Genomic DNA, 41624 nt, shown 5'->3' with positions numbered 1-41624 from the left:
AGCGCTGAACTCGGAGCAGGAATTGAACGAGCTCAGGACAGCCTTGAAGCAAGCCGAGACCTCCTTGATGAGCTTGGAACAATCCTGGGCAACCTACAGGACCGGAGTGGAACTGCGGATAGCCAGCCTTGAACGCCAAACCCGCATCTACAAATACGGCTTTATCGCCGGCCTCATCCTGGCCCTTGGGGGATGGACTACCTTTGCGGTGACCCGGTAGGACACATAATTAAGAATTAAGAGGGGTAACCACGAACCACACGAACCACACGAACGAAGAGGGGAGAAAGGAATTAAGAGGGGTAACCACGAACCAACACGAACGAAGAGAGGAGAAGAGTTAGGAATGAGGAGTTAGGAGAGAAAGAGACAGCCATATTTTTTGTATAAATGGCCTCTTCTGAAATTTAACCTCAAAGGCACATAAGGCCTCTTACCCCCCATGCCGGCGAAGCCCGGCGGGAATTACAAAATAGTCGTAAAGCCCCCCCACATTCAGTCGGAAACCCCGCTTACCCCCCCGCCAGTTTAGGTCTGTGCCGGCGAAGCCCGGCGGGGAATTACGCCCCGCCCGCGTCTCTGGAATTCCCCGCGGTAACAGACCGTTTACGGGCTGTGGACGCGGACTCTACAGGTCAGCGGGCGGGGCGTAATTCCCCGCCGGGCTTGCCGAGCCCAGCCCTAAACTCCCGGCCAGGGAAATAAAAAGCGGCACAGCCTGAGCCGCGCCGCTTAATTTTTACCTGGTATTTTTACCTTGTGTTTTTATCTGTCCCCGCTGGTCTTAGCCAATCGCCACTGACCCGGTTTCGCCGGTTCTGATCCTGATACATTCCTCAATGGGAAGCACGAAGATCTTGCCGTCCCCAATTTCGCCGCTCCGGGCGCCCCGGATAATAGCGTCGATGGTGGGTTTCACAAAGTTATCGTTTACCGCAATTTCCACCCGGACTTTTTTCAACAGGTTCACTTCAATCTCAACGCCCCGGTATTGTTCGGTATAACCCTTTTGCTGACCGCACCCCATGGCGTTGGTTACCGAAATCTTGTAAACTTCGGCCTTATAAAGTTCCTGTTTAACCTCATTCAACACATGAGGCTGGATATACGCAATAATCAGTTTCATGTTCTGCCTCCTTACATGTTGCTAAATATCTGGAAACCTGTATAGGCTTCGGCCTTGTGCTCGCTTATATCGAGACCCACCAGCTCTTCCTTGGGACTGACCCGCAGACCCGTAATAGCCTTGATCACTAAAAAGAGGATAAGGCTCGTAAGGGCCGCCCAGGCGCCAACCGAGATAATTCCCAGGGCCTGAACCCCAAGCTGACCGAATCCGCCGCCGTGGAGCAGCCCCACCGCGGTACCTTCCACATTACCCCAGATACCGACCGCCAGGGTCCCCCAGATACCGCAGGTAAGGTGTACCGAGGAAGCGCCCACGGGATCGTCGATTTTGAGGACCTTGTCGATAAATTCCACCGAAAGGACCACCAGCACCCCGCCGATAAGGCCGATGACAATAGAAGCGCCGGGAGAAACCACTCCGCAGGGGGCGGTAATGGCCACCAGACCCGCCAGGGCGCCGTTCATGGTCATGGAGGCGTCGGGCTTTTTGAACCAGAGCCAGGAGAAGATCAGGGCGCCGATAGCTCCGGCGGATGCCGCCAGGGTGGTGGTAACGCAGACCCGGGCAATATCAGGACTGGTTCCCGAAAGGGTGGAAGCCCCGTTAAACCCGTACCAGCCGAACCAGAGGAGGAATACCCCCAGCATGGCCAGGGGGATATTGTGTCCCGGGAAGGCTCTGATCGCTATGACCCCGTCCGGTCCCTTGACGTATTTCCCCTGCCGGGGACCGAGGACCAAGGCGCCCATCAGCGCCGCCCAGCCGCCTACGGAGTGGACCACCGTGGAACCGGCAAAATCGTGGAACCCAAGATTCGCCAGCCAGCCGCCGCCCCAGATCCAGTGCCCGGAGATGGGATAGATTATCGCCGAGATGAAACAGGTGTAGATCAAATAGGATTTAAACTGGGTCCGTTCCGCCATGGCCCCGGACACAATGGTTGCCGCCGTAGCCGCGAAAACCACCTGGAAAAACCAGTCCCGGTAAAAAGAGGGATCCCCCATGGGGCCCTTGAAGAAATCGGAAGTACCGATAAGGCCTCCCAGGGCGTCGGTCCCGTACATGAACCCCCAGCCGATTGCCCAGTACACAATGGCGCCGAAGCAGAAGTCCATCAGGTTCTTCATGACGATATTGGTAGCGTTTTTTGCCCGGGTCAGGCCGGTTTCTACCATAGCAAAACCCGCCTGCATGATAAATACCAGGGATGCCCCCAGGAATAACCAGACCATATCCATGGCGTCATTTAGAGAAAACTCTTCCTGAGCAAAAAGGGTCCCCCCCACACACAGAAGAATGATCGCCAAAACAACAATTTTCTTTCGCACTTTTCTGTCCTCCTCAATAAGTTGTTTCAATGTATCTAGCAGAAACCGTGCCAAGTATGCTGATAAAACAGCGTTTTTTTTTCAGGAGGGAAAAAAACAGCGGTTTTTTATTGATTTTGGCGGAAAAAAGGAACCGGAAGGGGAAACAGCCGGATTTTGAGTAGGGAATTCACGTTTTGGTTTCCCCCAAGCGGTTGCAACGGGCCTGATTTTGAAGCCGGATCCCCCGGCTTTTCATTTTTCAGCAAAAATGGGCGAAAATTTCCTACAGAAATGTAGGCCGAAAATGGCATTCCTACATTTTTGTATTTCTATAGAGGTGCCAGTTTATCCCATAGTGGTGAACCCGCAGTCCCATCTGCCGGTCGGTGATGCCCAACTGACGGGCCGCGGCAGCCATAGTGCCCCCGTTGATCTTCAATGCCTCCACGATAAGCTCCTTTTCAAGCCGGGAGAGGGCCGCCTCCAGGGTGGTGGTCGGCTCCGTATGGGTCGAAACCGCGGATTGCAGGCTGGGGGGAAGGTTATAGGAGTGGATCACCATGTCCGTGGAGAGGATCACCGCCCGCTCAATGCAGTTCTCCAGTTCCCGGACATTTCCGGGCCAGGAATAACTGGTTAAAAGGTCGATGGCGGGGGTCGAGATCCGTTTGATGAGTTTACCGTTTTTCTCGGCGTATTTTTCCGCGAAGTGATCCGCCAGCAGGACAATGTCGCTTTTCCGCTCCCGCAACGGGGGTATATGCAGGGGAAAAACATTGAGCCGGTAATAGAGGTCTTCCCGGAACTGGCCCGCGGCCACCGCCCCCTCCAAATTCCGGTTGGTCGCGGCGATAAGCCGGACATCCACCTTGATGGTGGATACCCCCCCCACCCGTTCCAGCTCCCGCTCCTGCAGCACCCTGAGGAGTTTTACCTGTATCCGGGGGGAGAGTTCCCCGATTTCGTCCAGAAAAATGGTCCCCCGGTGGGCAAGCTCGAACCGGCCCTTGCGCTGGCTCACCGCCCCGGTAAAGGCCCCTTTTTCGTGGCCAAAAAGCTCGCTTTCGATGATCGATTCGGGAAGGGCCGCGCAGTTGATCTTGATCAGGACCTCCCCGGCCCGCTTGGAAAGCCGGTGCAGCTCCGCGGCCACCAGTTCCTTGCCGGTACCGCTTTCCCCGGTGATAAGCACCGTGGCGTCGCTGGGCGCCACCTGGGTAAGCATCTCGTGGAGGCTCCGCATCTTTTTGCTGGTACCGATGATGGCGCTCCCCGGCGCGATCCGCCCCCCGGAGATCTTCGCCCCCCGTTCCTCGCCGGGAACGTCAAAGGATTCCTTCACCCGGATCCGGAACTGTTCTTCCAGGATCCGTTCCCGGAGTTTGGCGCTGTCCGCTATGATGGCGGAAACCTGCTCCAAAAAGGACCGGTCCCCGGCCATCTGGTCTTCGGGATGATCCCCCCGGATGCGGCGTTCCGCGCTGAGGGTGCCGATAATGCTGCCCCCGGAACGGATAGGCACACAATAATAGGTAAGTCCCGCCAGATCATCCTTGGTCCGGCTCTTTGCCCGGTTGAGGAAATGGCTGTCCTTGGAAAGATCCGGCACGGTGATCGCGATCCCCGACTCAAAAACCCGGCCCACCAGCCCCTCTCCCAGACGATAGATCCCCCGGGCCTTTTCCTCCTGGGTAAGCCCATAGGCCTCTTCAATCTTCAGCAGCCCGCTGCCCCGATCCAGCAGGGTAACCATGCCCCAGCTCAGTCCCGCCCGTATGTCCAGCAGGCTCAAAACAGGCCCCAGGGCGCTTCGGAGCTCCACATGCTTATCCAGGGTCCGGGCAATATCAAACAGCAGCTCCAATTCCGTCTGCTTCTGATCCCGCGGGACCGTCTCAACCGTCAGAGATTCCATAGCGCTATGATATTACATTTATGTAGGTTTTTCCAGTCCTTTGTTGAGACTGAGCATTGCCGCCCCAGTCGTCATTACCATTGTCAATCCGCTCAAAAGCCGATATACTCATCATAAGGAGTATGGCGGTAAGCTCAAACCATGACCCTTGACGAAAAACTTACCTTATCAAATAAGGCTCTCGCCTTAAAAGAAGCCGGAGATAATGTCGGGTATGAACGCCTGATGAATACGCTCCCCATGCCTCCGTATCTTGTTAAAATAGCGAAAGAGAAAATAGGGCTTGATTTTGTTCTAAACAGCGGCTGGAATTTGTCGGAAGCAGAGGCGGTATTTGGATCAGATTGGCTTAGTAAATAGTATTTTCCGGGCAGCCGCAAACATAGATGTAGGCCGCAAGGGCTTTGCTATCAGGGGAAAGGAGCAAGAGGGGCGAATTTCCTACGAGAAAGGCATCATTGCGGCATTATCGGCCTTCGAGGAAGCCCAAATCACCGTGGACCCCCAAACCCTTATCCTTGCCGAGTATACTTTCCTATCCCAGGAACTCCAATTTTGCGGCGAAACCGACAAAGACACCCTCAGCAGTCTTACCCAAGCCATTCAGAGCTTTGACGATGCCTTCCTTGCCCTCCAAGCGGTCGAGGAGTCAGGGTATAAAACCGCAGATAAAGCCTTTCCCCATAGAGGAACATACCGCATAAGCGGCTTCCCCAAGGATTCTTTTCATATTGCCTGTATCGCCCACAAAACCCGGCTGCGAAACATACTTCGCGCCCCCGGCATAGACTCCATAGAAAAAACCCTGCTCAAACAACGGTTTGCCAACATGACCGCCGCCCAGGGCGGGTATATTAAGAAGCAGAAGAAAGCGCTGGCCATCTAAAAAATAAAACGTAATTTATATATGCTGGCCCTAAGCGAGCGGCTTTCCCAAAACCCGGTGGATTCGGGAAAGCCGCAGGGTTGACCCTAACAGGAATCGAACCTGTATAGTCGGTTTAGAAGACCGGGGCTCTATCCATTGAGCTATAGGGCCTTATTTTAAGGCAGGGGCCTTGTTTCCGCCCTTGCAATTAAGCGAAATTCATGTAGAATAATACAAAACATATACAATATAGGCAATAGAGACCTATGCCTGGTCCATAGGGGTTGGTTCATAAATGGAGGGGACTATGAGAAAACAGTGGCTGCCGGCTTTTATCCTTTTGCTCTTTTCGGGATGCGTTACAAATCCTCTGACGGGGAAAAGTACCATGGCCCTGGTTAGTAATAATGAGCTGCTCGCGTCTTCTTTCCAGCAATACGATGAATTCCTCAAGGAAAATACCGTTGTATCCGGGACGGCCGAGGCGCGGCTCGTGGAACAGGTGGGGGCCAGGATCCGGGGGGCCGCGGAAAAATGGCTTGCCTCGGAGGGCCGGGGTGATTATCTTAGTGATTATCAGTGGGAATATAAATTGATCTTGGAAGATACGGTTAATGCCTGGTGTATGCCCGGGGGAAAGATTGTGGTGTATACGGGGATACTCCCCATAACCCTGACCGAAGCGGGGTTGGCTACGGTTATGGGCCATGAGGTAGCCCATGCCCTGCTCAACCACGGCCAGCAGCGCATGAGCGCCGGGGTACTCCAGGAGCTTGGAGCGGTGGGCCTTAGTATCGTGACTTCTGAAAAAAGCCCCCAAACCCAGCAGCTTGCCATGACCGCCTATGGGGCGGGGTCCGAACTTTTCGGCGTCCTGCCCTTCAGCCGAAGCCATGAAAGCGAAGCTGACCATATTGGGCTTATCCTCATGGCCATCGCCGGGTATGATCCGGAGGAATCCGTCCCCTTTTGGGAACGGATGAGCTCCCAGTCCGGGGGGAATCCCCCTGAATTTCTCAGCACCCACCCCTCGGATACCCGTCGTATCGGGGATCTTCGAAGGTGGATCCCTGAGGCAAAGGAGAAGGCCCGTTTGTTGGGGTCATAAGACACGGTATGTTTGAATATAAAACCCATGGGACCTGTTCCACCAAAATACGGTTTGACCTGCAGGACAACCGGATCCATTCCCTTTCATTCGAAGACGGCTGCGATGGAAACTTAAAAGCTCTCGGCATTTTGGTGGAGGGTATGGAGGCCGAAGAACTGATAAAACGCCTAAAAGGGGTCCGCTGCGGCCGCCGGGAAACCTCCTGCGCCGACCAACTGGCCCGGGCAGTGGCTCAAGCCGTCAAAAATCACTAATGTGAAGGCCGTCCCGCCTAACAAATTCTTCATTCGAAAGTTTGGACTAAAAATGCGGATAAAATCACGAACCGCACGGACAGGGGGAATAATTAACCACGAACCGCACGAACACCACGAACAAAGAGGAAGATCGGGATGAGGGAGGAGTTAGAAGTGAGGAATTATGAAAGGTGGTATCGGGTACGGTTTAGATGATTCATTACGAGTAAAAAAACATGACTTTCAAATGAAAAGTTCGTGAGGTTCGTGTGGTTCGTGGTTAAATTTCTTCGCCTTCATGGTTAAATTCTCAGCTTAAATTAACCAGGAACTTTTACTTCGATATCCCTGAATTCTCTTCCCTGTTCGTGAGGTTCGTGTGGTTTGTGGTTAAATTTCTTCGCCTTCTTTCAGCGAACGCAAAAAGAACGCCGCCGGCTCCCAGGCCCGGTCCCCGTATCCGCCGGCCATGATCCAGGCCGAAGGAATAGACCGGGCCCGCAAAAAGGTATAGATCGACCAATCCCGGGCAACACACTGGTCCAGGGTTAATTTGAGGAGGGCGCTGGAGGGGAGGCCGTCGTGTTCATAGGGATCGGCCCCATCCACCACGATGGCCAGGTCCGGTTTTTGGCCGCCGGAGAGCTTTTCCAGCTTATCAAGCCCCTGTTCAAGTTCCGGTATATAGGCCGCCTCATCCCCCGCGGCCAGGGGAATTTCCACATCCGAGGGGAGTAAAGGAGCCCGACCCGGAAGGGCCCCCCGGAGGGTTTCCTCGTCCAGGGGCCAGCCCGCAGCCATTTGGACCGAAAGGGTGAGGATCTCCCCCCGGTCCTTGCCGGATTCCAGGCCCAGTTCCCCCCGTGCCCGGGAAAACGACACCAGCTCCGCGGTGCCGCAGCCCTTATGGGCGTCCACGTCCACTACCCAGATAAGCCGGGCAAGGCCCTCGGCGTGAAGTTTCCGGGCGGCGATCACGATATCGTTGACCAGGCAGAACCCCGCCCCCGAGTCGTACCGGGCGTGGTGCATGCCGCCCCCCAGGTAATAGCAGAACCCCGGCGCCCCGGCCGGGTCCGGCCGTCCTATGGCCAGCCGGCAGGCCAGGTACGTTCCCCCCACCTGGTTCAGGATGGTTTCAAAAAGACCGGTAAGGGGTTTTACCGCCCGGTCCGGCTCATACCGGTGGGGCCTGCCCTGGGAATCGATAAGCTCGTAGGCGTTTAAGAGGGCCCCCAAGAGCCCTGCGCCGTAAAGGCCGGTAATAAATTCCCCCTGATGAACCCGTTCCAGATCCCGCCGGTCCAGGCCAGGGCAGCCCCCAAGCCCCTTCATTGCCGGCAGGCCCCGGGCCCCGGGAATATCCAGGACCGGGCCGGGAAAACCGGAAAAGGCCCCTCCATCGCCGCCCTCCAGAAATTCCACCACCCGTCCGGCCCGATCCGGCGCAATGGGCAGCATGATGCCGTAATCCTGAAAATTCATGGTAAGGGCAGGATCGTAGAGAATCACCGGAGCCTCCTTTCCTGCCAGTATAGCCCGATCACGGCAAAACTCCAAGGACCGTATATTCCCGGACAGGGGAATAATTAACTCATGTTACGCAGGAAGAATAGGATTAACCACGAACGACACGAACACCACGAACTTTTACTTCGATATTCCGGAATTAATCCTTGAATTCTTTTCTTTGTTCGTGAGGTTTGTGTGGTTCGTGGTTAAATTTCTTCTTCGTGGTTAAATTCTTCGTCTTCTGTGCCTTTGAGCTTAATCCTATGCTTCATTTTTTAACCAATAGCAAGGATCTACTAAAAAAAAGCGAAAAATTATACAAATTTTCAAAAAAAAACGCCAAAAACCTTGACATTACAAAAAAAAGTATAATAATTACAAATGAAAGCAACATTTTGAGGAGTACGGGATAAGAAGTAAGCAATTTTGTTAAGAGGGCCGCTAGATGAAAAAATATATATTTATGATGATCCCGTTGGTTTTTGTCGCTTGTACTAGCCCAATGCTTAAATGGATTGAAACCCCCGGTGGTGAAGGCTCCGGTGCGGGGGGGGGGGGGGGTAGTAGTGGCGGCGGCGGTAGCAGCAGTGGAGGTCCTCCTTCACTGGTTGCGTTGGACTCCGATAAGGAGATAACCGCTTTTTCTTTTGGTTTGCCGCCGGCTGACGAACTGGTTTCGATACGGCTTGATTTGAATACGGCCGGATATACCCCTATCAAGGCCATCGTACCCGCCGGTACCGATGTTCATAATTTTACCCCAACAATAAGTTTTAACGGCAAGACCTTGAGCCCCCCATCCGGGGCGCAGAAGGATTTTTCAAGCCCCGTGGAGTATACGGTTACTGCGGCGGATGGTTCAACCCGGAAATATGTGGTAGAAGTCTCGGTAAAAACTCCGCAATCCGCCGAGATTGTGTGGTTCGATCTGGAGCTTCCCAATAGACCCAACAGCCCCGCGGAAGGGGTGGTAAACCAGCCTCCCGCGGCCGGCATACCCGGGGAAATAATCGTCCATGTGCCCAGCGGGACGAGCCTGACAAAGCTCCGGGCAAAAATAGCGGAAACCGGTAAATCTGTTTCGGATGATCAAGGTAATAGTGATTCGAAAATAGCGGCGGAATTAACCAGCAATTTTTCCAACCCCGTGATCTATACGGTAACTTCGGCGGACAACAGTACCACCAAGGAGTACCAGGTGACGGTCATCGTGGATAAGTCCGATGTAAAGGAGATAACGGCTTTTTCCTTTGCGGGATATGAAAATTCAGGGCAGGTGATGATAAGCGCGGCTCCCCAGAATGGGAAGATCCCCATTGTGGCGACGGTCCCCGCTACGGCATCTTTGACCTTAACCCCAAAAGTCACCTATAAGGGGGCCGCGATTATTGGCGCCGCTATCTCGGATATCCGTCCCACCACCGATTTTAGTACTCCCCGTCTTATAAATGGCGCCAGTACGGTTGAGTTTACCGGTCCCCAAACCTATACGGTCACGGCGGAAGACGGCAGTACCAAGGATTATGAGGTAACGGTCTACTTGGGCACCGTGAACACCCCGGGGGACGTCAATGACAAGCAGATCACCGGTTTTTACTTTACCAACCCCTCTGCGGCGGGGCTTATAGATGAGGCCGCCAAGACCATCGATGTAACGGTCCCCGCGGGAACAAACCTGAGCAGTCTGATCCCGACGGTTTACTATACCGGGGTCTCCCTGGACCCGGTTTCCGGCAGGGCGGTCAATTTTAGCTCCCCGGTGTTTTACACGGTTACCGCCCGGAACGGTACGGCCCAGCCCTATACGGTGCGGGTAAGGCCCAGACCGGCAAGCACCAAGGAAATCACCGCCCTTTCCCTTCCCGGGGCCGGGGTTATAGAGACGGTAATCGGCGCGATTCCCGATTCCGACGGGCATATACCTATTTCGATAACGGTTTCAGAGCAGACGGATATCAGCGCCCTGCGTCCCACGATAACCCATACCGGCGTTTCCATCACCCCGCCGGGGGGATCGGCGGAGACCGCGAAACCTTTTAGTGACAGCCCCCGGCATTTTGGGAGCCCCCAAATCTATAGGGTAACTGCGGAAGACGGCAGCTATAAGGATTACGCGGTTTCGGTCCATGTTTCGGGGAACGGCGCCAAGATCATCACCGGCTTTGTTTTTGCATCAATTCCGGCGGTGGGGCAAATCAATCAGGATACCCATACCATAGAGGTTAAGGTTCCCCATTCCGTCGATATAACCAGTCTTGCGCCAACCATCACCTATCTTGGTAAATCGATGGGCTATAGTGATACGAGTCCAGGGTCTCCAACTCAGGTGGATACGAATACCGGGCCTGCGGGGCGAAGCGATACTTTCACAGATGGTGTAAAAGATTTCAGTGCCGATCGTTTCTACACCGTTACGGCGGTGGATGATTCAACCCAGGAATATACGGTAAAAGTCACCAAAATCCCGGAAGTTACCATACGCTACGAAGGCGTATGGGATGACAAATTTACCACAGAGGCTTTTGACGAGAATACCGGCTTGTTGACCATAACCATAACAACCACAAATCCATTCCCGGACTCAAGTCCAAGTTACTATTATACCGCTCCTTACGACTGGTATGTGGACGGTATTGATCAGCCCGTTGCCAGTACGCAAAGCACCCTGATCATAAAAACCGCGGATTTTCAACCGGGACGGCATCAGGTAACGGCATCGGCAACAAGGAGCGCCGATGGCAAACATTACACCAACGTGGTGTACTTTACGGTGCGGGACTAAGGGGGAATACATGAAAAATTATCGGTTTAGTCCGGCGATCCTTCCTCTTATGCTGGTGGCTGCCCTGGTTATGGGCGGCTGTCCCATGACAACCCTGGACGAGCCGCCGGCTCCTGTCCCCGAAATGGCCGAGGGTGAGGGCTTGCTGGTGGTTTCCCTGGTCGGCGTCAATGTGGGCATCTCCCCTGCCCGTACCCTGCTGCCCCCGGACCCCCAGTTTACCCGGTATGAGCTGGAATTCAGCGGCGGTTCTCCTCCGGCCAATATTTCCTTCTATAACAGTACCCTGCAACTGACCTTGGCCGATGGAACCTATACTATTACCGTATGGGGTTATGAGGGGGATAATCGTGTTGCGACAAGTGGTTCGCAATCGGTTGGCATATCAGCCGGGACTATCTCCAACGCAAGCTTCACCCTCAAACCCTATATGGATACTGCGCCAGGCATCTTGAGCTTTTCCCTGAACTGGGACAGTCTTTCCCGTATGCCCTACCAGGCGGAATTGCTGGTAGAAAACTATGCCTACGCTAATGGGTCGCTCATTGATCCGCCCACGCCCATATCCCAGACCATCATCCCCCTGGAGTTCCCTTCCGGTTCCGTGCCGGGGTCCATGCGGCTTTTGGACCGGGACAGCGCCCTGGTTAACCTGGCCGGTTCCCTGATCCTTCCCCCGGGGGAGTATCGCCTGACCATGAGCGTTACCATGGACCCGGATACCACACCGGCGAGCCGTCTGGACTTTGCCCACATCTATTCCAACCTCACCACCCCCGCCCCCTTCTACTATGGCGGCGGGGATCTCTATATCTCCAACACCAGCCCCGATTCAGGGGCCTCCTTTATTACCGCCTTTACCTTTGCGGAAACCCCCAACGCCACCACGGTGATTGGGTCGGAACCGGGCCTTGACGGTACGCGGCTGATTATGATCATGGTTCCTGCCGATACTAGCCTGAAAGCCTTAACCCCCAGCGTGACAACCGCTCCGGGCGCGGTCATCACGTCGCCCCTGCCGGCAACTCTCTCGTCAGGTGTTCCCAGTTCAACCTATGTCCAGGGGGAGATAGATTTTTCCAACCCGACGATCTGGACCGCCCAGGCAAAAAACGGCGCGGTTCAGAAGTACACCGTGGTGGTTTCAGATGCGCCGACTACTTCGACTGAAGCACGGATTACTTATTTCTTTTTCGATGGTTACGCCATTTGTCCGGGTATTATTGACCAAAGTACCCATACCATCCAGGTAATGCTGCCCTATGGCACTGCTGTTAATTCTCTTACCCCAATCATTTCGATTATTGGGAAAAGGGTATCGCGGTGGTATGGCTCAGCAGACCAAACCGTGGGGCCATTTGATTTTACTGGTTCTTCTTCTTCCGGTACACCAACAGTTTATCGTGTGTATGCCGGGAATAACAGCAATTACCAGGATTACGGTGTCACAGTCGATGTGGCGCCTGATACCGCAGAAATTACCCGTTTTGCCATTGATGGCTACCCGGATCGCGCCGTTACGTCCACCGTCAACTCGTATGGTGTGATTTCCAATGATACGATTACCTTAAAACTGCCCTACGGCGTGTCCCTGAAAAACCTTACCCCCCTTATTCAGTATCACGGAAAGACCTTGAACCCGCTTTCGGGGGTGCGGCAGAATTTCAGCGGCCATGTGTATTACACCGTAACTCCCGATACCGGTACTGCCAAAACCTACCAGGTGACCATTACCAACGAAGGCCCGGACAGGGACCTTGGGATACTGGACTTTTGGGTTACCAATGTCTCCAACGCCAAAGTGGTTATCGGGCAGAAGCCCCGGCAGGACGGGAAGATACCCATCGTTATCCAGGTTCCCTTTGGAACCAATGAAGCCAATATGATAGCGGGTATCCGCCTGAGCAGTCCGACTGCCCATATATATTCCCTTGATAAGGTGACCGGGAATCCAACAGGCTCCGCCGATGGCGCGGTTATTCCCTTTAATAACGCGGGTAACCCCAAGGAAGCGGTGTACCGGGTCATTGCCCAGGACGGGACAACTCACCAGGACTATGTGGCGCTGGTGAGCGCGGGCGGTCAGTACTATTATGTGAACGGGATTAATGGATGGGATAATTGGCCAGATTATTACAACGGCGAAACAGAAGGCCGGGCATTCAAGACCCTGGCCTATGCGGTACAACAAGCCGCGTCTAACCCGGGTATAAACAAAATATTCCTCCTCGGCGACCTTACCGCTGCCAATCAAACCGGAACCGGCGCCGATCCTTCCACTGATCCAGGCAGTGTCGTTGCCATTGGCGGGTCCGGCGGCAAAAAAATCACCATCACCAGCACCACCGGCGCGGCCATTCGCGGCGCGTCCGGCAAGCGGGTTGTCTCTGTTACCGGGGGCGCGGATATCGTCTTCGAGAACATCAACATCACCGGGGGCAGTACCTCCGGCAACGGCGGCGGTATCTCCATCACCGGGAACAGCAAAGTCAAGTTTTCCGGAGGCAATATCACCGGGAACACGGCCGCTTCCGGGGGCGGGGTATATGTGGAAGGACAAAAGGCGGACTCACCCGTTCGCAGCGAATTTACCTTCATGGGCGGTGAAATAAGCGGTAATACCGCCACCAGCGCCGCCAAGGGGGACCCCGATGTGTCCGGCATGGGCGGTGGCGGTGGGGTCTACGTGAAGGACAACGCCCTCTTCTGGCTGGCCAGCGGAACTATTTCCAACAATACCACCAAGGGTGCTGGGGGTGGTGTCCTGATCAACGGACATGTATATGGTACCGTTCCCAGTCTTGAAGAATACGGCTTCCTCATGAGTGGGGGAAAGATCGTCAATAACAAGTCCACCAGCACTACCTACCCCCATGGCGGCGGCGGGGTCTATGTGGCCCACGGGGCCTTTGAGATGCTGGGGGGCGATATCACCGGTAATACCGCGACCCGCCAGGGCGGCGGGGTCTTTGTCCACTGGGGGCAGGCCCGGTTCACCGCATCCGGTAATTCTACGATAACCGGCAATGAAGGGGTCGGCAGTTCCAAGGCGATATGCAACCGGGGGACCACGGAAATGCTGGGCAATGCCCGGGCGGACAAGATCTATGTCTGGAATTACGATACCGCTTCGGACCAAAGCTTTACCCTGACGCCGGACGTAAGGATTGACGGTGTGGCCCTTGCCTATTCGGCGTCCCATAAGAATTTCATAACCCTTTTTGGCACTTCATGGCCGGGGACGGGGCCGATATGCGTCATTGACCTGGAGAGCCATTTGAACAACAGCGGTTCCTTTGCAGGGCAGCTTGAACCCGACTGGCTCGGTAAAAAGGTAATTGATGCTAACCCTACTGTCTTGTCGACGATCCTTTCCCGTCTCCCCCTCAATTCCTTTACGGGGACCCCGTCGGTCTATAATTTGGGGACCCATTATGAAATTAAGGTTGACATGATCGGGGCTAAAGGGACCTTCGAGAAAAAATGAGTTACTTCCGGATTGGCAGAAAAAAGGAGGCGGCCCCATGAAAAGACATTCCCGGCTAAGGGTTCCGGCGGTTTTGTTGTTTGCGGCTTTGTTGTGCTGCCCCACTCCCCATGCCGCGAATGCCCAGGATGAGACCGTGGAGTGGATTGAGACCGGACGCTTCGGCACCGAGGAAGGGGGGCCGCCCTCGACCGCGCCGGAGGAAACAGAGCGGCCTGATAAATGGCTCTATGCGGGTGTGCGGCTTGGACCCTCCCTGCGGTTTTATACCCCATCGGGGGATACCGTGTATACCGGGGGCGATACCCGTGCCCTTTCCCTGGATACGGCCTTCGAGGCAAACCTGCGGGTCCTTCCGTTTCTGAGTATCCAGGGAGAGGTGATTTTTACCTGGGATAACGCCTCCTATTGGAATTATACCCGTATATCCGGTGTAACCGACCGTTACTCCCAGGACTATACCGCTTTTTCATTGCAGTTTCCCCTTTTTGCCCGGTTTGACCTTTACCCCGGTAAATTCCGGGTATCCCCCTTCCTGGGCCTTTATTTTCTGGCGGCCCTGGGGAACCTTAAAACCACCAATTCCCTGGATAACAAGCAGCAATCCTGGGCATACCGGGTTTCACCCCCGGTTGGATTGTTGGGCGGTCTGAATGTCGGACGGGAATTAGGTCCCGGCGCACTCTTGATTGATCTCCGGTATGGCATCGATCTGGGGGAACCGGAAGTGCGGAGCGGGGATCTCAAAACCTACCGGCGGAGCATGATGTCTTTGACCGTAGGCTATGAATGGGGGTTTATTACCAAAAGGGAGAACAAGCCATGAAGATCCGTTGTTTTCCGCACCAGGGGATTTCCGCCCGGGGGATGATCTTTTACGGTATTATCGGTTTAATGCTGCTTCCGGTCCTGGTTTTTGCCCAAACCGGGCCCACGGAAAATACCGGCAGGCCGGAGACGGTGGAGAAGCTGCCGGTGGCGGTGCTTCCCCTGATAGGGGAAGAAAAAGATATGGTTCAACCCTTTTATCAGGGGATCATAGAGTCGGTGGCCGCCCTGGGGAAATATACCCCCCAGCCGGTGCCCCAGGAAGTGGTTGACGCGGTAGAGGAAATTCCCACGGACCTGCCCCCTCACCAAGAGGTAGTTGCCGGCGCCCGGTATGCCCTTACCGGCGGCGTTTATCCGGGTAATGCGGCAGGGGAATATTATCTGCAATTATGGCTGTGGGATATGGCCGGTGCTACCATGATCTACACCGATGATTTGATTTACGAAGATATAAACGATGCCATGTTGAGTTTGCCGGGTCTGGTGGAATGGCTTTTTTCCCATATCATGGAGCTTACCATTGAACCGCCGGCGCCCGAACTTAGGCCGGACCCGGGGTTTACCCTGGGCTTCCGCTTCGGCATTTCCCCGCGGTGGTATATCAGCCCCGGGGAGCAGTCCGCCGGCGCCCAGGCCGTGGTGGTAGAAGGGGGGGTGTCCGGTTCTTTCCGCTTGAATCCCCTCCTTGCCCTGCAGCTTGAACTCATCATGACCGGGGATACCGTGGTCTACCGGGGCCTTAATTTGAACGACCAAATCTATAATGTAAAATACAGTTCCCTTTCCCTGATGGTCCCCTTACTGCTGCGGATGAATTTCAGGCCCGGATTGGTACGGCTTTCCCCCCTGGCGGGATTGTATTTTGTCGTACCCCTGGGGGACACCCGTTACCGTGAAAGCAGGGACGGATCGGTCCGGTCATATTCCACTTCCTTCTCCGTGCCCCTGGGATTCACCCTGGGATTTGAAGCGGCGATAAAATTTGGGCCCGGAGAAGTTTTTTCGGATCTGCGGTATAATGGAGATTTTGGTACGGTAAGCATTAATGACCCTGACAAAACAAAATACAAACGGCATATTTTTTCCATTACCCTGGGTTATGAATTTGGATTTTTTTATAGAAACAGGGGTTCTCCCAAAACTTCAGGGTGGGGAGAATCCCAATAAGCAGGGGGTTCCTTATGAAACGGTTCCGGGTGATCGTGGTTTTCGGTTTATTTTTCCCGATTTTCTGTTTTGCCCAATCCCAAACAGGCAATGCTTCGTATAATTCATCAAAAACAGGACTTTTCATATCCCATCCCAGCTTGTCCTTTAATACCAAAGTGCGGGTAACTAATTTGAATAACAACCGCTCGGTGGAGGCCACCGTTAACGGGCGTATTCCGATAACAACGGATCGGATCGCCGATATTTCCCGGGATACGGGGGATGCCATAGGAATGGCCCGGACCGGCCTGACCCCGGTAAGGATCGAGGAACTGGCTTTTCAGCACCCCGCTTCCCCGCCGCCCCCGGCTACCACTGCGGTAGTTCCCGCCCCGGTCCCGCAAGCACCGACCCCTGCTCCGCAAGCACCGGCTCCTGCGCCACAAACACCGGCTCCGGTCCCGCAAGCACCGGCCCCTGCTCCGCAAGCACCGGCCCCGGTCCCGCAAGCACCGACCCCTGCGCCACAAGCACCGGCCCCTGTACCACAAGCACCGGTCATTGTCCCCCAGCCGCCTGCCCCTGCTCCGCAAACGCCGGTCGTTATCGCCCAGCCACCGGCCCCGGTCCCCCCGGCATCGGCTCCTATTCCGCCGCCCCCGGTTTCTGTCCCGCAGACACCGGCCGTTCCACCCGCCGCCCCGCCGGTTACCGCACCGGTCCCGGAGCCCCCCGCCCCGCAGGTACCGGTACCGCCGGTCCAGATTATAACCACCGAGGAGTATATTCCGGCATCCGCCTGCCCGGTTACGAATTGTGCCAATACCCCCCTTTTGATAATCATCCTGATCCTGCTTATCCTGATAATAGTACTCCTGGTGATAATTATTATCCTGATCTTACGCCGTTTTCCTTTCTTGCCAAAGCATTACCGGGTTTGGCTGCGCCGCCATGTCTTTTTCGCCAAACGACAGCAGAAATAGCTGAGAAATCTCGGATACATGGGAGAAGAGGGTTAACCACAAACCTCACGAACACCACGAACTGGTATGCCGGCACCGGAGGAGCCGAGAAGAGAATTCGACCACGAAGGCGAAGAAGGCGAAGAAGGGAAGAAGAATTAAAAGAGAAGAGAGGAGTTAGGAGTGAGGAATTATGAAAGTTGGTATCGGATACGGTTTAGATGATTCATTACGAATAAAATATGACTTTCAAATGAAAATCTCGTGATTTCTTTTTGAAACTGAGATTGCTGCCCTGGGCTCCTTACCAGGTTTCAAGAGCCCCCGGTAACGCCCTCACCCCAAGCCCCGGATCACGGCGTCAAGCGAAACGCTTGACGTCGGAGGACCCGGCCCCCATGCGCCTGGGCAGCCCAGGGCAATTTTCGGCTTTTACCCGGGATACCCCCTGAGGAAATTGCCGGTACGTGAGAAAAAGGTCGGGTGGGGTGGCGGTGTAAACCCATAGGGGGGACCCTCTGGGGGGCCCCTATGGGTTTACAGCCGCCAGGACCCCCGAAAAATTTCTCCGTACCGGTTAGATGCTTAGGTGTATCCCGGGTAAAAGTAAAGCAGATGCCCTGGGCTTCCCCCCCCTCTTGCAACTTCTGGAAAATCTTACTATATTATAACAATTATAAGCGTTTTTTATCATTTTTTCCATTAGTGAGGTGACAAAGCAAATGGGCATCGATATTACGAAGATGCGGAACATTGGAATTAGTGCGCATATAGATTCGGGAAAAACGACCCTTTCAGAACGGATTCTATTTTACAGTAACAAGATCCACGCCATCCACGAAGTCCGGGGAAAGGACGGGGTGGGAGCGACCATGGATCACATGGAACTTGAGCGGGAACGGGGTATTACGATCCAGTCCGCGGCGACCCAGGTTGAATGGAAGGATCATACCATCAACCTTATCGATACCCCCGGCCATGTGGACTTCACCATTGAGGTGGAGCGGTCCCTGCGGGTGTTGGACGGGGCCATCCTGGTCCTCTGCGCCGTTGGGGGGGTCCAATCCCAGTCTATCACGGTGGACCGGCAGCTTAAACGGTACCATGTGCCCCGGATCGCCTTTATCAACAAATGCGACCGTACCGGGGCCAACCCCTTCAAGGTCAGGCTCCAGCTCCGGGAAAAATTGGGGCTGAACGCGGTACTCATCCAGATCCCCATTGGTTTGGAGGATAAACTGGAAGGTATGGTGGACCTTATCACCATGAAGGCCGTTTATTTTGACGGAACCCAGGGGGAAACGATCCGGTATGCGGAGATCCCCCCCCACCTCAAGGCGGATGCGGAAAAATACCGGGAGGAACTCATTGATGCGGTCTCCCTGTACTCCGATGAACTCGCCGAGCGTTACCTGGCCGGGGAAGCCCTTTCCGAAGACCTGATCCGTACCGCGATCCGCGCGGGTACCCTGGCGGAATCCTTTGTGCCGGTGATGGTCGGTTCGGCCTATAAAAACAAGGGGATCCAGCTGCTCCTGGACGGGGTCAACCACTACCTTCCCAATCCCATGGAGGTAAAAAATTACGCCCTGGATCTGGATCATAACGAGGAGCGGCGGGAGCTTTCGGCGGACGCAAAAAGCCCCACCGTGGCCCTGGGCTTCAAACTGGAAGACGGCCAGTACGGTCAGCTTACCTATGTCCGGATCTATCAGGGGGCCCTTAAGAAGGGGGATGAACTCACCAATACCCGGGCCCGGAAAAAATTCAAAGTGGGGCGCCTGGTCAGGATGCACTCCGATAGTATGGAAGACATCAACGAGGGGGTTCCCGGGGACATCGTCGCCCTTTTTGGGATAGACTGCGCCTCCGGGGATACCTTCTGCGGGGGCGGTCTTAACTACGCCATGTCCTCCATGTACGTTCCCGAACCGGTCATCTCCCTGGCCATTACCCCCCGGGACAAGAAATCCGCGGACCAGATGGCCAAGGCCCTGAACCGTTTCACCAAGGAAGACCCCACCTTTCGGACCTATGTGGACAGCGAATCCAACCAGACCATCATCCAGGGTATGGGGGAACTCCACCTGGAGGTGTATATCGAGCGGATGCGCCGGGAATACAAATCCGAGGTGGATACGGGGATGCCCCAGGTTGCCTACCGGGAGACCATCACCAGCCGGGCGGAATTCAACTATACCCACAAAAAACAGACCGGCGGCGCGGGCCAATACGGCCGGGTGGCGGGTTTTATGGAACCGGTGGCGGACAAGGACTACGAATTTGTGGATAATATCAAGGGAGGGGTCATTCCCAATGACTTTATCCCCAGTTGTGACAAGGGCTTCCGGGAAGCCGCGAAGCGGGGGAGCCTTATCGGGTTTCCCATTGTCCATATCCGCTGTGTTATCAACGACGGTCAGTACCACCCGGTGGACTCCTCGGACATCGCCTTCCAAATGGCCGCTATCGGCGCCTTCCGGGAGGCCTACAACAAGGCAAAGCCCTGCATCCTGGAACCCATCATGAAGGTTACCGTGGAGGGGCCTACGGAATTTCAGGGAAATATATTTGCCTCAATTAATCAGCGCCGTGGTATCATAGCGGCATCCACCGAAGACGGGATCTTTTCCCGGGTGGAGGCGGAGGTTCCTTTGAGCGAGATGTTCGGGTACTCCACGGTACTTCGGTCCTTGACCCAGGGTAAAGCTGAGTTTACCATGGAATTTGAAAAATACGGAAAGGTTCCGGCGGGTATTTCCGAAGCCCTTATCAAGGGATATGAAGAAAAACGCAGGAAGGACGCCGGGCGTTCTTAAAAACATCCTACGATAAAAGGTGAAGTAAAAGGTGAAGTTATGGTCAAGCAGGAATTAGTTTCGCGCAGTCCGGTGCGCATTTTTGAGCGCTCTATCAACGGGGGGCTTAAGCCGGGAGAAGTGGGGATTATCGCTTCCCAAAGCGGCATCGGTAAGACTTCGGTACTGGTACAGATCGCCCTGGACAAGTTGTTACAGGCAAAAAAGGTCATCCACGTATCTTTTTCCCAGCATACCGACTATGTGCTGGCCTGGTACGAGGATATTTTTAATGAATTTATCAAAAAAAAGAACCTGGAAAATACCGGGGATATTAAAAACGAGCTGATCCGAAACCGGGTATTGATGAATTTCAGCCAGGACGGGGTGACCGGGGACCAGATCATCCGGAGCCTCAAGGCCATGATCGTGGAAGGGGGCTTTAAAGCCGATGCCCTCATCGTGGACGGTATGGACTTTAGCCGCATCGACAAGGACCGGATCGAGGGGGTAAAACAATTCGCCCAGGAAATCGGACTTTCCGTGTGGTATAGCTGTACCGTCAAGGGAAACTTGCCCCATTATGACAAGCGAAATATCCCCCTGGTCATTAAGGATTATGTGGACCTTATTGATGTGGTTATCATCCTGGAACCAAAGCAGGATCATATTGAATTCACCGCCATCAAGGACCGGACCACCTTTAATCCCGAACACATGGCCCTGCGGCTGGATCCCAAAACCCTGCTGATATTGGAATCATAATGAGCGTTGTTCGGAAACTTCAGTTTCCGAACAAGCCTATTATTGCGGCAGGGTAAAGTCCCGTAATTTCTCCAAAAGCGGCCCCCCCACCTGGGCTTCTATCTCAATACCGGTATCTTCATGTTTTTCCGAAAGCACCCGGCCGTCGCGGTAAAGTAATGCCGCCAGATCGTACCGATCCCGGGGAAAACGGAACCGGGCGGCCGGACCGGCTGCCAGCAGTTCCAGGCGCCGGGTCAGGTCTTCCAGGCCCTGGCCGGTTTTGGCGGAAACCGGAACCCCCCCGGCATACCGCGCCGGAAGCCCCCTGCCGGAAAAATCCCCCCGGTCAATCTTGTTCAGGGCCGTTATCATGGGTTTTTTATCCGCCCCCAAATCCCGGAGGACCGCCATGGTGGTGTCAAAATAGTGTTCGGCATCGGGATCAGAGATATCCACCACATGGATAAGCAGGTCCGCCAGGGTCGCTTCCTCCAGGGTGGCCCTGAAGGCGTCCACCAAATTATGGGGAAGCCGGCGGATAAAGCCCACGGTGTCGATCAGCATGATGGGCTGGCCCTTCCCCGGTAAAAGCCGGGCCACCGGGTCCAGGGTGGCAAAGAGTTTGTCCTCCGCATAAACCCCGGCCCCGGTCAGGGCGTTGAGGAGGGAGGATTTTCCCGAATTGGTATACCCCACCAGGGCGCAGGAAAGAACGGTTTTTCCCCGCTTTTTTCGTTGAACCGCCCGGTGCTTACGGACCTCCTCCAGTTCGCCCCGCAGTTTTTGGATCCGCCCCTCAATAATACGCCGGTCGGTCTCGAACCGGGTTTCCCCGGCCCCCCTGGTCCCGTAACTCCCCCCCCGCTGCCGGGAAAGGTCGATGTATTTGTGGCTTAACCGGGGCAGGGCATAGGAAAGTCTCGCCAATTCCACCTGCAGGGACGCTTCTTTTGTTTTCGCCCGTTCCGCGAAGATCCGGATGATAAGCTCCTGCCGGTCTATCACGGGAATCCCCGCAAGGGCTTCCCAGTTCCGCTGTTGGGAGGGGCTGGGTTCCCAGTCCAGAATCAGACAATCCGCCTGAAGCGTATCGGCCTTTTCCCCCAGTTCCCGGGCTTTTCCCGTGCCCATCCCAAACCGGGACCGGATCTCCCGGACATGCACCGTCTCCTGGGCGGCGATTTCCACCCCCAGGGATTCGGCCAGGCCCCGGAATTCTCCGGACCGGGATTCCATCTCATGGTCTGAGACCCTTTCATCCTTAATGCCGATTAAAAATGCCCGCTTCGGCTTTTCCGCGGTGTCGTATACTGTTTTCATAATTGAGGCGGTTTCAAAATCCTTATTTTGAAATCGGTTTAACCACTATAGAAAAAAAAAACCTTTTAGTACATACTTACTAGTATCGGCAGTATAAACCGTTATCTTTAGTTTTTTTTCACTTGGATGCGGCTGTTTCAAATGAAACAGCAACCTTAGATTTAGATGCAAAACCGGGCCGGTAGGCCGCTTTTGCAGGGCCAATTTCAAAACCGACCGGATTTTGAAATTGGCCCACTTCTCTATATATTATCATAAGAGGCTGTTCTCTAAAACCAACCGGATTTTGGAACAAGCCCATAGGATCAAAGGATTGACCATATCCCAAAAGGCCTCTTTGAGCCTGCTTATCGCGGTTATCCTCTCCGCCGTCTTTACCGTCGTGGCATATACCGGGCTTTTTGATCTGGTGGAGGCCCGGTTTTATAATCCCTCCATAGCCCGGGCCCTGTCCAATGAAATAGCCGGGGATACCGAGGCGGTCCAGAATTTTTTGGCTGAATTGCAGGGCCGTTTCTTTTCCAGCCTGGAAAACGAGGCGGTCCGGCGGAGTTTCCTCCCCCATCAGGAGGCGGAAGACATCTTTGCCCGGACCAGGATCTTCGGCCTTCTGATGGAGTCCCAGCGGGGGCTGCAATCGGTACGGTTCGTGGATGCCGGCGGGGTCAGAATCCACTATTCCACTAATCCCCAGGATATCCGGCAGCAGGACCAGGACTCCGTAACCTACCGGAACTACCATGACATCCCGGGGTTTATCCCCTATGAGCGGGTGGAGGTTCCCGAGGGGGGGCTGCCCAAACTGACGGTGGATGATGAGGGGGACCGGATTATTTTTTCCCTTCCTTTTTATGATTCCTACCAGGTGCATCGGGGAACCGCCCTTTTTTCCCTTTCCGTGCGGGTCATAACGGACCGGCTCGTCAGTTTGGGGCGGCTCAAGCTGGGGGAAGATGTTTCCCTGGTTTCGTCCCCCCCGGGCATGGTTACCGGGCTTCCCCACGGAAGCGGCCATATCCTGCTCCCCCTGGTCGCTTCCCTCTGGAATGAGGGGATTTTTACCCTGACCACCCTCAAATCCGCGGATTCCGGGACTTCCCTGGCCTTGTTGTCGGATCAAACCAATCAGGGGATCCATATCGGACGGATTGTGGACCAGGCCCTCTTTTTGTTTCCCCCGGTTATGAAGATCATCCTCCTGGCATCCTTTTTTATCACCGTGTATCTTTCCATTTTTCTGCTCTTTAACCTGCGGCAGGACCCCCTCACCGTGGTGCAAAACCGGCTTAAGCGGCTCCAGATCGGCTTGATTGAGGAGTATTACGATCGTAAGGGGGACATTGATTGGGGGCATTGGAAGCGGGATCTGGAACAGCGCCGGGAGGAAGTCCGGCGGGAATTAAAACGGGGGATCAAGCTGGTTCCCGGCAGGCGGGAAACCGAGGAAGTTGATTTTCTTATCGATAAATCCTGGGATGAGTTATTAGCGGTTATCGGGGGCCTGCGGGAAAGCAGCGTCTCCGATACTATGGATGAAGGTAAACTCCGGAATATTATCAGCCAGGTTCTGGCTGCTGTTTCCGCCGGAGGGCTCGGCGGTTTTCCGGCGGTGGCGGCCGTTGCCGCTCCCTTTCAGGGACCGGCGGCTCAAGGGACACCTGAGGTCCAGGAAAGGCAGGCCGCCTCCGGTGATAAAAAATATGCCGAAAACGGAGTTGCGAAAAAAATTCCCCAAGAGGAGATACAGTCTATGGATGAACATGAATCCGGCGAATTAGAAGAGCTGGAGGAGCTGGAAGAATTAGAGGAACTGGAAGAACTGGGTTCCGCGGAACCGGCGGCGGAGGAGTTTCTTTCCCCCGCGCAGGCAGCAAAGAACATCGACGAGTTGGCCAGCGAAATTGAGTTTGGGCCCACTCCCGAGAATGAGGCCGAGACGGCCCCGGATGATGAAGATCTACGCCCGGATCTTGAAATCGTTTCGCCCTTTACCTCCATGCGCTTTGATTTTTCAGATTCCGAAGAAGGCGAGTCCCCCCCGGAACCGGCCGGGCCTCCTCCCGATGGGGACGTAAAAAAAAAAATAAGCCTTCTTGAGGAAGGCCGGTTGGAAGATCTGCCCACCGATTATCGCTACGCGTATTTCTCCCGGCCTTTTTTACTGGAAAGTGCCTGCGCGCCCGAGGTATTGGAGGCCACAGGAGAAGAAACAGCGCCCGTGGAACTGATCGACTTAGCCGCGGAACGGGTAAGCGAGAAGGAAGGGGGGGAGGAAATCGTTGTTGAAGAACGGGACGGGATCATCTATATACCGGATCATATCCTGAATCCCCGTTTCAACGCGGAAACAGAAAAAAACCAAGACCTTAATTTTAAAAACCTGTTAGATTCTATTATTTCAAAAAAATAAGCCCCGCCCGTACCTTTCAGCAATCCAAAAAAGATAATTTCCCAGAGAAAGAGAAATCGACCGCTAAGAGGAATTAAGGCGTTGTTATTTGAGCAGCGTTCGGGGGTTAACGGTTACGCCGTTTTTGTACACCGTAAAATGGAGATGGGGGCCGGTACTGCGTCCGGTGGAACCTACGTCGCCGATACGCTCCCCGGCCGCGACATAAACCCCCGGTTTTACCCGGGCCACATTCATGTGTCCGTAGAGGGTGCGATACCCCCCATGGTGGGTGATTACCACATAGTTACCGTAGGAATCATCGTAACTGACCGCGATAACCCTGCCGCCCATGGCCGCCCGTATGGGGGTTCCCTTGGCGGCGCCGATATCAATCCCGGAGTGAAATTGACGGGCCCCGGTAAAGGGGCTTGACCGGTAGCCGTAGGGGGAGGTGAGATACCCGTAAACCGGCCACATAAAGAGATCGCCGTTGATCTCCTGCAGATCCATCCAATCAAGCCGGGCCCCGGGGATAAAAACCCTGGACCCAACAATGATGTTTTCGGAAAAAAGTTCGTTTACCGTCTGAATCGTTCCGGCATCGGTTTGGTATTTTTCCGCAAGAGCGGCAAGGGTATCCCCCTTTTTTACCATATGGAGCACCCCGTCCTGATTGGGGATCTTTAACACCTGCCCTATTTGCAGGAGCCGGCTTTGCTTAACGTTGTTGTACGAGATCAGGGTATCCTGATTGAGGCCGAAATTCCGGGCGAGATCGCTGATGGTATCCCCCGACTTGACCGTATAGGCGGTGTAAAGCAGCATCTGGGGTTTGGAAAATTCCTTCGGTTCCGGTATGCCAAACACCGTATCCGCCGGCAAGGCGGGATCCATGATTTCGGAACTGTTATTTTCAAGGTAGGACATACCCCCCATACCGTTCCCCGGATCATACGGCATAGGGGACGGCTGGGACCGGTTTTCCCCGTGAATGCCAAGCATCGGGAAAATACCCCAGGAGAGGGTATAATGAAACATGGTAAAAACCAAAAGTAATCTAAGGATATTCTTTAAATAGTCCATTTTATCGTATTTTACCACTATAAATTTCATCTATGTTTTTATCATAACCCTCTTTACGGTTCTTGGCAACAAAAAACCTGAAAAATTATCCAGGATTTTTAAAAAAAAGCGGTTTTTTCAGGATCAGCGCGACCGTTTCAAAACCAACCGCGTTTTGAAACAGGCCGTGGCCTTTTGAGGCCGCCCTCAGCACCTTAAATTTTCGTCCAATTCCCGCTAAAACTTGACCAAGCCGGTGAAATGGGGGTCAGCGGTCCTCGATATCGGTTTCATTATCCAGCAGGATAAGGGCGTCCCGGAGTTTCGCGGCCCGTTCGTACTCTTCATTGGCCACCGCCCCCTCCAGTTCCGTCTGTAACGCAAGACGCCGCAGGCTTTTTTCAGAGATTTCCGATCGCTCCTCAAAACGCGCTTCGGAGGGAAAGGCGGGGTTTTCTCCGGGGGCGTTGATAAAGATATCCGCCGGAACCCCCGCCGCGGTTACCACCTTTTTGGAGACCAGGATCGGACATTTACACCGCAGCGCCAGGGCAATGGCATCGGAAGGCCGGGAATCCAGGATGAGGGGATTGCCCGGATGGTCTCTGTCCAGATATAACCGGGCAAGAAAGACGTTTTCTTTTATGTCATAGATCTCGGTACGGATCAGGCGGAGCCCTACCCGGTGCATGAGATCCAGGAGCAGATCGTGGGTAAGGGGCCGGGGAAAGGTCATCCCGCCGAGCCCGATAAGAATGGCCTGGGATTCTAAGGGGCCGATAAAGATCGGCACCGAAATATCCGACCCCAGGGGCCGTAATAGTACGGCATTCCCCTGATCCGTCCGTATAATGGTCCATATTTCAACTTCAGTCATTTTTTGCATGGCATCCCCCTTACCCCGCTAGATAGTCTGTCAGATCCGCCAGGAGACTCCGGGCATCCCGGTCTCCGGGTAATCCCATAAAAGCCCCGGAAAACAAGTCCGCGGCTTCTTTTATCAAGGTCCGCCCCCGGCTTTCCGCCTCGTCCAAGGCTCCGGTCCGGGTAAGCTCGCCGATTAATACTTCCACCTCCGGGGCGGAACATCCCTGGGAGCGGGCCGCGGAAAAACAGCGGGCCACCGACTCCCTCCGATCCCCATGTTCCCGGAGGTATAAGAGGACCGGCAGGCTTTTTTTTCCCTCTACCAGGTCATCCCCCCGTTTTTTACCGGGAATTCCCGTGGTAAGGTTTTTGACATCATCCAGGATCTGAAAGCCCACCCCCAATTTTTCCGCCGCCTCCCCCAGCATGGTACGCAGGGGCCCTTCTTTTTCCGGCGCCGGCCTGGTTTTTGCGGTAAAGGCAGCCTGGACGCCCAAAACCGCCGCAAGCCCCGCCAGGCAGCCGGTTTTCATCCGGCACATGGTATAATAATCCTCCGGGGCGGGCAGGGAAAAGAAGTCCCGGTGCCAGCTTATATCCATGGCCTGCCCCAGGTGAAGCCGCCGCATATAGGCGGACCAGAGGGCATAAACGGCATTTTTCCGTTCCGCCGGGACATCCCAGGTTTCAATACAGACCAGGGGAAGAAAATAAAAGAAACACCCCCCGTTGATGGCCGTATCGGTCCCGTAAAGCAGGTGAACCGCGGGTTTACCCCGGCGTTCTTCGGAACTATCCTCAATATCATCATGGATCAGGCTGGCATTGTGGGGAAATTCCACCAGGGGAGCCAGGGGCAGGGCCGCGTCCCCCCCTCCCAGGCTCTCGCATACCAGCGCCATGAGCAGGGGCCGCCAGCGTTTCCCCCCCCGGCTTAAAAGCTCCCTGCCGGGCTGGGTGAGGAATTTCACCGCCTCCCCCAGGGCGGTACCTCCGGCTTGGCCGGCCGTGGGGGTGGTTAAGAAGAAACGGGCCATTTGGGAAACATCCGGTTCTTCCGGCAGGGCCTCCCGCAAAACTGCTTCTATCTTTTCGAGCCTCCGGATATACTGTTGGGTCATGGGATATTTTACACGAGGCCGGTCCCGGAGAAAAGCCCCCTGGAGAGGGTACAACCACGATGACAGGATATAAGAAACCGGATTATTGGTCGCTGAAAGCTCAAGCCGAAGGGTATCCTGCCCGGTCGGTGTATAAGCTCAAGGAAATGGATGAAAAATTCAGCCTTCTCCCCGGTTTTAGCGGGTCCGGGCAGGCAGCCCCCTTTAGAGTCCTGGATTTGGGGGCGGCCCCGGGGAGTTGGAGCCTCTACACCCTGCGGCGTATGGCGGGCCGGGGGTTTCTGGCGGCGGCGGATCTGCTTCCCCTGTCCCGGCAGTACGATAAGGGGCTCTTTGCCGGGGAAAATTTCTTTTTCGTCCAGGGGGATATTACGGAACAGGCGATCCAGGATGCCCTGCTGTCCCGGGGTCCCTACCATTTGGTCATGAGCGACGCCGCCCCGGCAACCACCGGGAACCGTTTGGTGGATACCCTCCGTTCCCTGGACCTGGCGAAAACAGTTCTCCGGTATGCGGAAACCGCCCTGGTTCCCGGTGGCAGCCTGATCGTAAAGGTTTTTCAAGGGGAAGACGCCCCGGAGATCCTCACCCTGATCCGTGGACTGTTTAAGGCCGGAAAGAGCTTTAAACCCCGCTCCTGCCGGGGCAACTCCTTTGAAACCTACTATATCGGCTTGGGAAGGTGACGGGGACAGCGTTACTATAGGGGGTGAACTTATCACTTATTAACGACACAATAAATAAAAGTAGGTGACAAATAGAAAAGGATGCTATACTATTAGATGGATAATCCATTTGGTTTATAATAGGGCCAGTTTCATGAATCAGGCTCTTGGAAAAAGCGGTCAAATGCCCGCTTTTTCCCCTGCGTTTAAGGCTGCTGTTTCAAAACGTGAGGTTTTGAAACAGCCTCGTAGTTTAATCTTTTTATAAGATTATTAAGGGAGGCGTGATTATGAAAAAATGCATAATCGTATTTTGTGTTCTCTTGGTATTCGTTTCTGTTGATTCATTTGCTGATAGAACAAATACCCGAGATGGTGTTACGCTTGATTATTGGCCCGGTAATCAAGCTGATTACCAGCCAACGCTTAGTTTCGCGGCAAGGAATGATAATGATTTCGATGTTGTAGTGTATATCGACGTTTATTATAGAGGGAAAAGTGAACCACAACATACTTTGGTCTCGGTTGCCGCAAAGGCACGAGCGAAACCTTGTGTTATTTCCTCCTTACCTGGTTATGTTACCTCTGTTAGAATTACCAGCGTCCGTAAATCAGAGGGATTATGAAAACACCTAGGCCGAGACAGACCTGCATTCCTCCCACAACAGCGCCAAGCGACCCGCTTGCGCCCGATCCCCCGGCAACGCCCCCCCGTTAGGCGGCGGGTACTTTAGCTTGGGGCGGATAAGGCCCGGGGCAGACCGGCAATTCCCCCCGCTCACGATTCTGGAATTCCCCGCCGGAGGAGATAAGAACCGAAGGTTCGCAAGCTCCGTAGGCGGACTCTACAGGCTAGTGAGCGGGGGGAATTGCCGGTCTGCCCCGGGCCTTATCCGCCCCAAGCTAAAGTACCCGCCGCCGGGTTACATCAGGGGAGCAAAAAGCCGGAGCACGTCCTGAACTACCTGCAGGAAGGCGTTCCCCGCGCAGCTCTCCAGGGTGACTTGATGGGAGACCGGAATGGTTTTGAGAAAATCTTCTTTTACCTTGTGGACCGCCTGATTTTTGTACAGCCACACCCCGCATTCAAAATGGAGGTACAGGCTGCGGAAATCCAGGTTGGTGGTTCCCACGGTAGCTACCTTATCGTCGGAGACAAAGGTCTTGGAGTGGTTAAATCCGCTGGAATATTCATAGACCTTTACCCCCGCGGAGACAAGCTGGTGGTAATAGGATCGGGTGGTCATGTGGACTATTTTTTTGTCCCAGCGGTAGGGGGTGATAATCCGCACATCCACCCCGCTTTTTGCGGCCAGGGTCAGGGCAGAGGTAAGATTTTCATCCACCACGAGATAGGGGGTACTGATATAGATATAGTCTTTGGCATTGTTGATGATCTGGATATAAACGTGTTCCCCCACATTCTCCTCATCAATAGGACTGTCCGCATAGGGCTGCACATAGCCGTCGGATTTTATTTCGCAGGGTGTATCCTTCCAGGGGTAAAACGCCCCGTAGTCATCCTTTTTCTTTTGTTCCAGGTTCCACATCTGCAGAAAAATCAGGGTAAGACTCCAGGCCGCCTCCCCCTCCAGCATGATGGCGGCATCCTTCCAGTGGCCGAACCGTTCATAGGCGTTGATATATTCATCCGCCAGGTTTATCCCTCCGGTAAAGGCCACCTTCCCGTCAATGGAAAGGATCTTCCGGTGATCCCGGTTGTTTTGTAATGATGAGAGGAGGGGGGTAAAGGGGTTAAAGACAATACATTTTATCCCCCGGCGTTGGAGATGCTGCCGGTAATCCGGCGGCAGGGACATAAAACACCCCAGATCATCATAGATCAGCCTGACCTCCACCCCCTGCCGGGCTTTTCTCTCCAGGATTTCAACGATGGGATCGAGCATGACCCCTTGACGGAGGATAAAAAATTCCAAAAAAATGTATTTCTCCGCCTTTTTCAGTTCCTTAAGGGCCCGCTCAAAAAAAGCCTCCCCGGAGGGAAAATATTCTGTCTGGGTATGCACATATACGGGAAACCCCGCGTGATTTTGGAGGTACCGGACCTGGGGAAGACATTCCTCCCGGTTAGATTCCAGAATGGGCAGGGCGTCCCCGGCGGCGAACTTAAAAGGAAGGCATCGCCGGTTCTCCTTGACCATAAGCCGCCGCAGCTTCCGGGGGCTCGATTGGGTATAGAAAATAATGTAGAGGATCCCCCCAAAAAGGGGAACCATAAGAATAATGAAGATCCAGGTTAGTTTATAGGCGGTCTTTTCTTTTTTACCGGTTATATAGAGGCAGACCAGGATGCTCAGGATGTTTAACGCCCAATCCACATACCGGGAGATCCGGCTGGTGCCGACGACCAGGTAAACCCAGAAAAAAATTTGTACCAGCAGAATTGCTATAACAAAAACCCGCCGCCTAAATACAACCCGCACCCATTTTTTTCGCACGAAAACTCCTCAAAAAAGTGCTATACCGGCCATAAACCAGCTCCCCGCCTGAGGAGGCGCACCTCGTCCCCGGTCATGTCCAGGATGGTGGAATAGATTCGGGGCCGTTCATCGCCGGTATCCAAAATAAGGTCTAATCCCTCTATATCCTCCAGTTCCCATCCCCCATCAAAAAGCTCCTCCTCGGGAATGGGGGGCAGCTCTGTTTCCTCCTCATTGCCGGAAGGGCGTATTTCCCCGTCCGGGGCAGCGACCATAGTTCGTTTTGCGGTTATTGAATAGAGGGGAACCGTCAAGGCCCGGATAAGGGCCAGGGGAACGTTGTGATCGGGGATCCTGACCCCGACCTCCTTACGACGGAGGCCCAAGGTTTTTTCGGTTCCCAGGAGCGTATTGAGGATGAATACATAGGGCCCCGGGGAAAGGCGTTTGATCAGGCGGAACCGGGTATTGTCCATGCCGCATAATTCCCCGAATTGGGAAATATCCGAGCAGAGCAGGGTGAAGTGCCGTTCGTCCCGCTCCCCGGAAAGGCGCCGCAGCTTTTTTATCCCCTCTTTGGAGGCCAGGGAACACACCACGCTCCAGCTTGTATCGGAGGGGACCCCCAGTAGCCCCCCCCTTTGCAGCGCCGCGACCCCCCGGGACAGGATCCGGTCATCAATATTACCGGGAACCACGTATTCAATCATAGGCTAGGGCACCCATATCAAATTATCCGGCGCGGATTCGTTCATAAAGATCCGCTGATACCGCCCCGAATGGGAAACTCCGGGGTTTTCGGGAAAATAGGTTTTTCGGAAAAACCAAACCACGTCCGCCATGACCGCTGAGGAATCGGTGGGCGAATAGCGGAACCAGATTTCCTCGTTTTCCAGGATTCGTATTACGTCGGGGTTGTGGATCAGCTCCGGGTCCGTCAGGCGGCGGAGTTCGGATCGTAAGCCCCCGTAATGGGTATCACCCACCATAAGCATGCGCAGGTGTTTATGATCATCCATCCAGTAGATTTCATATACCCCCCCCACCGCGGGAACCTTGGCATTAATCGTCCACCGATCAGCCACGGTCAGCGGAGACCACCGGACAAAATAGAAGACATCCTTGCCCCGTTCTTGCGCGGTAATACCCAGTCTCATATCTATACTATAAATATATCTTTGAATATTTGCTACCTCAAATAATTCACCCGGTATTTCTTAATTGAACCGGGCCGGATTCGTATAATTTTCATATACTAAATTAATAATCATGTATGTAAAATCATACAAAATCAGGTATTCCAAGAAAAATCATATATTTTTAAAGAAGCTATTTCTTTATATTAAAAGGAATTACAAAAAAATGTAAATTTTTTATGAACTTGGCACGGTTCTTGCTATAGTATTAGTGTCTAAAAAAGGGAGAAAAAAAGTGAAGAAAAAAGCCAATACCTACAAAAATGATGAGTTACAGACCTATTTTAAACAAATCATGGCAATTCCCTTGCTTGATTCCGAAGAAGAAATAGCATTATCCAAACGGATAAAAGATGGAGATCCCCAGGCTCGCCGTAGATTAATAGAAGCCAATTTACGGCTGGTTGTCAAGATCGCCCGTTCATATAGTACCTATGACGTATCCCTTATGGATATTGTCCAGGAAGGAAACCTCGGACTTATCCATGCGGCGGAAAAATACGATCATCTTAAAAACGTCCGGTTCTCCACCTATGCTACCTGGTGGATCCGCCAATATATCGGCCGGTTTCTGGCAAATAAACGCCGGACCATCCGTCTTCCCCATCGCAAAGAAGAACTTTTTCACAAAATTCAAAAAACCTATCAAGCCCTTGGTCAGCTCCTTATGCGGCAGCCCCATACCGAAGAAATAGCCGCGGAAATCGGGCTTCCCGTTGAGGATGTGGAACATATCCTCCGGATGACCAACGGCTTGTTATCCCTGGAAATGGAAGCGGGATATGACGAAACCACCGCGATGATGGACCTTCACGAGGATTATACCTATAGCCCTGAGCAGACGGTGTTCAAAAACTCGTCCCGGGATGATGCCCGGCGTATTCTGGCCCGGCTTAAGGAACGGGAAAGACGGATCCTCATTTACCGGTATCAACTTGATGGGGGTGAACCCCACACCTTGAAGACCATAGGCGCCAAAATGGGTTTGTCCCCGGAAGCGGTCCGCCAAATAGAGAAAAAAGCTATTAGCAAGATCCGTCGGGACGGCCGGGAAGTATGGGCTTCTCTCCGCAACGAGGCCATGTAGGCATCCCTGAGGGATTTAATTAACCGCGCAGTGGTCTACTTCGCGGTTAAATTCTATATTCTATCCGGAGACAGCGACTTGGCCCCGGTTACTACCAAGCTCAAGCATCTTTGTCCCGGCAAGAAAATCAGTATCGCCGTTCCCCAAAACCAGTCCGCCATGAACCTCAAGCAGCACACCGACTTCTTCAAAAAGATACAGACCAGAGATGGAGTTTTGCATAGCAAAACTCCTTTGAAGAAGTCCCTCCTGCCGGAACAGGTAGCATATAACGGAAAAGTCATTACTGTTCCTGCCGGCTGACTCCCAAAACCTGGGCCGGAAGACGGAAAACCTGTGTCAAAGTGAATTGCCCCGCTTAATCCCCTATACGATCCCGTCCACAATCAGCAACAAACATCCCGCAAGATGTATGAAATTTCATACCGTCTTACTCGATTTAGCTCCGATATACTCTTTGTATTTCCGCCATGTTATGATATGATGAATTGCATCCGGGGATCATGCAGGCAACTTGTTTCTGGCGCAGTGAGAGGGCTTGGGACCGCGAAACGATACTTTTTTTGGCCTATACGAAAGCGGGAGGGGGAGCGCATTGGCACTTTACCGCTTAATTTTCCGGCTCTATGCTGCCTTAGCTGGCGGGCTTTCGCCGTTTTCGCGGCGCGTCCCTCGCTCCGGCTTCCTCGTGTCAAACCCTGCGGTCTTCTCCGCTACCCCACGAGGGGTGGTTGTAGTATATTGATGTTAGAGGCTTATTATTAAAGGCCGTATTATATGAGGGATGATATTGATTATGCGTAACAACGCCTTAATTACTTCCAAAATATTAACCTGGGCAAGGGAACGGCTGGATTTGTCCCTGGAAGAAGCTGCGGAATATCTTAAAAAGAAACCGGAAGTATTAAAATCTTGGGAAGAAGGCAATAAATATCCAACTATAAATCAGGCAAAAGCAATTGCGAAAAAATTGAAAATCCCTTATGTTTACTTTTTCCTGCCCGATCCGCCGCAGAATATCAAGCTGCCAAAAAATCAGGATTATAGAACACTTTCCAATCAACCTTTAAAAAAATATTCGGTTGAATTAAAAACACTTTTGTTTGATATTATGCAGCGCAGGGAAGTAATGCTTGACCTCTATCGTCAAATGGAACGTGAGCCGCAAATATTTAATCATTTCTTTGATATAAAAAGTACGGATAATAAATCTATAGCGAAAGCGATACGTGAATTATTGCAATTGCCGGAGAGGTTTAAGCAAAAAGACAGGGATTTATTTAATTTCTTTAGAAATATATTGGAAAACATGGGCGTTTTGGTTTTTCAGGCAGCGGGTGTTTCGCCGGTTGAAATGCGAGGACTGTCTGTTCTTGAAGAAATATTCCCCATTATTGTGGTAAATCGCAAGGATCCGATAAGCGCAAGAATATTCACCTTGGCACATGAATTTACTCATCTTGTAACCAGAACCGCAGGAATTTGTGACAATGCTGGAATGTCGGAATTGTCTTCCTTCGATATAGAGCTAAAATGCAATCATATTGCGGCGCAAATACTTGTTCCCGAGGAATTACTCAAGACAAACAACGATTACAAACAGCTTGTTGCCGAATGGGATGACGTGCTTGTGCGCCAGATAGCAAATGCTTTTTCTGTCAGCCGGGAAGTAATAATAGGCCGTTTATTAACCTTCAAAAATATTTCTCTGGATTTTTATCGCCGCAAAATGAGACAGTATGCGGAGGAATATAATCAAACAAAACAAAATAAAAAAGACGGCCTGCTTCTACCAGACATTGACAAAGAAACCCAATTGGGGAAGGCGTATATCAGCACAGTTTTAACCGCATATAATCAGGAAATTATTACGGCCAGAGACGCCATCCAATATTTTGACGGGCTGCGATTGGAGCACTTTGAAAAACTTGAAAGGTGGTGCTCTGCGTGAGTAATCCTAAATATGTGTTTGATACAAATGTATTTATTCGCTGCGAAGGATACATAGACCGGCCGCTTGCCTCCCCTGCGAAGCAGGTTCTTGGATTGTTGATTGGAAGGCGGGGTCCATACCCCTTTCCTTATTTCCCTTCTTTCTTTTTCGCCTTCGTGGTGAATTTCTTAATTCCGTATGTGTATATTACTCCGGTGAGCTCAGGTTGAGGAGGCTCCAGATGACGGGGGTTTCCTGGCCGAGGCACCAAAAGCCGATGGCTTTTACCCCCATGGCGCGGTACATTTCGATCCGGTAGGAGAGGGAATATTCGTCTTCGTAATAAACCGTAACTTTAAGGGGAATTTCGTAGGTAAAGGTGGGGATACTCTGTTCCCGGCGGATTTCGGTGACCTGGTTTTCCCGTTTTATCCGCTCAATGCCCGAATGAAAATACGCCCGAAAGGTACTTTCACTCCCCCAGGTACGGCCGTAGAAGGGGATGCCCATGATGAGCTTTTCCGGCTTTATGGTTAAAAGGCCATAGGCGGCCACGGCCCTGCACCAGGCCATGGACGCAATCGGGCCGGGGGCGCTGGTAGACCAATGCTCGTCATAGGCCATTACCAGGATCCGGTCCACCAGGGGGGCGATAAAGCGGTAATCATAGACATCATTGGTCAGGGGCCTGGTCCGGGCTCTGAGGGCAATGGTGAACATCTTATGAGACGGGAGCCCCTCCTTGAGTTCGGCGAGAAAGGAGCGGAAGGCCGCCCCGTCCTGGGCCGGGATATATTCAAAATCGATTTGCAGTCCGTCAAAGGGTTTGGCCGCCTCCAGTAAATCGGCGATGAACTTTTTCCTGATGGCGCTGCCCGGTTCAAGGACAAAATGGGTCAAAGCGGTGTTGTTACAGCACACCACCAGGTGTACCCGCCCGGAAAAACCGGAGATCCGCCGCCGGTTGGGAACCTTAACCAGCTGACCGTAGACATCCACTTCGGCTCCAAAATAACCGATGTCCGAAATGGGATAACCGGCCTTGAGGGTCTGTTCCCGGTCGCTTAAGAGGTAGGCCCAAATTTCACCAAAGGACGATACAGGCAGATCCGCCGGCGGGGTCAGGGCCTCCGGAAAGAATTCCCCGTATTCATCCGATATTTCCGCCTCCCGGTTCACCGCTGCTTCCGGGTATTCCGGGATCGGCAGATTGGCCGGCCTTGATTGACAGGCGCTCACTACACAAAAAACGCATCCCACGAGAAACAGCAGGGCATATCGGCGGATCATGGGGCCTGCTCTGTCCGGGCGCTTCTTCCGCAGCAGTGTTTGTACTTTTTGCCGCTGCCGCAGGGACAGGGTTCGTTCCGTCCGACCTTGGGAGCGGTCCGGACCACGGTATGGGGGATGATGGTCCCATCCTCGTAAAGCCATACCCCGTCCTGTTTCTTAAACCGGGCCCGTTCATGGTGAAGTTCCTTAAGGCCCTCCTGTTCATACCGGGCTTCGAATTCTACGGAACCTTCGATATCCTCCGCTTGGCCCTTGGTGACCGACAGGATTTTGAGCCCCAGCCAGGTAGAATTTTCGCTCCACGCCCGGGTCTGTTTTTCATCGATATCCCGTTCCCCTCCCCGGATGCAGGTATTGAGGATATACTCCACCGCGTGTTCCACATAGGCGGAATAACGGCTGCGCATCAGGGCTTCCGCGGTGGGGGGCTTTTGCGCCCCCATGAGGTAGGGCTCACAGCATTGGGCATAGGCAAGGCCGGAACCGCAGGGACAAGGTTTCATCGTCTTACTCCTTAAAATGCCTTTGTGGTTAAAATTCTTAGCGCCATATAATCACATCTTAAACCATTTAAACCCTGGGTCAAGTTTAGTCCTAAAGGGCCGCGGTCAGGGCGGAAATATCCGCGGGGATGGTCCGGGCGTGGGGGACCCGGTCCAGGGCCTGGGCGAGGGAAGGGGGCACCGGGATTTTCCCGGTCAGGGGCTCCACGGTTTCCCCGAATTTTGCCGGGTGGGCGGTGGCCAATACCGCCAGGGGCCCGTCTTCCAGCAGTTGTTGATCCCAAAGTTTGTCCACCCCTTCCCAACCCACCGCTCCGTGGGGGTCGAGAAAATACCCAAAGGTCCGGTGGACCCCCTCGATGGCCCGGCGGGTCTCGTCGTCATAAACCGCTATCCCCCGGATCAGCGTCCGCATTTCCTCCAGGGACCAATGGGCGGCCATCCGCTCAAAGTTGCTGGGGGCTCCCACATCCATGGCATTGGAAATAGTCGCCTGGGAAGGGCGGGCCTCGTAGCTGCCGCTGTGGAGATAGTCGGGGATGGTTTTGTTGCTGTTGGTGGCGGCGATAAAAAGTTTGATGGGGGCCCCCATTTTTTGGGCGTACAGCCCCGCGGTAAGGTTGCCGAAATTTCCCGAGGGCACGCAAAAGGTAATGGGCTCGCCCGGAGCAACCCGGAAGTTTCCCCGTTTCCGGCCGGAAGCGGCCGGGGCCCCTTCCGCGGTCCGGGGGGTGGCTTCTCCGTCCTCGTGGACAGCGCCGGCAAAGGCCCTGCCCGCGGCAACGGTGTAGTAGACCCCCTGGGGGATAAGCCGGGCCACGTTGATGGAATTCGCCGAGGAGAGGACCAGCCGCTTTTTAAGGGTTTCGTCCCCAAAAGCCGCCTTTACCAGGCGCTGGCAGTCGTCAAAGCTCCCCTCCACCGCCAGGGCGCTGATATTCCCCCCCAGGCCCGCGATCTGCCGTTCCTGCAGGGGAGAAACCCGGCCCTTGGGATAGAGGACCGTCACCGAGATGCCCGGTATGCCGTAGAAGCCGTCCGCCACCGCCCCGCCGGTATCCCCGGAGGTGGCCACCAGGATCCGCAGGGGCTGTTCTTCGCCCCGGCGGAGGTAGGAGAAGGCCCGGGCCATAAACCGGGCGCCAAAATCCTTAAAAGCCGCGGTGGGGCCGTGGAACAGTTCCAGCACCTGCCGGTCCCCTACGGCCACCAGGGGGGCGGTAAAGGGATAGGCCGAATGGATCAGCTCCTCCAGCACCGGATCGGGTATTTCGGGGTACACAAAGGGTTTTATCGTTTCAAAGGCAATATCGCAAAAATTCATGGTTCCCAGGGAGGTTCTGACCGCATCCCGGTATTGGGGGATTTCCTCAGGGATAAAAAGCCCGCCGTCAGGGGCAAGGCCGGTCAGAACAGCCCCGGCAAAACTCACCGGGTCATTCCGGTTTCGGGTACTATAATAACGCATGGTTTATCGTATCATACCGCGGCCCGGCCGCCAAGGGATCGGTTCAGCGCAGTTTTTTGCGGAGTTTTCGCCGTTTTTTGCGGGCCGCTTCTCTTTCGCCGGCGGAGATGGTTTTTGGGGCGGCGCCCGAGGCGGGGTATATACGGATGGGTTCCCGGTTGGGCAGCCGTGATGCGATGATAAGGCAGATTGCCCCTCCCAGGATCATCAGGGCGGAGAGGATCTGGCCGGTGGAGAAGCTCAGCAGGGGGTGGCTTATGGCGGGGGGGAGGCTGCTCTGTGCGAATTCGATCCGGTAGCCCAGGGCTTCGTCGGGTTCCCGGAAATATTCAACAACAAAACGGCAGATACCGTAGAGGATAAAGTAAAACCCGGCGAGGAAGCCCTTAAAGGGCTTTTTGTTTCGGATGAGCCAGGTGATAAGCCAGCAGAAAACCCCCTCCAGCAGGGCTTCGTACAGCTGGGATGGATGCCGGGGCAGATTTATCAGGGCGTTCGCGCTGGGGATGGCGATGCCGGTTTTTTCCGCGGCCTCCCGTACCCAGGCTTCGTTGGCGGAGAGGGGCGTCGCATGGGGGAAGATCATCCCCAGAGGACCGGTGGTTATCCTGCCATACAGTTCGCCGTTGATAAAATTGCCCAGCCGGCCAAAGGTATAGCCCAGGGGTATGCTCGCCGCATACATATCGGCGATTTCCCTGGCGTCATACCGTTTTATTGCGGAATAAATGATGATCCCCAGGGTGCCGCCGATGGCCCCCCCATGGTAACTCATGCCCTGAAGGCCGGTAAATTGTCCGTCCCGAAAGGGCCAAAACACCAGCCAGGGCTGATGCTGATATATATCGCTGGTTTCGTATACGATGGTGGCGAAGATCCGGGCCCCCAAAAGCAGGCCCAGGATACACCAGAAAAAAAGACCGGAAAGCTCATCATCAGTCATAGGAAAATGCCGCTCCCGGACCTGCTTCCGGTAGAGCAAGAAAGCCACGGAAAAGGCCGCGATGTACATAAGGCCGTACCAGCGGAAGGGAAGGCCGGGGATTATCTCCGGGGATAACCAGCTTGGAAATTGTATCGCTAATGGCATGAAAACCTCGTTACGGTGTGCCCAGGGCTTAGGGCTTAGGGCTTAAACCCCTGGGACATGGCCGCGGCCAGCTTATATTTAAGGAAATTGTTTTCCTTTTTGATTTTGGTTATCTCGAACTGCTGGGATTTTATCGTTTCCACCAGATCGCCCTGGCTCAGGACCCCGGAGTGGAGCAGATCCTCCACATAGTCCATCCGGTTTTCAAAGTCGCTCTCCGCCTCGACCCCGGCTTCCTGGAAGCTGTCGTCGATCTCCTTATCGGTAAGGGAAAATTTTTCTTCCCCGGATTGCAGGATTTTTTCGGCGATACGATACAGCGCCTGGGATATGAGGGACTGGGGCTTGTAGAGGACCACCGGCAGCCGGGATGAAAGGGCTATGTCCTGGATCGAATCCCGGTAAATGATCCCCAGGTGTTCAATCTGCAGGTCCAGATACTCCTCGCAGGACCGGCGGATTTTCATGGACACATCCGCATCCTTGGGATCATCGATCAGGTTCATGATAAGCCGGGGGTGAAACCGGTCAAAATGGGCCTTGAATTTGGCGTAAGAAGGGGGATCAACCTGCTTTATTTCCGCGATCATCCGGGGAACATAGAGTTTTCGCGGTCCCGAGCCTTCTTTCCGCATCTGTTCCAGATACTCGTAGGCCCGGGTGCCCCGGGTAAAAATGGTGTACATCAGCCGGTAGGAGGCGTTTTTCAGGAAAATATAGGCATTCAGCACCGCGGTTACCATGGGGGCGGTGATAATAATCCCCTGCCCGGAGAGGAGGAAAAAATCCAAAATAGATTGATGGGTCCCGGCCCCCAGGTCGAGGATGAGGATGTCCGTGTCCTTTTCCAGGGCCAGCAGCTGCTTAACCAGGGCTTTTCGCTGGGCTGTTTTAAGGTTCGCCGTGCCGGGAATCTCATTGTCCCCGGGGATGAACCGGAGCCCCCGGATCTCGGTATCAACGATAATATCGGAGAAATTTTCCTGGGTACCGTTTATAAAGAGGCCTATCCCCTTTTGCGGGGACTGGTAGCCCAGGACCAGATGCAGATTCGACGCCCCCAGGTCCAGATCCACTAAAACCACCCGCTTGCCGGATTGGGCAAAGATAACCGCCAAATTCGCCGCGATTAAGGACTTGCCGACCCCTCCCTTCCCGCTGGCGATGGGTATTATCCTCATGACACACCTCTTTCTTGGGGAATCGTATCCCCTTCCCCGATTTCCTCCGGCTCCGGAGGCGGTTTCGGGTATAATTTACCTTTCAGGAGGGAAGTTCCCACCAGGGAAGCCGTGTCCAGGATGATAAAACAAAAAACCAGCCCCGAAATCCTGATCAGCTCCAGCAGGGAGCCGGCGGAACCCAGTATCCGTTGGAGTGAAAAGATGATCCAGCCGATGACCGAGACGATCACGATGGTTTTTCCCGCCAGATAGAGGAAAACATAGCCCCGATACTCCCCGGGCCGGATAAACAAGAAGAAGGCCATCAGCGGAAAGAGGGCATTGGGCACCGCATAGACCATATAGGGAAACCAGGAGGCTTCCGGGCTTTCCCCCAGGGGTATGACGGTGATGAGCAATTCCAGCATAAAGATCAGCCGAAAAAGATCATATATCAAAAGGCCCAATCTAAGCGGCCGGTACGGGGGCTTATTTATTTCCATATATAGAAATCTACGTTTCTCCGGCCTTAGGGTCAAGGGGGGGAGCCCGGACTTGGAAGAGGGTTAACCACGGACCCGGAAGAAGGTTAACCACGAACTACACGAACACCACGAACGAAGGAGAAAATTCGACCACGAAGGCAGCATAAAAGAGAATGACCACAAAGGCGCAAAGTAGACCGCTGTGCGGTCAATTAAATGAGAAAAAGGGAATTAAGAGAGAAGAGGGTTAACCACGAACCAGCACGAACACCACGAACGAAGAGGGGAGAAAGGAGTTAGGAGAGAAGAGTGAGGAGTGGGGGAAACTCTCCTCTCTCCTAACTCCTCTCTTAATTCCCTTCTGCGCCTTTGTGGTAAATTTCTTAATTCGGCGCTGGAGGGCGCTTTTTGGGTGAATTTGGTGAGGGGGGACGAAATTTGACGTTTTTTTGCATTTTTTTTAAAAATTTTTAAAAAAAACGAGATTTTTGGAACGAAACGTGATATAATAATGTGTAGGTAATTATTGGAAAAAAAGACCGGCCCAAGCCGGCAAGAAAACAAAAAGGAGGAAGCCATGACATACGATACCATTCTCTATATTACTCCTCATTCCTCCCTTCTCTCGTTTGTTTATTCGCAATTTCTTACCCCCCCCCCCCCCCCCCCCCCCCCAAAAAAACACACACACCAGAGGGAGC

36 protein-coding genes and 1 tRNA gene are annotated in these 41624 nt (G+C 53.8%); 17 read left to right on the top strand and 20 right to left on the bottom strand.

Going from position 1 to position 41624, the window contains the following annotated elements; genetic code table 11:
* A partial coding sequence (locus LQZ21_RS09865) for a hypothetical protein (protein ID WP_411044163.1) occupies positions 1–220 on the top strand: 220 nt, incomplete at its 5' end.
* A gap of 564 nt (positions 221–784) precedes the next feature.
* Here LQZ21_RS09865 and LQZ21_RS09860 read toward each other — a convergent pair.
* The 3 genes from LQZ21_RS09860 to LQZ21_RS09850 all read right to left on the bottom strand — a co-directional run bounded on the left by LQZ21_RS09860 (position 785) and on the right by LQZ21_RS09850 (position 4354).
* Entirely contained in the window at positions 785–1126 is a 342-nt protein-coding gene (locus LQZ21_RS09860; protein WP_411044162.1) for a P-II family nitrogen regulator, read from the bottom strand.
* A gap of 11 nt (positions 1127–1137) precedes the next feature.
* Positions 1138–2457 (bottom strand): ammonium transporter, encoded by a 1320-nt coding sequence (locus LQZ21_RS09855; RefSeq protein ID WP_411044161.1) that lies wholly within the window; start codon positions 2455–2457, stop codon positions 1138–1140.
* A gap of 295 nt (positions 2458–2752) precedes the next feature.
* Complete coding sequence (locus LQZ21_RS09850) at positions 2753–4354, bottom strand: sigma 54-interacting transcriptional regulator (RefSeq protein ID WP_411044160.1); 1602 nt, start codon at positions 4352–4354, stop codon at positions 2753–2755.
* 141 nt (positions 4355–4495) lie between these two features.
* Here LQZ21_RS09850 and LQZ21_RS09845 point away from each other — a divergent pair, with 141 nt between their 5' ends.
* Positions 4496–4714, top strand: a complete 219-nt coding sequence (locus LQZ21_RS09845; RefSeq protein WP_411044159.1) for a hypothetical protein — start codon at positions 4496–4498, stop codon at positions 4712–4714.
* Positions 4689–5240, top strand: a complete 552-nt coding sequence (locus LQZ21_RS09840) for a hypothetical protein (protein ID WP_411044158.1) — start codon at positions 4689–4691, stop codon at positions 5238–5240. Before LQZ21_RS09845 ends, LQZ21_RS09840 begins: the two co-directional genes overlap by 26 nt.
* Before the next feature lie 81 nt (positions 5241–5321).
* Here LQZ21_RS09840 and LQZ21_RS09835 read toward each other — a convergent pair.
* A tRNA-Arg gene (locus LQZ21_RS09835) sits at positions 5322–5393 on the bottom strand.
* 136 nt (positions 5394–5529) lie between these two features.
* On the opposite strand from LQZ21_RS09835, the gene LQZ21_RS09830 reads away from it, so the two are divergent.
* Together LQZ21_RS09830 and LQZ21_RS09825 are read left to right on the top strand one after the other, a co-directional pair.
* Positions 5530–6330 carry a M48 family metallopeptidase gene (locus LQZ21_RS09830; protein WP_411044157.1) on the top strand — a complete coding sequence of 267 codons (801 nt, stop codon included), beginning with the start codon at positions 5530–5532 and terminating at the stop codon, positions 6328–6330.
* A gap of 8 nt (positions 6331–6338) precedes the next feature.
* On the top strand, positions 6339–6587 hold the full coding sequence (locus tag LQZ21_RS09825; protein WP_411044156.1) for a TIGR03905 family TSCPD domain-containing protein: 249 nt from the start codon (positions 6339–6341) through the stop codon (positions 6585–6587).
* 372 nt (positions 6588–6959) lie between these two features.
* On the opposite strand, the gene LQZ21_RS09820 is transcribed toward LQZ21_RS09825, so the two are convergent.
* Entirely contained in the window at positions 6960–8081 is a 1122-nt protein-coding gene (locus LQZ21_RS09820; RefSeq protein WP_411044155.1) for an arginase family protein, read from the bottom strand.
* Positions 8082–8583: 502 nt separating this feature from the next.
* Between LQZ21_RS09820 and LQZ21_RS09815 the strand changes: the two genes are divergently transcribed.
* From LQZ21_RS09815 to LQZ21_RS09785, 7 genes are all read left to right on the top strand, one after another.
* Positions 8584–10863, top strand: coding sequence for a DUF5018 domain-containing protein (locus tag LQZ21_RS09815; protein ID WP_411044154.1), 2280 nt, complete (start codon positions 8584–8586; stop codon positions 10861–10863).
* 10 nt (positions 10864–10873) lie between these two features.
* A complete protein-coding gene (locus tag LQZ21_RS09810) occupies positions 10874–14350 on the top strand; it encodes a hypothetical protein (protein ID WP_411044153.1) in 3477 nt (1158 codons plus the stop codon).
* A gap of 37 nt (positions 14351–14387) precedes the next feature.
* On the top strand, positions 14388–15176 hold the full coding sequence (locus tag LQZ21_RS09805; protein ID WP_411044152.1) for a hypothetical protein: 789 nt from the start codon (positions 14388–14390) through the stop codon (positions 15174–15176).
* Positions 15173–16348, top strand: coding sequence for a porin family protein (locus LQZ21_RS09800; RefSeq protein WP_411044151.1), 1176 nt, complete (start codon positions 15173–15175; stop codon positions 16346–16348). The genes LQZ21_RS09805 and LQZ21_RS09800 overlap by 4 nt, the downstream gene beginning before the upstream one ends.
* A 14-nt stretch (positions 16349–16362) precedes the next feature.
* A complete protein-coding gene (locus LQZ21_RS09795; RefSeq protein WP_411044150.1) occupies positions 16363–17313 on the top strand; it encodes a hypothetical protein in 951 nt (316 codons plus the stop codon).
* A 701-nt stretch (positions 17314–18014) separates the two neighbouring features.
* Positions 18015–20111, top strand: coding sequence for an elongation factor G (gene fusA, locus LQZ21_RS09790; protein ID WP_411044149.1), 2097 nt, complete (start codon positions 18015–18017; stop codon positions 20109–20111).
* Positions 20112–20150: 39 nt separating this feature from the next.
* Complete coding sequence (locus tag LQZ21_RS09785) at positions 20151–20855, top strand: hypothetical protein (RefSeq protein WP_411044148.1); 705 nt, start codon at positions 20151–20153, stop codon at positions 20853–20855.
* A gap of 39 nt (positions 20856–20894) precedes the next feature.
* Here the strand turns inward: LQZ21_RS09785 and hflX are convergent, their stop codons facing one another.
* On the bottom strand, positions 20895–22157 hold the full coding sequence (gene hflX, locus LQZ21_RS09780) for a GTPase HflX (protein ID WP_411044147.1): 1263 nt from the start codon (positions 22155–22157) through the stop codon (positions 20895–20897).
* A 118-nt stretch (positions 22158–22275) separates the two neighbouring features.
* A complete protein-coding gene (locus LQZ21_RS09775) occupies positions 22276–22485 on the bottom strand; it encodes a hypothetical protein (RefSeq protein WP_411044146.1) in 210 nt (69 codons plus the stop codon).
* On the opposite strand from LQZ21_RS09775, the gene LQZ21_RS09770 reads away from it, so the two are divergent.
* The gene (locus tag LQZ21_RS09770; protein ID WP_411044145.1) at positions 22471–24567 is read left to right on the top strand and encodes a hypothetical protein; all 2097 of its coding nucleotides are present in this window, start codon (positions 22471–22473) and stop codon (positions 24565–24567) included. The genes LQZ21_RS09775 and LQZ21_RS09770 overlap by 15 nt on opposite strands.
* 84 nt (positions 24568–24651) lie before the next feature.
* Here LQZ21_RS09770 and LQZ21_RS09765 read toward each other — a convergent pair whose 3' ends face one another.
* The 3 genes from LQZ21_RS09765 to LQZ21_RS09755 form a co-directional block, all read right to left on the bottom strand.
* Positions 24652–25662, bottom strand: coding sequence for a LysM peptidoglycan-binding domain-containing M23 family metallopeptidase (locus tag LQZ21_RS09765; RefSeq protein WP_411044144.1), 1011 nt, complete (start codon positions 25660–25662; stop codon positions 24652–24654).
* 217 nt (positions 25663–25879) lie between these two features.
* A complete protein-coding gene (locus LQZ21_RS09760) occupies positions 25880–26497 on the bottom strand; it encodes a bifunctional nuclease domain-containing protein (protein ID WP_411044143.1) in 618 nt (205 codons plus the stop codon).
* A 10-nt stretch (positions 26498–26507) separates the two neighbouring features.
* Complete coding sequence (locus LQZ21_RS09755; protein ID WP_411044142.1) at positions 26508–27599, bottom strand: polyprenyl synthetase family protein; 1092 nt, start codon at positions 27597–27599, stop codon at positions 26508–26510.
* A gap of 59 nt (positions 27600–27658) precedes the next feature.
* Here LQZ21_RS09755 and LQZ21_RS09750 point away from each other — a divergent pair, with 59 nt between their 5' ends.
* A complete protein-coding gene (locus tag LQZ21_RS09750) occupies positions 27659–28285 on the top strand; it encodes an SAM-dependent methyltransferase (protein WP_411044141.1) in 627 nt (208 codons plus the stop codon).
* A gap of 269 nt (positions 28286–28554) precedes the next feature.
* Positions 28555–28890 (top strand): hypothetical protein, encoded by a 336-nt coding sequence (locus LQZ21_RS09745; RefSeq protein ID WP_411044140.1) that lies wholly within the window; start codon positions 28555–28557, stop codon positions 28888–28890.
* Between the two features lie 297 nt (positions 28891–29187).
* Here the strand turns inward: LQZ21_RS09745 and cls are convergent, their stop codons facing one another.
* The 3 genes from cls to LQZ21_RS09730 are packed head-to-tail and all read right to left on the bottom strand — an operon-like array spanning position 29188 to position 31862.
* Positions 29188–30723: a cardiolipin synthase gene (cls, locus tag LQZ21_RS09740; RefSeq protein ID WP_411044139.1), complete on the bottom strand. Its 1536-nt coding sequence runs from the start codon at positions 30721–30723 to the stop codon at positions 29188–29190.
* 20 nt (positions 30724–30743) lie between these two features.
* Positions 30744–31415, bottom strand: a complete 672-nt coding sequence (locus tag LQZ21_RS09735) for an L-threonylcarbamoyladenylate synthase (RefSeq protein ID WP_411044138.1) — start codon at positions 31413–31415, stop codon at positions 30744–30746.
* Positions 31416–31418: 3 nt separating this feature from the next.
* Positions 31419–31862 carry a hypothetical protein gene (locus tag LQZ21_RS09730; protein ID WP_411044137.1) on the bottom strand — a complete coding sequence of 148 codons (444 nt, stop codon included), beginning with the start codon at positions 31860–31862 and terminating at the stop codon, positions 31419–31421.
* Between the two features lie 274 nt (positions 31863–32136).
* Between LQZ21_RS09730 and LQZ21_RS09725 the strand changes: the two genes are divergently transcribed.
* A complete protein-coding gene (locus LQZ21_RS09725) occupies positions 32137–32988 on the top strand; it encodes a sigma-70 family RNA polymerase sigma factor (protein ID WP_411044136.1) in 852 nt (283 codons plus the stop codon).
* Positions 32989–33048: 60 nt separating this feature from the next.
* On the opposite strand, the gene LQZ21_RS09720 is transcribed toward LQZ21_RS09725, so the two are convergent.
* Positions 33049–33210, bottom strand: a complete 162-nt coding sequence (locus LQZ21_RS09720) for a hypothetical protein (RefSeq protein ID WP_411044135.1) — start codon at positions 33208–33210, stop codon at positions 33049–33051.
* A gap of 562 nt (positions 33211–33772) precedes the next feature.
* Here LQZ21_RS09720 and LQZ21_RS09715 point away from each other — a divergent pair.
* Entirely contained in the window at positions 33773–34939 is a 1167-nt protein-coding gene (locus LQZ21_RS09715) for an ImmA/IrrE family metallo-endopeptidase (protein ID WP_411044134.1), read from the top strand.
* Positions 34940–35128: 189 nt separating this feature from the next.
* On the opposite strand, the gene LQZ21_RS09710 is transcribed toward LQZ21_RS09715, so the two are convergent.
* The 6 genes from LQZ21_RS09710 to LQZ21_RS09685 all read right to left on the bottom strand — a co-directional run bounded on the left by LQZ21_RS09710 (position 35129) and on the right by LQZ21_RS09685 (position 40941).
* Entirely contained in the window at positions 35129–36211 is a 1083-nt protein-coding gene (locus tag LQZ21_RS09710; RefSeq protein WP_411044133.1) for a glycosyl hydrolase family 18 protein, read from the bottom strand.
* The gene (locus LQZ21_RS09705; protein ID WP_411044132.1) at positions 36208–36717 is read right to left on the bottom strand and encodes a YchJ family protein; all 510 of its coding nucleotides are present in this window, start codon (positions 36715–36717) and stop codon (positions 36208–36210) included. Before LQZ21_RS09705 ends, LQZ21_RS09710 begins: the two co-directional genes overlap by 4 nt.
* 91 nt (positions 36718–36808) lie before the next feature.
* Positions 36809–38185: a pyridoxal-phosphate dependent enzyme gene (locus tag LQZ21_RS09700; protein WP_411044131.1), complete on the bottom strand. Its 1377-nt coding sequence runs from the start codon at positions 38183–38185 to the stop codon at positions 36809–36811.
* 43 nt (positions 38186–38228) lie between these two features.
* Positions 38229–39275: a prolipoprotein diacylglyceryl transferase gene (lgt, locus tag LQZ21_RS09695; RefSeq protein ID WP_411044130.1), complete on the bottom strand. Its 1047-nt coding sequence runs from the start codon at positions 39273–39275 to the stop codon at positions 38229–38231.
* Between the two features lie 35 nt (positions 39276–39310).
* Positions 39311–40456 (bottom strand): nucleotide-binding protein, encoded by a 1146-nt coding sequence (locus LQZ21_RS09690; protein ID WP_411044129.1) that lies wholly within the window; start codon positions 40454–40456, stop codon positions 39311–39313.
* Positions 40453–40941: a hypothetical protein gene (locus LQZ21_RS09685; protein WP_411044128.1), complete on the bottom strand. Its 489-nt coding sequence runs from the start codon at positions 40939–40941 to the stop codon at positions 40453–40455. The genes LQZ21_RS09690 and LQZ21_RS09685 overlap by 4 nt, the downstream gene beginning before the upstream one ends.
* Positions 40942–41624: the final 683 nt, after the last annotated feature.

Source organism: Treponema sp. TIM-1 (genome assembly GCF_046533115.1).
GTDB lineage: Bacteria > Spirochaetota > Spirochaetia > Treponematales > Breznakiellaceae > JAIRMO01.
This window is presented reverse-complemented; position numbering and strand designations above follow the sequence as displayed.

Bases quoted from the DNA above. Each gene is read 5' to 3' on its own strand.
- fusA (WP_411044149.1), top strand. From the start codon at position 18,015: ATGGGCATCGATATTACGAAGATGCGGAACATTGGAATTAGTGCGCAT.
- LQZ21_RS09860 (WP_411044162.1), bottom strand. From the start codon at position 1,126: ATGAAACTGATTATTGCGTATATCCAGCCTCATGTGTTGAATGAGGTT.
- LQZ21_RS09715 (WP_411044134.1), top strand. From the start codon at position 33,773: ATGATATTGATTATGCGTAACAACGCCTTAATTACTTCCAAAATATTA.
- LQZ21_RS09800 (WP_411044151.1), top strand. From the start codon at position 15,173: ATGAAGATCCGTTGTTTTCCGCACCAGGGGATTTCCGCCCGGGGGATG.
- LQZ21_RS09730 (WP_411044137.1), bottom strand. From the start codon at position 31,862: ATGAGACTGGGTATTACCGCGCAAGAACGGGGCAAGGATGTCTTCTAT.
- LQZ21_RS09785 (WP_411044148.1), top strand. From the start codon at position 20,151: ATGGTCAAGCAGGAATTAGTTTCGCGCAGTCCGGTGCGCATTTTTGAG.
- LQZ21_RS09810 (WP_411044153.1), top strand. From the start codon at position 10,874: ATGAAAAATTATCGGTTTAGTCCGGCGATCCTTCCTCTTATGCTGGTG.
- LQZ21_RS09830 (WP_411044157.1), top strand. From the start codon at position 5,530: ATGAGAAAACAGTGGCTGCCGGCTTTTATCCTTTTGCTCTTTTCGGGA.
- LQZ21_RS09700 (WP_411044131.1), bottom strand. From the start codon at position 38,185: ATGCGTTATTATAGTACCCGAAACCGGAATGACCCGGTGAGTTTTGCC.
- LQZ21_RS09735 (WP_411044138.1), bottom strand. From the start codon at position 31,415: ATGATTGAATACGTGGTTCCCGGTAATATTGATGACCGGATCCTGTCC.
- LQZ21_RS09745 (WP_411044140.1), top strand. From the start codon at position 28,555: ATGAAAAAATGCATAATCGTATTTTGTGTTCTCTTGGTATTCGTTTCT.
- LQZ21_RS09705 (WP_411044132.1), bottom strand. From the start codon at position 36,717: ATGAAACCTTGTCCCTGCGGTTCCGGCCTTGCCTATGCCCAATGCTGT.
- LQZ21_RS09815 (WP_411044154.1), top strand. From the start codon at position 8,584: ATGCTTAAATGGATTGAAACCCCCGGTGGTGAAGGCTCCGGTGCGGGG.
- LQZ21_RS09710 (WP_411044133.1), bottom strand. From the start codon at position 36,211: ATGATCCGCCGATATGCCCTGCTGTTTCTCGTGGGATGCGTTTTTTGT.
- LQZ21_RS09755 (WP_411044142.1), bottom strand. From the start codon at position 27,599: ATGACCCAACAGTATATCCGGAGGCTCGAAAAGATAGAAGCAGTTTTG.
- LQZ21_RS09805 (WP_411044152.1), top strand. From the start codon at position 14,388: ATGAAAAGACATTCCCGGCTAAGGGTTCCGGCGGTTTTGTTGTTTGCG.
- LQZ21_RS09690 (WP_411044129.1), bottom strand. From the start codon at position 40,456: ATGAGGATAATACCCATCGCCAGCGGGAAGGGAGGGGTCGGCAAGTCC.
- LQZ21_RS09825 (WP_411044156.1), top strand. From the start codon at position 6,339: ATGTTTGAATATAAAACCCATGGGACCTGTTCCACCAAAATACGGTTT.
- LQZ21_RS09765 (WP_411044144.1), bottom strand. From the start codon at position 25,662: ATGAAATTTATAGTGGTAAAATACGATAAAATGGACTATTTAAAGAAT.
- LQZ21_RS09720 (WP_411044135.1), bottom strand. From the start codon at position 33,210: ATGCAAAACTCCATCTCTGGTCTGTATCTTTTTGAAGAAGTCGGTGTG.
- LQZ21_RS09795 (WP_411044150.1), top strand. From the start codon at position 16,363: ATGAAACGGTTCCGGGTGATCGTGGTTTTCGGTTTATTTTTCCCGATT.
- LQZ21_RS09850 (WP_411044160.1), bottom strand. From the start codon at position 4,354: ATGGAATCTCTGACGGTTGAGACGGTCCCGCGGGATCAGAAGCAGACG.
- LQZ21_RS09760 (WP_411044143.1), bottom strand. From the start codon at position 26,497: ATGCAAAAAATGACTGAAGTTGAAATATGGACCATTATACGGACGGAT.
- LQZ21_RS09845 (WP_411044159.1), top strand. From the start codon at position 4,496: ATGACCCTTGACGAAAAACTTACCTTATCAAATAAGGCTCTCGCCTTA.
- hflX (WP_411044147.1), bottom strand. From the start codon at position 22,157: ATGAAAACAGTATACGACACCGCGGAAAAGCCGAAGCGGGCATTTTTA.
- lgt (WP_411044130.1), bottom strand. From the start codon at position 39,275: ATGCCATTAGCGATACAATTTCCAAGCTGGTTATCCCCGGAGATAATC.
- LQZ21_RS09750 (WP_411044141.1), top strand. From the start codon at position 27,659: ATGACAGGATATAAGAAACCGGATTATTGGTCGCTGAAAGCTCAAGCC.
- LQZ21_RS09685 (WP_411044128.1), bottom strand. From the start codon at position 40,941: ATGGAAATAAATAAGCCCCCGTACCGGCCGCTTAGATTGGGCCTTTTG.